The 57,671-nt window shown below is 53.1% G+C and carries 53 protein-coding genes and 3 tRNA genes (2 of these 56 only partly in view); 45 read left to right on the top strand and 11 right to left on the bottom strand.

Annotated features, from left to right (window positions below):
- Positions 1-732: the 3' portion of a VanZ family protein gene (locus tag A3193_RS09815; RefSeq protein ID WP_069014607.1), read on the top strand. 375 nt of this gene lie to the left of the window's left edge; 732 of the gene's 1,107 nt are visible here — the last part of the coding sequence; its start codon lies beyond the left edge, outside the window; it ends in the stop codon at positions 730-732.
- Here the strand turns inward: A3193_RS09815 and queG are convergent.
- On the bottom strand, positions 714-1,796 hold the full coding sequence (queG, locus tag A3193_RS09810; protein WP_069006597.1) for a tRNA epoxyqueuosine(34) reductase QueG: 1,083 nt from the start codon (positions 1,794-1,796) through the stop codon (positions 714-716). The two genes, A3193_RS09815 and queG, sit on opposite strands and share 19 nt — an antisense overlap.
- A gap of 121 nt (positions 1,797-1,917) precedes the next feature.
- On the opposite strand from queG, the gene A3193_RS09805 reads away from it, so the two are divergent.
- The 13 genes from A3193_RS09805 (at position 1,918) to A3193_RS09745 (ending at position 15,997) form a co-directional block, all read left to right on the top strand.
- On the top strand, positions 1,918-3,429 hold the full coding sequence (locus tag A3193_RS09805; protein ID WP_069014606.1) for an NAD(P)H-hydrate dehydratase: 1,512 nt from the start codon (positions 1,918-1,920) through the stop codon (positions 3,427-3,429).
- The gene (gene tsaE, locus A3193_RS09800) at positions 3,422-3,892 is read left to right on the top strand and encodes a tRNA (adenosine(37)-N6)-threonylcarbamoyltransferase complex ATPase subunit type 1 TsaE (protein ID WP_069006599.1); all 471 of its coding nucleotides are present in this window, start codon (positions 3,422-3,424) and stop codon (positions 3,890-3,892) included. The genes A3193_RS09805 and tsaE overlap by 8 nt, the downstream gene beginning before the upstream one ends.
- A 104-nt stretch (positions 3,893-3,996) precedes the next feature.
- On the top strand, positions 3,997-5,316 hold the full coding sequence (locus A3193_RS09795) for an N-acetylmuramoyl-L-alanine amidase (protein ID WP_083218479.1): 1,320 nt from the start codon (positions 3,997-3,999) through the stop codon (positions 5,314-5,316).
- A gap of 170 nt (positions 5,317-5,486) precedes the next feature.
- Complete coding sequence (gene mutL / locus A3193_RS09790) at positions 5,487-7,289, top strand: DNA mismatch repair endonuclease MutL (RefSeq protein WP_069014605.1); 1,803 nt, start codon at positions 5,487-5,489, stop codon at positions 7,287-7,289.
- A gap of 1 nt (position 7,290) precedes the next feature.
- Positions 7,291-8,262, top strand: a complete 972-nt coding sequence (gene miaA, locus A3193_RS09785) for a tRNA (adenosine(37)-N6)-dimethylallyltransferase MiaA (RefSeq protein ID WP_069006602.1) — start codon at positions 7,291-7,293, stop codon at positions 8,260-8,262.
- A 155-nt stretch (positions 8,263-8,417) separates the two neighbouring features.
- A complete protein-coding gene (hfq, locus tag A3193_RS09780) occupies positions 8,418-8,687 on the top strand; it encodes an RNA chaperone Hfq (RefSeq protein WP_069006603.1) in 270 nt (89 codons plus the stop codon).
- 96 nt (positions 8,688-8,783) lie between these two features.
- The gene (gene hflX / locus A3193_RS09775) at positions 8,784-10,064 is read left to right on the top strand and encodes a ribosome rescue GTPase HflX (RefSeq protein WP_069006604.1); all 1,281 of its coding nucleotides are present in this window, start codon (positions 8,784-8,786) and stop codon (positions 10,062-10,064) included.
- A 298-nt stretch (positions 10,065-10,362) separates the two neighbouring features.
- Positions 10,363-11,520: an FtsH protease activity modulator HflK gene (gene hflK / locus A3193_RS09770; RefSeq protein WP_069006605.1), complete on the top strand. Its 1,158-nt coding sequence runs from the start codon at positions 10,363-10,365 to the stop codon at positions 11,518-11,520.
- A complete protein-coding gene (gene hflC / locus A3193_RS09765; RefSeq protein ID WP_069006606.1) occupies positions 11,520-12,386 on the top strand; it encodes a protease modulator HflC in 867 nt (288 codons plus the stop codon). The genes hflK and hflC overlap by 1 nt, the downstream gene beginning before the upstream one ends.
- Before the next feature lie 341 nt (positions 12,387-12,727).
- Entirely contained in the window at positions 12,728-12,982 is a 255-nt protein-coding gene (locus tag A3193_RS09760; RefSeq protein ID WP_141694777.1) for a hypothetical protein, read from the top strand.
- 262 nt (positions 12,983-13,244) lie between these two features.
- Positions 13,245-13,430 (top strand): DUF2065 domain-containing protein, encoded by a 186-nt coding sequence (locus tag A3193_RS09755; RefSeq protein WP_069006608.1) that lies wholly within the window; start codon positions 13,245-13,247, stop codon positions 13,428-13,430.
- Between the two features lie 8 nt (positions 13,431-13,438).
- Positions 13,439-14,623, top strand: a complete 1,185-nt coding sequence (locus A3193_RS09750) for an ATP phosphoribosyltransferase regulatory subunit (RefSeq protein ID WP_069006713.1) — start codon at positions 13,439-13,441, stop codon at positions 14,621-14,623.
- Between the two features lie 81 nt (positions 14,624-14,704).
- Positions 14,705-15,997, top strand: coding sequence for an adenylosuccinate synthase (locus A3193_RS09745; RefSeq protein ID WP_069006609.1), 1,293 nt, complete (start codon positions 14,705-14,707; stop codon positions 15,995-15,997).
- A 230-nt stretch (positions 15,998-16,227) separates the two neighbouring features.
- Here the strand turns inward: A3193_RS09745 and A3193_RS09740 are convergent, their stop codons facing one another.
- A complete protein-coding gene (locus A3193_RS09740) occupies positions 16,228-16,677 on the bottom strand; it encodes an RDD family protein (protein ID WP_069006610.1) in 450 nt (149 codons plus the stop codon).
- A 131-nt stretch (positions 16,678-16,808) separates the two neighbouring features.
- On the opposite strand from A3193_RS09740, the gene A3193_RS09735 reads away from it, so the two are divergent.
- The 6 genes from A3193_RS09735 to cmoB all read left to right on the top strand — a co-directional run bounded on the left by A3193_RS09735 (position 16,809) and on the right by cmoB (position 23,988).
- The gene (locus A3193_RS09735) at positions 16,809-17,210 is read left to right on the top strand and encodes a PilZ domain-containing protein (protein WP_069006611.1); all 402 of its coding nucleotides are present in this window, start codon (positions 16,809-16,811) and stop codon (positions 17,208-17,210) included.
- A gap of 332 nt (positions 17,211-17,542) precedes the next feature.
- Complete coding sequence (locus A3193_RS09730) at positions 17,543-20,101, top strand: PAS domain-containing sensor histidine kinase (protein WP_069014604.1); 2,559 nt, start codon at positions 17,543-17,545, stop codon at positions 20,099-20,101.
- A 2-nt stretch (positions 20,102-20,103) separates the two neighbouring features.
- Entirely contained in the window at positions 20,104-20,736 is a 633-nt protein-coding gene (locus A3193_RS09725) for a response regulator transcription factor (protein WP_069006613.1), read from the top strand.
- Positions 20,737-20,849: 113 nt separating this feature from the next.
- Positions 20,850-22,136, top strand: a complete 1,287-nt coding sequence (locus tag A3193_RS09720; RefSeq protein ID WP_069006614.1) for an MFS transporter — start codon at positions 20,850-20,852, stop codon at positions 22,134-22,136.
- Positions 22,137-22,282: 146 nt separating this feature from the next.
- A complete protein-coding gene (gene cmoA / locus A3193_RS09715; protein WP_069006615.1) occupies positions 22,283-23,008 on the top strand; it encodes a carboxy-S-adenosyl-L-methionine synthase CmoA in 726 nt (241 codons plus the stop codon).
- Positions 23,005-23,988 (top strand): tRNA 5-methoxyuridine(34)/uridine 5-oxyacetic acid(34) synthase CmoB, encoded by a 984-nt coding sequence (gene cmoB, locus A3193_RS09710; protein WP_069006616.1) that lies wholly within the window; start codon positions 23,005-23,007, stop codon positions 23,986-23,988. Before cmoA ends, cmoB begins: the two co-directional genes overlap by 4 nt.
- Before the next feature lie 334 nt (positions 23,989-24,322).
- On the opposite strand, the gene A3193_RS09705 is transcribed toward cmoB, so the two are convergent.
- Positions 24,323-24,715: an OsmC family protein gene (locus A3193_RS09705; protein ID WP_069006617.1), complete on the bottom strand. Its 393-nt coding sequence runs from the start codon at positions 24,713-24,715 to the stop codon at positions 24,323-24,325.
- A gap of 14 nt (positions 24,716-24,729) precedes the next feature.
- A complete protein-coding gene (locus tag A3193_RS09700; protein WP_069006618.1) occupies positions 24,730-26,136 on the bottom strand; it encodes a dihydrolipoyl dehydrogenase in 1,407 nt (468 codons plus the stop codon).
- 216 nt (positions 26,137-26,352) lie between these two features.
- Here A3193_RS09700 and A3193_RS09695 point away from each other — a divergent pair, with 216 nt between their 5' ends.
- Entirely contained in the window at positions 26,353-26,808 is a 456-nt protein-coding gene (locus A3193_RS09695) for a hypothetical protein (protein WP_139117086.1), read from the top strand.
- Between the two features lie 55 nt (positions 26,809-26,863).
- Here the strand turns inward: A3193_RS09695 and glcE are convergent, their stop codons facing one another.
- Together glcE and A3193_RS09685 are read right to left on the bottom strand one after the other, a co-directional pair.
- Positions 26,864-27,931 (bottom strand): glycolate oxidase subunit GlcE, encoded by a 1,068-nt coding sequence (glcE, locus tag A3193_RS09690; protein ID WP_069006621.1) that lies wholly within the window; start codon positions 27,929-27,931, stop codon positions 26,864-26,866.
- A complete protein-coding gene (locus tag A3193_RS09685) occupies positions 27,931-29,391 on the bottom strand; it encodes an FAD-linked oxidase C-terminal domain-containing protein (RefSeq protein WP_069006624.1) in 1,461 nt (486 codons plus the stop codon). The genes glcE and A3193_RS09685 overlap by 1 nt, the downstream gene beginning before the upstream one ends.
- 425 nt (positions 29,392-29,816) lie before the next feature.
- On the opposite strand from A3193_RS09685, the gene A3193_RS09680 reads away from it, so the two are divergent.
- The 8 genes from A3193_RS09680 (at position 29,817) to A3193_RS09645 (ending at position 38,209) form a co-directional block, all read left to right on the top strand.
- The gene (locus A3193_RS09680; protein WP_069006626.1) at positions 29,817-30,590 is read left to right on the top strand and encodes a DUF3450 domain-containing protein; all 774 of its coding nucleotides are present in this window, start codon (positions 29,817-29,819) and stop codon (positions 30,588-30,590) included.
- Positions 30,587-31,927, top strand: coding sequence for a MotA/TolQ/ExbB proton channel family protein (locus A3193_RS09675; protein ID WP_141694776.1), 1,341 nt, complete (start codon positions 30,587-30,589; stop codon positions 31,925-31,927). The genes A3193_RS09680 and A3193_RS09675 overlap by 4 nt, the downstream gene beginning before the upstream one ends.
- Complete coding sequence (locus A3193_RS09670; protein ID WP_305782017.1) at positions 31,893-32,357, top strand: MotA/TolQ/ExbB proton channel family protein; 465 nt, start codon at positions 31,893-31,895, stop codon at positions 32,355-32,357. Before A3193_RS09675 ends, A3193_RS09670 begins: the two co-directional genes overlap by 35 nt.
- Complete coding sequence (locus A3193_RS09665; protein WP_069006630.1) at positions 32,357-32,767, top strand: ExbD/TolR family protein; 411 nt, start codon at positions 32,357-32,359, stop codon at positions 32,765-32,767. The genes A3193_RS09670 and A3193_RS09665 overlap by 1 nt, the downstream gene beginning before the upstream one ends.
- The gene (locus tag A3193_RS09660; protein ID WP_069006632.1) at positions 32,767-33,384 is read left to right on the top strand and encodes an energy transducer TonB; all 618 of its coding nucleotides are present in this window, start codon (positions 32,767-32,769) and stop codon (positions 33,382-33,384) included. The genes A3193_RS09665 and A3193_RS09660 overlap by 1 nt, the downstream gene beginning before the upstream one ends.
- 20 nt (positions 33,385-33,404) lie before the next feature.
- Complete coding sequence (locus tag A3193_RS09655) at positions 33,405-34,613, top strand: tetratricopeptide repeat protein (RefSeq protein WP_069014771.1); 1,209 nt, start codon at positions 33,405-33,407, stop codon at positions 34,611-34,613.
- Positions 34,614-34,810: 197 nt separating this feature from the next.
- The gene (locus tag A3193_RS09650) at positions 34,811-36,898 is read left to right on the top strand and encodes a TonB-dependent copper receptor (protein WP_069006635.1); all 2,088 of its coding nucleotides are present in this window, start codon (positions 34,811-34,813) and stop codon (positions 36,896-36,898) included.
- Positions 36,899-37,297: 399 nt separating this feature from the next.
- Complete coding sequence (locus tag A3193_RS09645) at positions 37,298-38,209, top strand: DMT family transporter (protein WP_069006638.1); 912 nt, start codon at positions 37,298-37,300, stop codon at positions 38,207-38,209.
- A 113-nt stretch (positions 38,210-38,322) separates the two neighbouring features.
- On the opposite strand, the gene A3193_RS09640 is transcribed toward A3193_RS09645, so the two are convergent.
- A complete protein-coding gene (locus A3193_RS09640) occupies positions 38,323-38,622 on the bottom strand; it encodes a DUF2934 domain-containing protein (protein WP_069006639.1) in 300 nt (99 codons plus the stop codon).
- 132 nt (positions 38,623-38,754) lie between these two features.
- Positions 38,755-40,389 (bottom strand): alpha-D-glucose phosphate-specific phosphoglucomutase, encoded by a 1,635-nt coding sequence (locus A3193_RS09635; RefSeq protein WP_069014603.1) that lies wholly within the window; start codon positions 40,387-40,389, stop codon positions 38,755-38,757.
- A gap of 393 nt (positions 40,390-40,782) precedes the next feature.
- On the opposite strand from A3193_RS09635, the gene A3193_RS09630 reads away from it, so the two are divergent.
- From A3193_RS09630 to A3193_RS09585, 10 genes are all read left to right on the top strand, one after another.
- Entirely contained in the window at positions 40,783-42,234 is a 1,452-nt protein-coding gene (locus tag A3193_RS09630) for a TIGR03016 family PEP-CTERM system-associated outer membrane protein (protein ID WP_083218481.1), read from the top strand.
- 159 nt (positions 42,235-42,393) lie between these two features.
- Positions 42,394-44,301 (top strand): molecular chaperone HtpG, encoded by a 1,908-nt coding sequence (htpG, locus tag A3193_RS09625; protein ID WP_069006642.1) that lies wholly within the window; start codon positions 42,394-42,396, stop codon positions 44,299-44,301.
- Between the two features lie 407 nt (positions 44,302-44,708).
- Positions 44,709-45,353, top strand: a complete 645-nt coding sequence (gene adk / locus A3193_RS09620; protein WP_069006644.1) for an adenylate kinase — start codon at positions 44,709-44,711, stop codon at positions 45,351-45,353.
- Positions 45,354-45,510: 157 nt separating this feature from the next.
- Positions 45,511-45,888 carry a thioredoxin gene (trxA, locus tag A3193_RS09615; protein WP_069006646.1) on the top strand — a complete coding sequence of 126 codons (378 nt, stop codon included), beginning with the start codon at positions 45,511-45,513 and terminating at the stop codon, positions 45,886-45,888.
- 91 nt (positions 45,889-45,979) lie between these two features.
- Positions 45,980-46,471 carry a DUF1249 domain-containing protein gene (locus tag A3193_RS09610; protein ID WP_235614944.1) on the top strand — a complete coding sequence of 164 codons (492 nt, stop codon included), beginning with the start codon at positions 45,980-45,982 and terminating at the stop codon, positions 46,469-46,471.
- Positions 46,472-46,660: 189 nt separating this feature from the next.
- On the top strand, positions 46,661-47,302 hold the full coding sequence (locus A3193_RS09605) for a response regulator (protein WP_069006648.1): 642 nt from the start codon (positions 46,661-46,663) through the stop codon (positions 47,300-47,302).
- A gap of 112 nt (positions 47,303-47,414) precedes the next feature.
- Positions 47,415-48,044: a uracil-DNA glycosylase gene (locus A3193_RS09600; RefSeq protein ID WP_069014602.1), complete on the top strand. Its 630-nt coding sequence runs from the start codon at positions 47,415-47,417 to the stop codon at positions 48,042-48,044.
- Between the two features lie 156 nt (positions 48,045-48,200).
- On the top strand, positions 48,201-50,021 hold the full coding sequence (uvrC, locus tag A3193_RS09595; RefSeq protein ID WP_069006651.1) for an excinuclease ABC subunit UvrC: 1,821 nt from the start codon (positions 48,201-48,203) through the stop codon (positions 50,019-50,021).
- A 17-nt stretch (positions 50,022-50,038) separates the two neighbouring features.
- On the top strand, positions 50,039-50,671 hold the full coding sequence (gene pgsA / locus A3193_RS09590) for a CDP-diacylglycerol--glycerol-3-phosphate 3-phosphatidyltransferase (protein WP_069006652.1): 633 nt from the start codon (positions 50,039-50,041) through the stop codon (positions 50,669-50,671).
- Between the two features lie 204 nt (positions 50,672-50,875).
- The gene (locus A3193_RS09585; RefSeq protein ID WP_069020092.1) at positions 50,876-51,304 is read left to right on the top strand and encodes an Hsp20/alpha crystallin family protein; all 429 of its coding nucleotides are present in this window, start codon (positions 50,876-50,878) and stop codon (positions 51,302-51,304) included.
- Between the two features lie 173 nt (positions 51,305-51,477).
- On the opposite strand, the gene A3193_RS09580 is transcribed toward A3193_RS09585, so the two are convergent.
- The 3 genes from A3193_RS09580 to A3193_RS09570 all read right to left on the bottom strand — a co-directional run bounded on the left by A3193_RS09580 (position 51,478) and on the right by A3193_RS09570 (position 51,837).
- Positions 51,478-51,564: transfer RNA gene (locus A3193_RS09580), tRNA-Leu, on the bottom strand.
- Positions 51,565-51,602: 38 nt separating this feature from the next.
- Positions 51,603-51,676: transfer RNA gene (locus A3193_RS09575), tRNA-Cys, on the bottom strand.
- A gap of 85 nt (positions 51,677-51,761) precedes the next feature.
- Positions 51,762-51,837: transfer RNA gene (locus tag A3193_RS09570), tRNA-Gly, on the bottom strand.
- Positions 51,838-52,005: 168 nt separating this feature from the next.
- On the opposite strand from A3193_RS09570, the gene A3193_RS09565 reads away from it, so the two are divergent.
- The 6 genes from A3193_RS09565 to hemN all read left to right on the top strand — a co-directional run.
- Positions 52,006-53,223, top strand: coding sequence for a cyclic di-GMP phosphodiesterase (locus tag A3193_RS09565; protein WP_069014600.1), 1,218 nt, complete (start codon positions 52,006-52,008; stop codon positions 53,221-53,223).
- A 420-nt stretch (positions 53,224-53,643) separates the two neighbouring features.
- The gene (locus A3193_RS09560; protein ID WP_069014770.1) at positions 53,644-54,780 is read left to right on the top strand and encodes a GNAT family N-acetyltransferase; all 1,137 of its coding nucleotides are present in this window, start codon (positions 53,644-53,646) and stop codon (positions 54,778-54,780) included.
- Positions 54,781-54,933: 153 nt separating this feature from the next.
- The gene (locus tag A3193_RS09555; RefSeq protein ID WP_069006655.1) at positions 54,934-55,401 is read left to right on the top strand and encodes an Rrf2 family transcriptional regulator; all 468 of its coding nucleotides are present in this window, start codon (positions 54,934-54,936) and stop codon (positions 55,399-55,401) included.
- A gap of 228 nt (positions 55,402-55,629) precedes the next feature.
- Positions 55,630-56,523: a 50S ribosomal protein L3 N(5)-glutamine methyltransferase gene (gene prmB / locus A3193_RS09550; RefSeq protein WP_069014599.1), complete on the top strand. Its 894-nt coding sequence runs from the start codon at positions 55,630-55,632 to the stop codon at positions 56,521-56,523.
- 22 nt (positions 56,524-56,545) lie between these two features.
- Positions 56,546-56,863 (top strand): general secretion pathway protein GspF, encoded by a 318-nt coding sequence (locus A3193_RS09545; protein WP_069006659.1) that lies wholly within the window; start codon positions 56,546-56,548, stop codon positions 56,861-56,863.
- 66 nt (positions 56,864-56,929) lie between these two features.
- A protein-coding gene (gene hemN / locus A3193_RS09540) for an oxygen-independent coproporphyrinogen III oxidase (RefSeq protein WP_069014598.1) crosses the window boundary here: on the top strand, positions 56,930-57,671 show its 5' portion. Its footprint extends 644 nt past the window's final position; 742 of the gene's 1,386 nt are visible here — the first part of the coding sequence; it begins with the start codon at positions 56,930-56,932; its stop codon lies off the right edge, out of view.

Below are 57,671 nucleotides of genomic sequence, written 5' to 3'. Positions count from 1 at the left end.
CAATTTCCCGATGGGTCAAAGGATTACCGGTTGTCCAGCAGGTTGGTATTGCTCAAGCAAGATGTTGGCTGGAACTCCTATCGGACCGGCATTGAAATTGATAAATCCCTTGAGCGGATCTGTCTGTCAATCGGCTTGCTTGGCTCAAAAGGCAGCTTTCGGTTCAAGCATCCACTGCTCTATCCGGCCGCGATTCCGCCCACCTACAGCCTGATCAAAAACCTGCTGCTGGCTGTCTGGGCCGCTGTCGGTGTCATCTGGTTGATCGGGCTGGTAAGACACTATCGCCAGAGAACTCAAATGGGGTTTATGCTGGCCATGCTGGTGGCGATTTCAGTGGGCATTATGATGCCGGCCGAACTGAAATCGGAGGTGGAAAACTGGCTCTCACTCTATCTTCCCGAATGCACCACAAAGCAGTTGTTGACTACGCTGGGTGTGCCGTATCAGTTACCGGCAGATATGCTTCCACAACGCTGGGACGTATCCAAATTCGGCCACTTGCTGGGTTTTTTTCTGCTGAGTCTGATTCTGTTTTCTGAAAAGGAGAAGTCGGTTTGGATGTTGTTGCCTGGTCTGGTGATTGCCGCGGTGGTAACTGAAATCATGCAACACTACGTGCCTGGCAGGACGCCCCGATTGAGTGATGTGATGGTCGATCTGATCGGTATCGTTGCGGGCTGGTGGTTGATCAGAGGCTATTTCAAGCTCCATCAAGCCGTTGCCGGCTGATTCCGCTGGCGATCCAATGCCCAGAGAATATGTTCCTTGACCATTGGTGAGGCTTGCTCCAACCGCCTCAGCAGCGCTTCTGCAACGGCATCGGATGTTGGGGCATTGCCCAATGCCACGGCCAGGTTTCTCTGCCAGCGTTGATAACCGATCCGTCGTATGGCTGATCCCTCGGTCTTCTGTAGATAAGTCGCTTCATCCCAATCAAACAGAGAGATCAGGCCGCTGGTGTCGAGATGGTGTCTCGCAAGAAAGTCCTGTTCGCCGGTCACCTGGGCGAAGCGGTTCCAGGGGCAGACCTGTTGACAGTCATCACAACCGTAGATCCGGTTGCCCATGGCGGCCCTGAATGGTTCGGGAATGGCGCCTTTCAGCTCGATGGTCAAATAGGAGATACAGCGTCGTGCATCGAGCTGGTATGGGGCAGTGATGGCCCGGGTTGGACAGATCTCCAGACAGGCCTGGCATCGGCCGCAGTGGTCTTCAGCCGGCTGGTCGATCGGCAGGGGAATGCTGGTGTAGATCTCGCCGAGAAAAAACCAGGAACCTGAGCGTTTGTTGATCAGGTTGGTATGTTTGCCGATCCAGCCCAAGCCGGCTTTTTCTGCCAGCGGTTTTTCCAGCACCGGCGCGGAATCCACATACAGCCGGTTGTTGCTGTCCGGTATTGAGTGCTGGATCTTCTGCTGCAGTTTCTTCAGACGGTTTCGCAGTAGTTTATGGTAATCCCGACCGAGTGCGTAACGGGAGATAAAAGCCTTCTGCGGATCTTCCAGTAGCTGTTGCAGATCCTGCATGGGCTCCGGCAGGTAGTCCATGCGCACAGAAATCACCCTGACAGTTCCGGGTTCAAGCTCTGCGGGACGACTCCGTTTGCTGCCGTGCCTGGCCATGTAGTCCATCTCTCCGTGACAATCCGAGGCCAGCCACTGCTGCAGTCGGCTCTCTGCTTCGCTGAGATCGGTGTCGGTAATGCCGACTGCATTAAAGCCCAGTTCCTCACCCCACTGTTTGATCTGCAGGCTCAGCTTAAGTAGTTCGTCAGCGTTCAGTGTCTCGCTCATGCTGCTGCACTATAGCCCAGTGCCATGACGATTCAACTGCTGCCCGTTGTGGGATCGATTATATTGAGTCACCAGGGGGTTCGCGGTATCGTTGCCGATCAAATCAGAGGACAATGGATCTATGCGAGTGATGCCATTTACCGACAGTTTGCCCTATGCCCTCTACCGGGCCGATCAGGTTCGTCAATTCGATCATATCGCCATTGATGAGTTTGAAATCCCGGGAGAGACCCTGATGGAGCGGGCGGGTATCAGAGCCTTCGATCTGCTGCGCCATAAATGGCCTGAGGTGAGAGAGATTCTGGTGGTCTGCGGGCTGGGCAACAACGGTGGGGACGGCTATGTGCTGGCCAGGCTGGCGCTGCAGGCGGGATTGCGTGTGCGGGTGCTGCAGCTTGGTGATGCGGAGAAGATCAAAGGGGATGCATTGCTGAAAGCGAAGGCCTGGATGGCTTTGGGGCAGCAGCTTGAACCTTTTCAGGAGCTTCCAGGTAAACCTGGCCTGATCGTGGATGCCATCCTGGGTACCGGGCTGGAGCGGGACCTCAGTGGGGATTGGAAGGCGGCGGTGGATCAGATCAATCGGCATCAGGCGCCGGTCTTCGCCCTGGATATCCCCTCAGGCCTCAATTCGGATAGCGGTCGGGTCATGGGGTGTGCGGTGAGAGCGGCTGCAACGATCAGTTTCATTGGTCTGAAGCAGGGTATGTTCACCGGTAACGGACCGGACTGCTGTGGCGAAGTGGTTTTCGATGCCCTGGAGATACCGGCACAGATCTACGCCCGCCAGCTGCTCGCCTGCCGTCGTATGGATTGGTCGAAGGTCTCTGGGTCGGTGGGCCGAAGAGAGCGCTCCTCGCACAAGGGCAGCTTTGGCCATCTGTTGCTGGTCGGTGGTGATCAGGGTTATAGCGGTGCGATACGTCTGGCTGCCGAGGGTGGCGCCAGGAGTGGAGCGGGGCTGGTGACCCTGGCAACCCATCCGCAGCATGCCCCGTGGAGTAACCTCGGTCGGCCTGAACTGATGTGCCGTGGCGTTGATGCCGATACGGACCTGACCCCCTTGCTGCAACAGGCCAGTGCTGTGGTGCTTGGCCCTGGGTTGGGCAGGAGCCCCTGGGGGGAGCAAGTCTATCATCAGGTGACGACAACCGAGCTGCCCCTGTTGCTGGATGCCGATGCGCTCTACTGGCTGGCCAGGCAGCCGAATCAGCGCAACAATCGGGTGCTGACTCCCCATCCCGGAGAAGCGGCCCGCCTGTTGGATTGGGATACACAGCAAGTTCAAAGTGATCGGTTTGCAGCGTGTGAGGCCCTGCAGCAACGTTATGGCGGGGTGGTTGTATTGAAAGGGGCCGGAACCCTGGTCGGCGGCAGCGGAAGTCAGCCTGTGGCCCTATGCAGTGATGGCAACCCGGGTATGGCGAGTGGTGGATCCGGGGATGTATTGAGTGGCGTGATCGGTGCTTTTCTGGCCCAGGGTTATGCGCTTCGGGATGCGGCGGAACTGGGTGTCTGTCTGCACGCTGCCGCCGGCGACAAGGCCGCCAGAGAAGGTGAAATCGGCATGCTGGCCGGCGATCTGATTGACGCCCTGCGTGAGACACTGAATTCGGAGCTTGTGGATGATTGAACTGAGGGCCACTGGTGAAGCGGAGCAGGAGGCTCTCGGCCGCCGTCTGGCACTGAACTGTCGAGCGCCCTGTATTGTCTACCTGGTGGGCGATCTCGGTGCAGGCAAAACCACCCTGGCACGGGGGTTCCTGCGAGGAGTCGGCTATCAGGGACGGGTCAAGAGTCCTACCTACACACTGCTGGAGCCCTACGAACTGGGGAGTATTTCCTGCTATCATTTCGATCTGTATCGCCTGGCCGATGCTGAAGAGCTGGCCTATCTCGGTATTCAGGATCTATTGACGGATGATGCGCTGATGCTGATTGAATGGCCGGAGAGGGGGCAGGGGGGTCTACCGGCTGCCGATCTGCTGGTGAAGATCGAACATGATGGCCTGTCACGGCAGATTACCATCCAAGGTGGCAGTGATCGGGGATCTGAAATTATTCAGAAAATACAAAGTGATCTGGTGGATGGTTAATTTGGATCGTAGGAAATTTAGCTATCTAACAGAATAATCTGGAAAAAAAATCTTTTGCATGCTATTTTTTATGTTGTATTTTCAGTGTTACGGGTCATGGGGCAATGAGGATTAGACTCGCTATGCTGCTGATCATGCTGATCAGCGCACTACCGCTACAAGCAAAGCAGTCTGAGATTACCGGTCTCAGGATATGGTCTGCACCGGATCATGTGCGTCTGGTGTTCGACGCCAATGGCAAGGTAAATCATAAGATATTCACCTTGCAGGGCCCGGATCGCCTGGTCCTTGATCTGAAAAACACCTCCCTCACCAAGCACCTGCCTGACCCCACCAAAGAGAACAAGATCATCCGTGGTATGCGTACTGCGAAACGCAATGACCACGATGTGCGGGTGGTGTTCGATCTCAACAGTGCGGTCAAGCCAAAGAGTTTCTCACTACGACCCAACCGGGAGTATGGCCATCGGCTGGTGGTTGATCTGTATGATGGTAAAACCGGAATCAAACGCCGGAATGGGCCGGTCAAGACGGCGAAAAAGGCGAACACAGCCGGTCATCGGGATGTGGTGATTGCGGTGGATCCCGGTCATGGTGGTGAAGATCCGGGAGCCCGCGGGCGCAAAGGGACCTATGAGAAGGATGTGGTGCTGGCGATCGGTCGCAAACTGGTGAAGATGCTCAATCAGCAGAAAGGGTTGCGCGCCGTCCTGATCAGGGATGGGGACTACTATCTTGGGCTGAGAAAACGTATTGCAAAGGCCAGGGCCAATCAGGCGGATCTGTTTGTCTCAATTCATGCCGATGCCTTCCGTGACCCAAAAGTCAGAGGATCCTCTGTCTATACACTCTCCCGCAGTGGCGCTTCGAATGAAGCGGCCCGCTGGCTGGCGGAGCGGGAAAACAGCGCTGACCTGGTGGGAGGTGTCTCCCTGGAGGATAAGGACGACATGCTCGCATCGGTGCTGCTCGATCTTTCCCAGATCGGTACCCTGCAGGCCAGTTCAGAAGCAGCCAGTCGGGTATTGTCTGAACTCAAGACCCTGGGCAAGACCCATAAGCGCCGGGTCCAGCAAGCCGGTTTTGTGGTGCTGAAATCACCCGACATTCCTTCCATGCTGGTGGAGACGGCATTCATCTCCAACCCGGATGAGGAGCGCCGGCTGCGCGATCCCAAACATCAGACCAAAGTGGCCAGGGCGCTGATGAAGGGGATCCGTGACTACTTCAAGTATCAGCCTCCACCGGGTACCTGGCTGGCGGCCAATCAGAAAACCCGTAAACACGTGATCTCATCCGGTGACACCCTGATTGCGATCGCCAATCGCTACCAGATCAGTGTCAAACGGCTACGTCACGTCAATGATCTGAAAAACGACACCATCCGTATCGGACAGGTATTGCAGATACCACCGGGCAGCTGATCCATTTTCAGCCTGGCTGTTGTGCCCATTAAGCTCATCTGATCCCCTCTTGGCAGTGCATGACAGCGGCCGGGTTCTGCTGCCAAACTCCCTCGACCCGATAACGGATCTTGAAGTCGGGACCCTGAGCCATTATGGTGCAATGTTTCTGTAACCTCTGGGGCCTGACTATGCCCATTCGCACACTTCCACCACAACTGATCAATCAAATCGCCGCCGGTGAGGTCGTCGAACGACCGGCTTCCGTGATCAAGGAGTTGGTGGAGAACAGCCTGGATGCCGGTGCGCGTCATATCGAGATCGAGATCGAGCAGGGCGGTATCAAACGTCTGCGGGTACGGGACGATGGGGTGGGGATACCCCAGCAGGAGTTGAATCTGGCCCTGTCGCGCCATGCGACCAGTAAGGTTACTCAATTTGAGGATCTTGAGTCGCTGCAGAGCATGGGCTTTCGTGGCGAGGCGTTACCGAGCATCAGCTCAGTCTCCCATCTGCGATTGATCTCCAGACACCAGGACGCTGAGCAGGCCTGGGAGGTCAGCGGTGACGGCACCGACCAGACGCTGCAGTGCAAACCGGCGGCACACCCTCAGGGGACCAGCGTTGAGGTTCGGGATCTCTTCTACAACACCCCGGCAAGGCGCAAATTCCTGCGTACCGAAAAGACCGAGTTCGGCCACATCCAGGCGCTGGTTCAACGTCTGGCCCTGGCCCGTTTCGATGTGGGATTCACCCTCCAGCATAATCGCCGGGCGATCTTTTCACTGCCACCCTGTGACAATCGGCAGCAGCAGGAGAAGCGTCTGCTGGAGTTGCTCGGGGCACAGTTTCTCGAACAGGCGCTGCCAATTCAGCAGCAGGCGGGGGATTTCTCACTTTCCGGTTGGGTTGCCAGACCCGGTTTCTCCCGTGCCCAGGCGGACATGCAGTATTTCTATGTCAATCAACGTATGATCCGTGACAAGCTGGTAACCCATGCGATTCGTCAGGGATTCCAGGATGTGCTCTATCATGGCCGCCATCCAGCCTATGTGCTGTTTTTCAGCCTAGATCCCCATAAGGTGGACGTGAATGTTCATCCGACCAAGCATGAGGTGCGGTTTCGGGATTCACGCTCGGTGCACGACTTCATCTTTCGGGCACTGCATCGTCTGTTGGCCGATACCCGGCCCCAAGCAACCGCTGAGAGCGGGCAAAATGAGGCAGTGAATCTGCAACCTCCGGTGACCGCTCTGGGAGCGGTTGAACACCCATACACCCCGCCCAGGCAGCAGGGGCTCGACTGGCGTGTAGCCGAGCGGCCGGCTGCCTATCAGGCGGGTTTTACTGCTCAACAACCGATTGCTGCAGATCCAGATGAGGCGATCACTGAGCGTCAGCCGCAACAGGTTCCTCCACTGGGCTATGCACTGGCACAACTGCACGGGGTCTACATCCTGGCTCAGAATCAGAGCGGCCTGATACTGGTGGATATGCACGCTGCCCATGAGCGGATCACTTATGAGCGATTGAAACAGCGCTACCATGGAGAGGGTATCAGCCATCAGCCGCTACTGGTGCCGATTTCTGTCTCTGTCAGCGTCAGGGAGGCCGATCTGGCGGAAGATGCCGTTGATCTGCTGCAGCGGATGGGCTTTGAAGTCAGTCGCTCCGGACGGGAGTCGCTGGCGATCCGCTCCATCCCCTCACTGCTGCAGGGGGCGGATCCGGAAAAGATGTTACGGGACATCCTCTCGGATCTGATTGAGCACGGCAGCAGTCAGCGAGTGAAAGAGGAGATCGATCAGGTTCTGGCTACGGTTGCCTGTCATGGGTCTGTACGTGCCAACCGTCGTTTGGAGCTGGATGAGATGAACGCCCTGCTGAGAGATATGGAGCGTACTGAAAGGGCGGATCAGTGTAATCACGGCCGACCCACCTGGACCGAACTTACCATCAGTGAGCTCGATCGCCTGTTTCTGCGCGGTCGTTGAGATGGCGCAATCCCCACCGACTCAGGAGCAGCTGCCTGCAGCGATCTTTCTGATGGGTCCTACTGCCTCAGGTAAGACCGCGCTGGCGGTCGAGCTGGTGCGCCGGTTGCCGTTGGAGATCATCAGTGTGGACTCCGCCCTGGTCTATCGGGGGATGGATGTGGGCACCGCAAAACCGGATCGGCAGACGCTGGATCTTGCCCCTCATCGACTGATCGATATGATCGACCCCTCGGAGAGCTACTCCGCCGCCGCTTTCAGGCAGGATGCCCTGGATGCGATGGGGGAGATCCATGCGTCAGGAAAGGTGCCGCTGCTGGTTGGCGGCACCATGCTCTATTTCAAGGCCTTGAGCCAGGGGCTCTCTGACCTGCCGGCTGCCGACCCGGTGGTTCGAAAGCGTCTCGAAGGAGAGATGGATCAGCTCGGCCTGGCGGCACTGCATCAGCGGCTTGAGCGCCTTGATCCGCAAGCCGCAGCGAAGATTCATGCCAATGATACCCAGCGCATACTACGGGCCCTGGAGGTGATTGAACTGAGTGGCAGGGCCATGAGTGAACTTCAACAGTCTGACAAAGGTCACATATTGCCATACCGGGTATTGAAACTGGTTCGTGCCCCCAAGGAGCGGGCGGTATTGCATGACAGAATTGCACATCGTTTTGAAGAGATGCTGGCAAGCGGCTTTGAGCAAGAGGTCCGTGAGCTGTTGAGCCGGGGCAATCTGACGCCGGCGATGCCATCGATGCGGGCCGTGGGCTATCGACAGATGCTGCACTACCTGCTCGGTGAGATCAGCAGGAACGAGATGGTGGAAAGAGGTATCATCGCCACTCGCCAGCTGGCGAAGCGCCAGTTTACCTGGTTGCGGGCTGAGCAGGAGTGCCACTGGCTGTATGACGGCAGTGACGTTGTGGAGCAGGCTCTGGCGCTGATTTCAGCTAAGTTTCCCGAGTTGGCTGGCCCAGGCTGAGTATTTGATTTTTAATAAATTTGAGGTATTGATATTTTGAATACTTGGATAAAAACACAGTATGCTACACTTTCGCTTGTGAAGTAGATATTTACTACCATTTTTTCGCGCTTGTTTTTACGTTTAAAACTACAAACACAATAAGGAGAATTTCCATGTCTAAAGGGCAAAGTTTACAAGACCCTTTTTTAAATGCATTGAGAAAGGAAAGGGTACCTGTCTCAATATTTCTAGTGAATGGTATTAAGCTTCAGGGACAAATCGAGTCATTTGATCAATTTGTAGTGCTGTTAAAGAACAGTGTCAGTCAGATGGTATACAAGCACGCTATCTCCACTGTGGTGCCAGCCAGAAATGTACGCATCCAGCATGCCAACGGTCAATCCGAAGAGGATGGATCCGCCGCCGGCAGTGGTAATTTTTAAAAAATTGTCAATATCTTTTTGCTTAAAGGGCGTACCATGAGATGGATGCGCCCATTTTAAACCTCTGCACTTTTCTATCCCCATACTGTTTCCAACATGTTTGAACGTCCTAAGTCGGGTGAACGCGCTGTATTGGTTCATCTGGATCTGAATGGGATCAGTGATCCCGATGAAATCGCGGAATTCCAGGATCTTGCCCGCTCTGCTGGTGCGGAGAGGGTAGCCTTTGTCTCTGGCAGTCGCCGCCAGCCCGATCCGAAATATTTTGTCGGCCGGGGCAAGGCCGAGGAGATCGGTCACATCGTCTCCTCCGAAGGTGCCGATCTGGTGATCTTCGATCACGCGCTCTCCCCCAGTCAGGAGCGAAATCTTGAGCGGGCATTCGGCTGCCGGGTGGTCGACAGAACCGGGTTGATTCTTGATATCTTTTCTCAGCGTGCCCGTTCATTTGAGGGTAAGCTGCAGGTTGAGCTGGCACAACTGCAACATCTGTCGACCCGACTGGTCAGAGGATGGACCCATCTGGAGAGACAGAAGGGTGGTATCGGACTGAGAGGGCCGGGCGAAACCCAGTTGGAGACTGACAGACGATTGCTGAATCAGCGTATCAGCCAGATCAAAAAACGTCTTACCCGTGTCAATTCCCAACGTGAGCAGGGTCGACGCGGGCGGGAGCGTGCCGACATCCCAACCGTCTCCCTGGTTGGCTATACCAATGCCGGTAAATCAACCCTCTTCAACCGCATGGTTGGATCGGATGTGTATGCGGCGGATCAGCTCTTTGCGACCCTGGATCCCACATTGAGAAGACTTGAACTGGATAGGGAAGGGCCGGTTGTATTGGCCGATACGGTAGGCTTCATCAGCCATCTGCCCCATGATCTGGTGGCCGCATTCAAATCGACGCTGAAAGAGACCACCGATGCCTCACTGCTGCTGCACGTGATCGATTCTGCCAGTCATCAACGTGCCACCTGTATCACTGAAGTGAATGAGGTTTTGCAACAAATCGGGGCCGACAAGGTCCATCAGATTGAAGTGTTTAATAAGATCGATCTGCTGGAGGACGTCAAACCCAGAATCGACCGGGATGAAAACGGCATGATCACCAGGATCTGGCTCTCGGCACAGACCGGTGAAGGCTGCGATCTTCTGCTGCAGGCATTGGCGGAGTACTACCGTAAAAACCATGTCAGGCAGAAGCTCAGATTGAACCCGGAAAACGGCAGATTGCATGCGCTTTTATTTGAACGTGGTGCTGTGATCAATGAGTCCTCCACCGATGAGGGAGGTTGGGAGATGGATATCGATATGTCTGAGAGGGAGTTTCGACGTTTACTCAAAGAGGAACCTGCACTCGAGAGCTGTTTAGTCTGACTACCAGCGAATCCCGTTTTAGTTTGAAAACAGGAGAGATTGTGCCGTTGTCCCTCATTGCCGGTGCAGTTTCACTTGTTAGGGTATCAACAGATTCGGGTTAGTCTGTACGCGAAACCGATGGTATCGTATCCTGAAACCTGCTGTTAGAATGTGCGGCTGCAGGATATGCTGTAGATGTCTACCTAGTGGGCAGTCAGGAATCGAAGATTGAATCGTGTCAGTATGCCCCCATATATACAGATTCGGGCAGCTGACAAATGCTGTTAACAATCAATAACCAAGTTTGGAGTGATCAATGGCCTGGAATGAACCGGGTGGAAACGGTAAAGATCCTTGGAGTGGCAAGGGTGGCGATCAAGGACCGCCGGACCTTGATGAGGTAGTAAAGAAACTACAGGACAAGTTTGGAGGCATCTTCGGAGGAGGCAAGCCCTCTCGCGGTGATGGCTCGATCGGTGGTGGATCCGGACCTGGATCGAAATCCATTGGTTTCCTGGTCGGCATAGCCCTGCTGGTCTGGCTGGCCAGTGGTATCTACATCATCGACGCCCCTGAGCGTGGTGTGGTGTTACGCTTTGGCGCTTACCATGAAACAACCCCGCCGGGACCCCACTGGCATATACCTTTCCCGATCGAGCGGGTGATTCCCGTCAACGTGGATCAGATCACCTCGTTTAGACACAAGGCGCAGATGCTGACCCGGGATGAGAATATCGTCGACGTGGAGTTTACCATTCAGTCTCGTATTCAGGACGCGGCCGACTATCTCTTCCAGGATCGCGATCCGGACAAAACCATGCGCGATGCCACGGAAACCGCGGTTCGTGAAATCATCGGTAAAAGTGACCTGGATTTCATTCTCACCCAGGGGCGTGGCGCGATTGCCGACCGGATTAAAACCGGTGCCCAGGGCTTGATCGATGACTACAAGGCCGGTTTGACGATCACCAGTGTGAACATGCAACCGGCAAAGCCGCCTGAGCAGGTGAAAAGCGCCTTCGACGATGCCATCAAAGCCCGTGAGGATAAAGAGAAGCTTGAGAACCAGGCTGAGGCCTACGCTAATGAAGTGGTACCCAGAGCGCGAGGTGAGGCAGCTCGAAGACTTGCGGATGCCAGCGCCTACAAGGATCGGGTGATAGCAGAAGCGGAGGGTGACGCCAGTCGTTTCCTGGCAATACTCAAAGAGTATGAGAGGGAGCCCAAGGTCACTCGGGCGCGAATCTATCTCGAAGCAATCGAATCGATGCTGGGTCAGACCAGCAAAGTCATGCTCGATACGGCTGAAGGGGGAGGTAATAGCCTGATGTACTTACCTTTGGACAAGCTGATTCAAGGTGTTGAGCAGGGTAGTGTCGGTAGAGGTACGGCTTCAAGCAAGACCGACTCTTCCCGTGCACCGGTTGAAACAACCAAGTTCCGCAATGTGGACCGCACCAGGGGGGTACGTTGATGAAAATATCGAAACTGATTATCCCTATTGTTGCGGTTGCCGCGGTGTTTTTCTATTCGGCGACTTTCATCGTCAATCAGTGGGAAGTTGCCCTGAAACTGCGTCTGGGTGAAATCGTCGCAACCGACTACAAGCCTGGTCTGCACCTGATGTGGCCGATCGTCAACAATGTCGAGACCTTCGATGCCCGGATTCAGACCATGGACTCCCGTCCTGAGCGTTTCCTGACCGCGGAGAAAAAGGACGTCATCGTCGACTATTTCGCCAAATGGCGCATCGCCAATGTGGCCCAGTACTACCGCTCCACAGGCGGCAGCCTGGACAAGACAGCTCGACTGCTCCAGGAACGGATCAATACCAGTCTGCGTGATGAGTTTGGTAAACGCACCGTGCAGGATGTAATTTCCGGTGAACGCGCCGAGATCATGGCGAAGCTGACCAAGGATGCCGATTCGATGGCCGCGGAACTGGGGGTTGAAATCCTCGATGTACGGGTCAAGCAGATCGATCTGCCGCCAGAGGTCAGTGAATCGGTCTATCAGCGTATGCGGGCAGAGCGTGAGCGTGTCGCCAGAGACCTGCGTGCGAAAGGTGCCGAGGCTGCTGAACGAATCCGCGCCAATGCGGACCGCGAGTATATCGTCATCGTCGCTGATGCCTACAAGGAAGCTGAGATAATGCGTGGTGAGGGTGACGGCAAGGCTGCCGAAACCTATGCCAACGCCTATCGTCAGAACAGTGAGTTCTACGCCTTCTATCGAAGCCTGAATGCCTATAAAAACAGCTTTCAGGACTCTTCCGATGTGATGGTGCTGCAACCGGATTCAGACTTTTTCCGCTATCTGAAAAACAGCACTGGTCAGTAGTTTAATCCTCACTCACCCGCCTTCTCCAACTGGAGGAGGCGGGTTAGCCAGATGAGTCAGATCATTCTATTGCGTGCGTCAGGGAAGATGCATGAATCGGATTATCAACATTTCAGCTTGGTTGTAGTCGATTACAGCTCTCTGTGTGGCTGCCTTTGTGCTGGGGAAATGGTATGCATCCCAGTCTGCTGAGACGATAAAACTCAACATTGGCAGTACCATAAATGGTGTTATTTCCAGGTTGCCTGGAGAGAACCGGGATGGGTTGGCCGATCTGCTGCATCCACTGACACAATTGATCGATGCAAAACTGGAAACGGGCAGGGTTGAGCCGGAGATTGTTGAAAACACACCACTCAATCTGCAAAAAAGACCTTCAAAAGCTCGTCCTGTACAACTATCGGGCCGATACCTCCCCGTTTGTCCCACCACAGGATAAAGTTCAGTTTATCTGTCGCCAGGCCTTTACTCTGGTCTATCTCGGTCAGGATCAAGCTCATCAACTCCATGCAAAGCTGAAGATCAACTCCAATCCTGCCTATTTGAGCCCAGGCGACATCAATCAATACAAAACCGGTGAACAAATGCTTGAATAGCCTACCTGGAATATCAACGGGCGCTGCAGGGGCCGCTTCTTAAGTATGCGTGTCATGGCAGAAATCACTGGTCTGCACGCGATTCTCTGCTGAATAGATTAAGCGTCGTGGAGCATGGCTGTGGAAGAAACAGCTTACCTGATTGAGCAAAGCCAATCGATGAATGGACAACCGAAGCCCACTCTGGGAAAATGTCCGGCGGCCTGAATAAGGCGTCATTACAGGACCGGGACGAACCCGGTTTTTTTTTGGGGTATGACAGATGTGGCATGATCTGCTTGTTGCGTTGGCTCTGCTATTGGTGATCGAAGGCATCTGGCCTTTTCTGAATCCCAACAGCATGCGCTCAATCCTGCTGATGATTGCCCAACACGACAATCGATCCATGCGAATCAGCGGTCTGGTCAGTATGGTTTCTGGGGTTATCCTGCTCTATCTGGTGAATTGATCTTGGCGATGATGGAAAACGAACGTTGGATATTGCCTGACGGCATTGATGAGGTGCTTCCCCAGGAGGCGCAGGTCGTAGAGAGTAAGCGGCGAGAACTATTGGATCTCTATCGCAGCTGGGGTTACGACTATGTCATCCCGCCGTTTGTCGAGTTTCTGGACTCCCTGCTGACTGGAACCGGCAGTGACCTGGACCTGAATACTTTCAAACTGACAGACCAGATGAGCGGCAGGCTGATGGGGATTCGTGCCGATATCACCCCTCAGGCGGCACGCATCGACGCCAATCGAATCCAGGCGCAACATCCCACCAGACTCTGTTATTTAGGCACTGTCCTGCATACCCGCTCCGATGGTTTTGCCGGCACCCGTAGCCCATTGCAGATCGGTGCTGAGCTGTATGGACACTGCGGCATCGAGAGTGACATCGAGATCCTGCGGCTGATGATGGAGACATTGAATAAGACCGGGGTCGAAGATGTCTATCTCGACCTGGGGCATGTGGGCGTATTCAAGGGGCTGGCGGAACAGGCCGGTTTGAATAAACGCCAGGAGACGGAGTTGTTCGATGCTCTGCAGCGTAAGGCCCTGGCGGAAATTGAGACCCTGTTGGCCTCGTTTGATATCGCCGAGGAACCTGCTGCCATGCTGCTGCGTCTCGGGGAGCTGAATGGGGACAAGGCATTGAGCCAGGCTCGAGAGGAGCTCAAACAGGCTTCACCGAAAGTGATTGAGGCCCTGGACTATCTGCAGGCCGTGGCCGACCAGATTGCACAATGGTTACCCGATGTGCCGGTACACTTCGATCTGGCGGAACTGCGAGGCTATCACTTTCATACCGGGGTTGTATTCGCAGCCTTTGTGCCGGGGAATGGCAAGGAGATCGCCAGGGGAGGACGCTACGATGCCATCGGCAGCGTATTTGGACGTGGCAGACCGGCAACCGGTTTCAGTACGGATCTGAAGAACCTGATCCGGGTTGCACAGCCCGAATTGCAGATCACCGATGAAATGGTGATATTTGCACCGGCCTCCGAAGATCCGGCACTCACCCAGGAGATTGCACGACTGCGTGGTGAGGGTCACCGGGTAATCAGTGCTTTGCCAGGTCAATCCGGAGGAGCGGCCGAGATGGGCTGCCAACAGCAGCTGCAGTGGTTGGATGGCCGCTGGCAACTTATTTCTGTTTGATTTTATAAATATATCTGTAAGAATCGACAGGTTTTGTAATAAAAATCCGGTTTACCCGGATCTAACGTTTTTGAGAGAGCCATGGGCAAGAATGTCGTAGTTATCGGAACACAGTGGGGAGACGAGGGCAAAGGCAAGGTTGTTGACCTGTTGACTGACAAGGCGTCTGCCGTCGTCAGATTTCAGGGGGGACACAATGCTGGGCATACCCTGGTTATCGATGGCGAGCAGACCGTACTGCATCTGATACCCTCGGGTGTGTTGCGTGAAGGGGTGCGTTGCCTGATCGGCAATGGTGTGGTGTTGGCACCGGATGCCCTGCTGGAGGAGATTGAAATGTTGGAGAAGGGCGGGGTCCCTGCCTCTGACAGAATGGGAATCTCCGAATCATGCCCACTGATTCTGCCCTATCACATCGCTCTGGATGCGGCGCGTGAAAAGGCCCGTGGCAAAAAAGCCATTGGTACCACTGGGCGCGGCATCGGGCCAGCCTATGAAGATAAAATCGCCAGGCGGGGCATCCGGCTCGGTGAGATCTTTGACCAGGCACACATCTCTGAGCGCCTGCGTGAAGTGATGGAGTACCATAATTTCGCGCTCAAACATCTGTTCGAGTATGGCGAAGTTGATTATCAGGAAGTGCTGGATCAGTTGTTGGTGCAAGCCGAACGTCTGAAGCCGATGGTCGAAGATGTTACCGGTACCCTGCATCAGCTGCGTCAGGATGGTAAACATGTGATGTTCGAAGGGGCCCAGGGCGCCCTGCTGGATATCGATCATGGCACCTATCCCTATGTCACATCCTCCAATACCACCGCTGGTGGCGCTGCAACCGGTACCGGTATCGGTCCCCGTTATATCGATTATGTTCTGGGTATCGTCAAAGCCTACACGACTCGTGTCGGCGCCGGTCCTTTTCCAACCGAGCTGTTTGATGAGGATGGCAATCACTTGGGTACGAAAGGTCATGAGTTTGGTGCCACCACCGGACGTAAGCGGCGTTGCGGCTGGTTGGACAGTGTGGCTCTGCGTCGTTCGCTTGATATCAACAGTGTCAGTGGTATCTGTATCACCAAACTCGATGTGCTGGACGGCCTGGACAAGATCAAGATCTGTGTCGCCTACAAGCTCGATGGCCAGGAAGTGACGACACCCCCCTGTGGTGCTGATCAGTTTGAAAAATGTGAGCCGGTCTACATCGAGATGCCGGGTTGGCAGGAGTCGACAGTCGGCGTTACCGATTACGATCAGTTGCCCCAGGCTGCCAGAGAGTATCTGAGTAAAATTGAATCCCTGTGCGATACGCCGATCGATATTGTCTCAACCGGACCTGATCGCAACGAGACTATCATTCGTCGTCATCCATTCGGCTAGGGCCTGTTTTTGTGCCCAGAAGGGCGGATTGGATTGGTGTTAACAGGCACTAGCAGATTCAATCAGCTCATGTTGTTGATGCGGGAGATCAGCTTCCGCATCAATAATTTCTCACCTTTAATTAAGCAGATTTATCTCTGTCTACCTATTAGTGGGTAGGTATCTACTTATAACGGGTTAGTGGTCTTAATGAGCCTGAATTGTACTCTCTGAGCAGAATGTGATCTGGGTCAACTTTTGGTCAGAATCAGGCGGGTTCCCGAGAGTCTGTCATGCCAGGCCATGTTGTCGGAATCGAACACCACCCAGATAAAACCGAAGCCGAAAACCAACAGTGAGAGAATGGCTGCGAAGTGGCGTTTCAGCGCCTGTTTCCAATCCACTGGCAGGCCCTCCATTGAGACCAGCTTGAGACGCCAGGCACGCATACCCAAGGTTTGACCACCCCTGATCCAGAACCAGCAAAAGAATACCAACGGTATGATTTCAAAGAGAAATATCTGAAAAATCAGTAACCAGTCACCAGTCGGATTTCCAAAAGGCAGAGTGACTGCTGCAGTGGCGACAAACACCAACGCTGTGAGCAAAAGCGTATCGTAAAAGATTGCGCCCAGACGCCTCAGCAGTCCGGGAGCTACAGCGTCAGTGAGGTCATGGGGACTCTGTGGTTGTTCAGTCATGATCGGATAATAAAGCTCATAAAAGGGAAAACCCTAACAGTCAGACGCGATAATCCGAATTTGAAAATTGCACCGCAGGATCCATACTTGGAGTTCATGTTCAGTGACATCTGATAACGGGGAGCCATAGCATGGAACACAGATGTGATCACAGAAAACTACTTTCATGTGAGATCACCATCAAAGATCGCAAACTCGGTAAACTGAAAGGGAAAGTTCGTAATATAAGTCTCAGTGGCATGTTAGTTGATATTGGTGAGGAGTCACAACAGATTAATACAATTGTTGAGGTCTCATTCCCAGTCGAAGCCTGCGGCGGTACCAGTCAGTGTCATGCTAAAGCCATGGTTGTACATCAACAATCGGGTTGTCTGGGGCTTATGTTCAGTGAGCTGGATTCCAGTGTCAGGCAGATGCTTCGAAAAGCGCTCTACGGATATGCCACAGTGGCAGAGAGAGCCTATCTCTATCAGGGTTATAAAGCCACCAGAAATCCCGATCCGGTGAAAAACCAGAGAGCATCAATATACTGATTACGAATACCTCCTGAATAATAACGATTCCATTCCAGTTAACTGGATCTATTGAGAAAGACGCGTTCAGCGTCTTTTTTTTTGCTGAATTGGCCGATGAGCCGTTCACCAAGCTGAGCTGATCATGCTTTGCCCCGCCAGTTCTCTTCCGCAAGCAAACTTGGGTTGGACATGACAGATTCAGTCTCCCGGTCAATAGGACTGGAATCGATAGGTCAAGAAGAGTACAAATAACCCATTGAATCTAAAAACTATCACTATTTAATTATGCGAAATGCCAAAACGAAAGCAGTAACAGGCAGCAGACAGATTTTTCAGCTGACAGGGAAAGCATGAATGCATTGAGAAGCTCAAAATGGCAGGCGAAACTGGCTGCCGTTCCACTCCCTGCGCTCTCCCTGCTGGTTGGGATCTTGTGTGGTCTTTTGATGTGGCTGGTATTGGAGCCGATCCAGGACAGACGACTGGCAAACCTGTTTCATGATGAACTGGTCAGAAGACTCGATGTGCGGGCGGTTGAGACCCGCCATCGGTTTGAACAGTTTTTGCAGGAGTGGCGCAAGGTGGGGAGTGGGTTGTCGAACCATTGGCGCATCAGGAACTATCTTGGTTCAAATGCATGGCATCAGAGTAAGAACTCGGATACACAGGCGATCCTCCACCAGCAGACACCGGAGTGGCTGGATCCCGGCTACCCCAAACTCAACTCCATCGAGCCGAAACACGTGGTGTTACTGGATAATCGGGCGACGCCAAGGGAGATCTATCAGAAACAGTCACTCTCATTCGATCTGGACCAGTTGTTTGAATTCTACTCGGGACGCAATGAGGCGCTGGTTACACTGATCGATCAGGTACCCTATCTACTGGTCTGGTCGAATGTCTCCTATCTGGAAGACGATCTGGCTGCGGTCCTGCTGCTGATTGTTCCGGTGGATGATCAGTTTCTATTGGAATCACAATCGATGACCCATGATTCCGATACCCTGATTGCTCTGGTGGACGCCAACACACTGAAGCTGTTATCCAGCAGCAATCGGGAGATGATCGCAAGAAACTCCCATTTGAATGACTGGCATGAGAACTATCTGCTGACATCCCAGGCGATCACCCGGTTTCAGTCGATGGAGCAGAGCCTGCTGTTCACAACGCTGGTCTCCCGTGATGCGGTGGAAAAGACCATTCTCAACATCACCAAACTGGCCCAGCAGGATCGATTTCTTGCGGCACTGGTCTATATCATCGCCTTTTCTGTCATCTTCTATCTGATATCGGCCAAGATAAGCCATGTGCTGATCCGGATTTCCCGATTCGGCCAGCAAGCACTGGGAATCGAACAGCCGGTAACCAAAAAAGGCAACCAGTTGCTGTTGTTGGAGGATTGGGTGAAAGCCTTCTTTCGGCAGTTGATCAGTGCCCGCGATACGCTGCGCAATAAACAGGAAGAGCGGTTGCGTGAGACAGAGGTGCTGAAAAGTGCTCTGTTCGATAACTCAATGGTCTCGATCGTGACGCTGAATCAGGAGGGCATAATCGTTGAGGTCAATGGTACAGCGTTCAAAACATTCGGTTACAGCCGCAGCCAGTTGATCGGTCGTCATCTTGAAGAGATGGCGATACATCCCAACGACCGGGAGCGCTTTCGGGCGATGCTCACGGCCTGCATCAGCATGTCGGCCTCGAACAGCAAATGCAGAGGGCAGGCGATGCAGGCTGTCACGGTGAATGGTGAGGAGAAATCCGTTGAGTGTTCTGTCATCTCGATCCGTCTGCAGCAACAGACGGTATTCAATGTCTATCTGCGGGATATCTCGGGGCAAAAACAGGCTCAGCGTGAAATCACCAGTCTGGCAAAACTGGCCAGTGAAAACCCCAGTCCGGTGTTGCGTATCAACAAACGTGGTGTGATTGTCTATGCCAACGCCGCCAGTGAACCGCTGATGGGCTATTGGGATTGTGAACGGGGTCAGACACTGCCGCTGTACTGGAAAAACCTGGTTGCCAGCTCATTGAAAGAGGGAACCACCAAAGAGTATGAAATCAATCTGGACAGTCAGATCTTTTCCCTGCAGCTTGCGCCAATCCTGGAACTCGAATATGTCAACATCTACGGCCGGGACATCACACGAATCCGCATGGCTGAGATGCAGAGCCGACAGCACCAATCCGAACTGGTGCATGTCTGCCGGCTCAGCACCATGGGTGAGATGTCCACAGGTCTGGCGCATGAGCTGAATCAACCACTCTCTGCCATCGTCAACTTCGCCAGTGGTTGCGTTCGCCGGATGCAATCCGGGAAAGGGGGTGAGCCGGAGATCATCGATGCGATTGCTCAGATAACCGCTCAGGCTGAGCGGGCGGGGGAGATCATCAAGCGTTTGAGAACCCTGGTTGGCAAACGACCCCAGGAGCATGAAGTGGTCAATCTCAACCACTTGGTGTTGGAGGTGGCGTCATTTATAGAATTTGAAGCCAACCGACAGCATGTGGAAGTGATACTGGAGTTGTCGGAGGGCGTGCTACCGGTCGAAGTGGACCTGGTACAGATTGAACAGGTGATGTTGAATCTGGTACGCAATGCCATCGATGCAATGAAACAAGTTGATCAGAATCAACGGCGACTGGTACTGAAAACCGGTAGAATGAGTGCCAGAGAGGTTCAGGTTTTAGTCCAGGACAGTGGTTCGGGGATACCGGAACAGACACAGAAACATCTTTTCGATGCATTCTTTTCTACTAAAAAGAGCGGTATGGGTATGGGATTACCAATCAGTCAAAAAATCATGCAGGATCACAAGGGAATGATTGAAGTAGAGTCTGAATATGGTCATGGAGCAACCTTCAGATTGGTTCTCCCTTCAGATCCAACAATTGAATTACCGGGTTTTTAGTCATGAGTAGTCGACCGACGGTTTTTGTAGTTGATGATGATCAGGCGATGAGGAACTCATTGAAATGGCTGATCGAATCGGTATCCATGCAAGTCGAGACCTTCGAATCGGCGAACGCCTTTATTCAGTCCTACTATCCAGGGCGCTCCGGTTGTCTGCTTCTTGACGTGCGCATGCCCGGGATGAGCGGTTTGGAGTTGCAGGAGTATCTGAAGGTCAATCAGATCGCCATACCGGTGATCATCATCACCGGTCATGGGGATGTACCGATGGCGGTTCGGGCCATGAAAGCCGGGGCTGTGGACTTCATCGAGAAGCCTTTCAATGATGAGCTGTTACTGGAGAGTATTCGTCATGCCATGGCGGTGGATGCCAAACAGCGCGATACGCAGTCGCAGCGCGCTGAGATAGCCACCCGACTGGCAAGGCTGACCCCCAGAGAGCATGAAGTGATGTTGATGGTCACCAATGGCAAGGCCAACAAGGAGATCGCCACCAGCCTGGGTGTCAGCTCAAAGACGGTGGAGGCCCATCGGGCCCGTGTCATGGAGAAGATGGAGGCTGACTCGTTGGCAGAACTGGTCCGCATGGCAATCAGTGCCAACCTGACCTTGGTTGAAACACCTGAGGAGTAGATCCCCGTCGGATCGATAAACCGCCTTTAAGCAGACCGGTCTGCGATCTGCTGAGGGCTATTCAGGGTTACCTGCCTTGAAACAGCGGCCGGCCTCTGATATGACTCATCTTCATGAACCAACAGACCAGTAAGGCATTACTCAAGCACCCCCCCACCTTCGCCTGGACACTCTATGACTGGGCAAACTCAGCCTTTGCAACGACCGTAATGGCGGGATTTTTTCCGGTGTTTTTCAAGCAGTATTGGAGTGCCGGTGTTGAGGTTACCGAGTCGACCTTCCGACTGGGCATGGCCAACTCCCTGGCGAGCATTCTGGTGGTCTGCATGGCGCCGTTTCTCGGTGCGCTGGCGGATCAGGCCGGGGCGAAAAAGAAGTTTCTGCTGTTTTTTGCAGCCATGGGTATTGTCATGACCGGTTCCCTCTATCTGGTGTCGATGGGTAACTGGGTCATGGCACTGGTACTTTACTGTCTGGGTATGCTCGGCTTCATGGGGGGTAACATCTTCTACGACTCCCTGCTGGTGTCGGTTACCCAAAAACAGCACTATGATCGGGTATCCGCCTATGGCTATGCGTTTGGATATCTCGGGGGAGGGCTGCTGTTCACCTTCAATGTGTTGATGACTCTCTATCCAGGCGCCTTCGGACTGGCTGATGCTGCTCAGGCGGTACGTCTCTCGTTCATCAGTGTGGCCGTCTGGTGGGGGCTGTTTTCACTGCCATTGTTTCTGTTGGTTGAGGAGCCCACGGGGCCAAAGCAGCAGAAAGGCTGGTTCTCCGCCAGTCTGCGCCAACTGCTGGAGACCTTCGCCAGCCTGCGCAGTCTGCGTATGACCTTCCTGTTTCTACTCGCCTACTGGTGCTACATCGATGGGGTGGACACAATCGTCAGAATGGCGGTAGATTTCGGTCTCTCGATCGGTTTCGATGCCAACAACCTGATGGTCGCCCTGTTGATCACCCAATTTGTCGGATTTCCCGCCGCACTGGTGTTCGCCTCCATAGCGGCCAGGCGAGGGGCAAAGCAGGGGATCATGATCGCCATCTTTATCTATCTGCTGATTCTGCTCTGGGCTTACCATATGGAATCGGTCTGGGAGTTTTACACCTTGGCGATCGCCATCGGCCTGGTGCAGGGTGGTATACAGGCACTCTCCCGATCCCTCTATGCCCGATTGATTCCCCACAATCAGGCCGCTGAGTTCTTTGGTTTCTACAACATGCTGGGTAAGTTCGCCGCGGTATTGGGGCCCTTCATAATGGGTTGGGTCGGCGTTTTGACCGGCAGTACCAGAATCTCCATTCTCTCGGTTGGCATTCTTTTTATTCTGGGTGGGGTACTGTTGAGCATGGTGGATGTGAAGGCGGGTGAAAAGGCGGCCCAGGAGATGGACTAGTGCTCCTTCAACATGATATTACCGGGTTCAGCGCGCCTGTGGCGGCGCATGGCGGCGTTGCAACTCCTTGCCCTGCACAACCACAAGCGCACACTTCACCCTGTCCAACTGCGGATTCTAGGTTGAAGGAGCACTAGATTGCTGTCATGAAAAAAGATGAACTGTATGCCGATCCGCAGCAGGTGGTCCCCGATTTTGTCTTTGATGAGCGGGTTGCCCAGGTCTTTCCCGACATGATCAATCGTTCGGTTCCCGGCTATGCGACCATTATCAATATGATCGGTACTCTGGCGAGCCGCCGGGTGACCCGGGGTTCCAACTGTTACGATCTGGGTTGCTCACTGGGGGCGGCCAGCATGGCAGTCCGCTCCTCCATGCCACACCAGGACTATGCGTTGATTGCGGTGGATAACTCCCTGCCGATGTTACAACAGGCTGCGAAGCTGTTGGAGCTGGATCAAGCGGAAAGTCCGATAGAGCTGGTCTGCTCTGATGTACGGAATGTGACGATCGAGCGGGCCTCCATGATTATCCTGAATTTCACCCTGCAATTCATACCAGCAGAGGATCGTGAGGATTTTTTAACGCAACTCTATGATGGGATGCAGGATAACGGTCTGTTGGTACTTTCGGAAAAGATTGCACTCTCCAATGAGGCTTCACAAAATCTGTTTACCGAGATGCACCACAGCTTCAAGAAAGCTCAGGGTTACAGTGACCTGGAGATCAGTCAAAAGCGCAGTGCTCTGGAAAATGTGTTGATTCCGGAGACCCTGGAGAGACACAAGCTGCGTCTTCAAAAGGTCGGTTTCACAACGGTGGAAGTCTGGTTTCAGTGTTTTAACTTTGTCTCACTACTGGCCATTAAATGAACTACGATTGGGATTGGTGTGAAGCCTACGGTGATCATCCTCTGGAACGCTGGCTGAAGGAGCTTCCTCAACAGGTTGAGCGGGTATGGCGTGAACAGACCCACGGGGATATTCATAAGTGGCGAGAAGCGCTGGCCCGGTTACCCGACATCCCTGTTTCAAAAGTTGATTTCAGATCCGCCAAAGTGCAAGCCGGTGAGATGGCCGATTGTGATGATCCAACCAGGAGTCAGATCGTCGATGCACTACAGCAGTTGCACCCCTGGCGCAAAGGTCCATACCGGATATGCGGCATTGATGTAGATACCGAGTGGCGTTCAGATCTTAAGTGGGATCGCCTGGTTGAGCAGATATCGCCGCTGAAAAACCGAACCGTGTTGGATGTTGGCTGTGGCAATGGTTACCACCTCTGGCGCATTCATGGGGAGGGGGCGATGCGGGTGATCGGGATCGATCCGACCCAGCTGTTCAATATGCAGTTCGAAGCCTTCAAGCACTTTCTTGGCAATGGCTATCCGGTCCATCTGTTTCCCCTGGGTATTGAGGATCTGCCTGCGGAGTTGAAGGCGTTCGATACGGTCTTCTCGATGGGGGTCTTTTATCATCGCCAATCGCCTTTCTCCCACTTGACTGAGTTGATGGGGGCACTGCGCAAAGAGGGTGAGCTGGTGCTAGAAACCCTGGTGATCGAGGGGGGGGACAGGGAGGTTCTGGTCCCGGAAAACCGCTATGCGAAGATGCGCAATGTCTGGTTTATCCCCACGGTAGAGACCCTCAAAGGGTGGATGAAACGCAGTGGTTTCAGCGATATTCGACTGGTGGATATTTCTACTACCACAACCGATGAGCAAAGGTCGACGGAGTGGATGCGTTTTGAGTCGCTGCAGGACTATCTGGACCCTCGGAATCCTGATCTGACTGTCGAAGGTTATCCTGCACCAAGACGTGCCATCCTGGTTGCGAAAAAGGGTAGGGGCTGAGGCAGATTTCTCTCTACGGAAAGCCTAAACGGTCACTACCAAGACCGAATAGGATGGAAATAACCTGATCTGTTCTGCCTGTCGCCCCTGAAATGCGTTCAACTCATAAGGGAACATAAAACGAATCTTCTATCGCACCGTTCTACAGATCATTCACTCTGTTGCAGTAATCCGGAGAATGGGAGTTGCCGGGTATACCTGGCGATCACTCTGCTCAGTGCAGGCTATAGTAAGCAGGATTTTGTCTGAAATGGATAGCTGGGAATTTCCCCAGCTAGGGTTATCCCCAGTGGGCCTTGCGGTAAAAAGGTGGAGGTTCGTCGGAAAGGATCACCTATTTGACCTGGATCGAGAAATCCGGGGCGGTATGCATATGTCTTTTAACCGCACACAGCTCCATTGCCCGAATGATGCCGCTCTGGTAGCGCTCTGGAAAATCCTTGGGCAGGGTCAGATGAAAGATAATGTTGCTGATCATTTTCTTCTTTTCATCCTCGATACACTCCATTTTCAGTGCCAGGCCCTCGGTGGGCAGCTGTCGGGATTCACAGAAATTCCAGGCAAAAATGCCGGCACAGGTGGCGAGTGACCCGAGAAACAGATCAAACGGGGCAGGGGCGCTCGCTTCGCCACCATATTTGAGAGGCTGATCCGTCTGCAGGGTGAAATCCCCCACCTGCGCTTCAATACGTTTGCCGCCGGTAAAATTGACCTCGATAGAGTCCATCTCTCACTCCAGTCTCATAAGGGGTAAAGCTCTTTAATCGGGCCTTGGTTTTTTGTCTCGACCTGTGCGTACAGGTTATTCAAAGCTGCCTGTAGTGCCTCTTCGATCACCGGGTGATAGAAGGGCATGCGGATCAGATCCCCAACGGTTAGGTCTTGTGAAATGGCCCAGTTCAACAGGTGTGCCAGATTCTCACCCCGGGTGGTGATCATCTCCGCGCCAACCATCCGCCCTGAGGATTTCTCAGCGTAGACACGGATTACACCCCGGTTCTGCCCCATGATCAGCGCCCGTCCCACAGGAGCCAGTTTCACCTCGCCGATGGCTGTGTTATCCAGGTCCAGTTCCTGATAGCGTTTGCCGACCAGGCAGATATTGGGATCACAGAAATTGATAGCCAATGGGACCTTGCGTTTGAATCCCATCACATCATCATGGGCAGCGTTATAACCGGCGATTTTGCCTTCGTCCCCGGCTTCGTGAAGAATTGGTTTTTCACCGTTCAGATCACCGGCGATGAAGATATGAGAGTTGCCGCACTGCATGGTGTTCGGGTTGTATAGAGGGATGCCATTGGCATCGAGTTCTATGCCGGTATTGGTCAGCGACAATCCTTCCACATTGGGTGTCCGCCCAAGGCTGGCAAGCACCTTGTCGACAACCACGGAATTCTCACCGGCGCTGACCCTCACTTGCTCGCCCTCAGCAGAGAGTTCTACCGCTTCTCCCAGATAGATTGGGAATTCCCGCTGCATAATCTCCAGTGCGGTCTTGGATACCTCGGGATCGGTGGTGCCACCAATGGTCTCAGCCATGTCGAAGCCACTGACCTTGATACCCAGTCGGTTGAGTGATTGACCAAGTTCCAGGCCGATGACACCCAGGCCGACAACGGCCACCGATTCCGGCAGATCCTCCAACTCAAAAAAGCTGTCGGTGGTTAAAACCTTATCGCCAAAAGCTTCCCATGCCTGGGGTACCACCGGCCGGGATCCTGTGGCGATGACGATTTTCTCGGCAATCACCCGATCACCGTTATCGAGTTGCAAAGTATGAGGATCGACGAACTCCGCATAGGCTTCGACGAACCGCTCACCCATATTGTCCGTACTGTTCGATAGCACCCGGTCGACGAAGTTGTCACGTAGGTCCTGAACATGTTCCATGGCTTCCGGAATATCGATCGTCATTTCGGTATGGCCATCCACGCCGTAGCGATCAAGATGGGTGCGGCGATGATAATCCTCGGCAACCTGGATCAGGGCTTTGGAGGGCATACAGCCAACCCTGGCACAGGTGGTGCCCGGTTCTCCGCCATTGATCAGCAGAAAGTTCTTCCCGCTCGGTCCAACCTGGCCGGTAGCGTTTAGACCGGCGGTACCGGAACCCAGAATAGCGACGTCGACACTTTTTTCTGCCACAGAAATCTCCAGTGAATATTTTGATGGGCGAAATTCTAACGACTTGGCCGTTAAATTTCAGCTTCTATCCGTGTGGGTTTTGGCTGTTGTGGATTTCACCAACGAATTAACGGATAAAAAACGCGTTATTGTGTCAAACTAGGACCTCTCGGTTTCAGGATACAGACCCTGAGATGCGTTCATCATAATTATTAAGATCAAGCTGAGGAGAATCACATGAAATGGCTACTAACGACTCTATTGCTCCCAACTCTTGCACTGGCCCAGCCACCAGGGCAGGGGGGAGGACAGATGGATCCTCAGCAACATTTTGACCAGTCGAAAAAAGCCATGCTACCGCTGATCGAGAAGAGCATCCCGGCCATGCAGGAGACCAAGAGCTGTCTGAATCAGGCCAAGGATCAGGCAACGTTTCAAAAATGTGTCGAGATCATGATCGCCCTGGAGCAGGAGATGCAGGCTAAAATGGGCCGTGGTGCCATGCCAGGCGCAGACAAAGCTCAATCACAGCCACCGAAAAAGATCGAGTTCAACGAGCAGAACAAGCAAAACATGCTGAAGTTCCTCGACCAATCCATTCTGGTGGGTCAGTCATTGAAAAACTGTTTCACTTCAAGTCAGTCAGCGGATCAGATGCAGAGCTGTATGCAGGCAGCAAAGCCGAAGCAGTAGCCGATAGGGCCTTGTTGACAGGCATCCAATCGGATTCGTGTTAACCGGTACAAGCTTAATAGTCTGAATAGTGCCGGCCTGGATTGAACAGGCCGTGCGGATCGAATACCGCCTTCAATCCCTGCTGGATCTTCAGGATGCGGGGGTGAAGCGGGTGGAAGATGTCGCCACTTCGATCACCATTGCGAAACTGTAAGGCATGTCCACCCTGACTCTCAACCAGAGTGCGGATCTCCGTTGCCGGGCGCTCGCTGTAGAGCCAGCGTAATCCACCGGACCACTCTTGCAGGCAGGGTTCAGTCAGTTCCAGTGGACTGGTCGGTTTCAACGAAAGTCGCCAGAGTGGTTTGGATTGTTGGAAAAAATCGAGCTTGTGATCTCTGAGCTGTTGCCAGAAGCCGGTTGATTCAGTGCTCTCCTGCAGGCCGTATTTCTGGCGGATAGCACCGAGACGCTGATGACTGCAGGCGAGTCGAATCGCCTGTTTGTCCGCCAGGCTGAAGCTGGCGGTGACAGGTTGTGATTCGGCGATCATCTCCCCGACCAGGCGGGTCGCACTGTGCGGATCCCGATCAAATATCAGGGTATGCTCCTCAACGGGCTTGGGCAGTACCTTGATGGAGACTTCCAGCAGTACTCCTAGCGTGCCCATTGCACCGGCCATCAAGCGGGAAATGTCATAGCCTGCGACATTCTTCATCACCTGACCACCGAAGCTCATGATTCTGCCCTGCCCATCCAGCAGTTTGATGCCCAGAAGAAGATCTCTTGGGGAACCGCCCCAGGGGCGTCTGGGACCGCTGAGACCGGCCGCGATAGCACCGCCGATCGTACCCTTGCCATCGAAATGGGGTGGTTCGAAAGGCAGCATCTGGCCATTCGCCGCCAGAGCCGCTTCAATCTCGTCCAGCGGGGTTCCTCCGCGGGCGGTGATCACCAGTTCGGTTGGCTCATAACTGACGATGCCCCGGTTGCCGCTGAGATCCAGAACCTGCTGCTGGCCCAGTTCCCGCCCATAGAAATCCTTACTGCCACTACCCATCAACCGCAGGCAGCTATGCTCGGCCAGTGCATCTTTGATGTTGGCCTGCAGCAGTGATGATTGATCTTGATCGCCAGACATCAGAAACGCTCCAGCTCAGGAAAACGCAGCTTGCCCGCATGGACGTGCATGGCGCCAAATTCCGCACAGCGGGCCAGGGTCGGGATCGCTTTGCCCGGATTGAGCAGATTGTGGGGGTCAAAAACCGCCTTTACCGCATGAAATGTCTCCAGTTCAGGATCCGGGAACTGAGCGCACATCTGGTTGATCTTCTCGATACCCACACCATGTTCGCCGGTTATGGTACCCCCCACGGCGACACAGAGTTCGAGGATTTCACCACCAAACTCCTCGGCTTTTTCCAACTCACCCTCATTGTTCGCATCATAGAGGATCAACGGATGCAGATTGCCGTCACCCGCATGAAAGACGTTGGCGCAGGGCAAGCCATACTTTTCAGACATTTCACCGATCATGGTCAAGACCTTGCCCAGTTGGTTGCGCGGGATCGTGCCATCCATGCAGTAGTAATCCGGCGCCAGCCGACCCACTGCGGGAAAGGCATTTTTACGGCCGGCCCAAAACCTCATGCGCTCGGTTTCATCCTCAGCCGTACGCACCTCACGGGCACCGGAATCGAGCAGAATCTGACGAACCCGCATGATCTCTTCGGAGACCTCATCTTCACTGCCATCAACCTCACACAGCAGTATGGCCGCCGCATCGGTTGGATAACCGGCATGTACAAAATCCTCCGCAGCGCGCAGTGAGAGGTTATCCATCATCTCCAGACCGGCAGGAAGAATCCCCTTGGCGATGATCTCCGCAACTGCCTTTCCAGCGATCTCCACTTCGTCGAAAGCGGCCAGAGCCACCTGCTGTCGCTCCGGGATCGGCAACAGTTTCACCACCACTTCGACCACCAGGCCGAGCATACCCTCTGAGCCGGTGATCAGGGTCAACAGATCGAGGCCCGGGGCATCCAGGCCGTTGCAGCCGAAGGTCAGACGCTCACCATCAATGGTGATCAGGGTGACCTGCAACACATTATGCAGAGTGAGGCCATATTTGAGGCAGTGAACTCCCCCCGCATTTTCCGCCACATTGCCACCAATCGAACAGGCGATCTGGGAGGAGGGGTCCGGTGCATAGTAGAGTCCATAGGGTTTGGCCGCTTCACTCACAGCCAGGTTTCTCACCCCCGGTTGGACGCAGGCCAAGCGGTTGTCCCGATCGATTTCAATGATCTTATTGAGTCTGGCCAGACTGAGTAATACCCCCTGTTCGTGGGGTAGTGCCCCACCGGAGAGACCGGTTCCCGCACCACGGGCCACGACGGGAATCTGCCTTTCATGACAGTGTTTCAGGACAAGCTCCACCTGGTCTGCGGTGTAGGGCAAGAGGACAATCAAAGGAACCTTCCGATAGGCGGACAGACCATCGCACTCAAAAGGGATCAACTCCTCCTCACGATAGATGACGCAATCGGAAGGGAGCATGTTTAAAAACTCTGCCGCAAGGCTCTGGCGGTCAATACCCATCAATAGATCCTACATGGTCTGTCATTCATATGGATCCGTATCGTTTATGACACGGAGGCATTGCATCGCGTGCGGGCTAGGGCCTCTGGGCTCATCGCGATTGCAACACTCATTGTATGCGATTGTTCCAGAAATAGACTACCAGGTTAACCTGGGTAAGTTAGGGTTTAACAGAATGACTCTGGAGAATTTTGGCAATCAATGGATAACCCGATAGATTACAGATGGATAGAGTTCGTCTTTGATCGTCAATTCAATTGGTTGCCAGACTGGTATTATGAGAGAGTAGGAATGGATTGGATCTTGCCGGTACACTTCGGCAAACGACGACAGTTTGAGTTGTCGGATTGATAAAAACGGAGTGGCCGAACAGCTCGGCTGAATAGGCCGACGACTAACGCGCCGTATTAATCAGAAAAAAGATAATGAAGATATATATGACATTGGCAGTTGCCCTGGGTCTGTTGATTTCACAGGGTGATGGATTTGCTGCAGAAAAACTTAAACGCGCCATTGATATGGAAGTGGCTGGGCAAAAAGCGGCCGGTAACTCCCAGAAGAGTGTTGAGCGCCTGGATGACGAAAGCCGCAAGATGCTTGAAGAGTATCGTCTGCTCAATCAACAGCTGCAAAGGACCAAACTGGCAAACGACGATCTGCAATCCCAGGTTGAGCGGCAGTCCGCTGAGATCAGACGGATTACTGATGAGCTGCAGGAGATTGATCGTATGCGCAGCGAACTCGATCCGCTGATGCAGCAGATGCTGGAGACCCTGGCTGAGTTGGTTGCCAGAGACAGCCCGTTTCTGAGTGAAGAGCGGGAGGCTAGAGTGGCCTCTCTGCAGAGTGCCAGTGAGGATCGCACCAATGAGATTTCCGAGCGCTATCGACAGCTGCTCGAGGCCTACCAGATCGAGGCGGACTACGGCCGCAACATTGAGGCCTATCAGGCCCAACTGGTGACCGAGGGTGAACAGCAGAAGATGGTGGATTTTCTGAGAATCGGTCGGGTCGCCCTGTTTTACCAAACCCTGGACGGTAAAGCAGGGGGGGTATGGGACAATCAGAATCGTCGCTGGATCAGCCTCGATTCGAGTCATATGACAGAGTTGACCCGGTCAATGCGGATAGCACGCAAGCAACTGCCGCCCGACCTGATGGTACTACCGATGCGGATACCTGAAGGAGGCGGCCAATGAATCGACTGCTTCGTTTTATCATCTTCCTGATCGGTGCGGTCGCTCAGCAACCCATGGCACTGGCCGCAGAGGATTCGTTACAATCCCTGCTGGAAGAGGTCAGAAAGTCCCGCCAGGTACAACAAAGCAGAGATCAGGCCAGGGAGAAACGATTTCTCGAGCAGCATCAGCAGCGAAAGTCGGAGCTCGAAGCCATCAGACAGCAGCTGCAGGCGGAACAACAGCGCCAACAACAGCTGCTGGTTCAATTCGATGATCAACGTGAGGAGCTTGAAAAACTCAAACAGACCCACCAGCAGAGTACGGGAAGTTTCGGGGAGTTGTTTGGGGTGGTCAGGCAGGTTGCCTCAGAGAGTTTGAACCTGTTCAAAAATGATCTGACCTCGTCCAGACAACAGCAGGATCTGGCCATCCTGGAAGAGGTCGCCAGCAGCCGTTCGCTTCCCTCACTGGAGCGTCTGCAGGATCTGTGGGAGATCTTTTTGACACGCATTATCCAATCCGGCCAGATCTGGCAGGCATCATTGCCGGTGATCCTGACCAGCGGAGAGGAGCAACAGGAGCAGGTGACCGTCGTCGGACTGTTTAATGCATTATCCAACGGCCGCTACCTCAGATATCTGCCGGAAACCGCCCGTTTCGTGGAGCTGAGCAGACAGCCGGCTCCCCGTTACCAGCTGCTCGCCAAGCAGGCGGAACAGAGTGACGGTGGTTTACAGAAATTGGCAATCGATCCCTCCAGAGGGGCTATCCTGTCACTGCTTGTGGCCTCGCCAACCCTCACTGAGCGGATACAGCAAGGCGGATATATCGGCTATTTCATACTTTTCCTGGGTGCACTGGGTTCACTGGTGATCATTGAGCGAGTGATCAGTCTTTTTTGGGTCGGGCGCCGGGTGAAGCGGCAACTGAAACAGGAAGAGCCGATGGAGAACAATCCCCTCGGAAGACTGCTCGCCATCAATCGACAGCATCATGCTATCTCCGGGGATGCCCTGCAGAAACACTTCGATGAAGCGATCCTCAGGGAGCTGCCGAAACTCAGAAGAGGGCTGCGATTGCTGGCCATCTTTGCCGCCGTCGCGCCACTGCTCGGTCTACTGGGTACGGTGACCGGCATGATCGAGACCTTTCAGTCGATCACACTGTTCGGTACCGGTGATCCGAAGTTGATGTCAGGGGGCATCTCCCAGGCTCTGGTGACCACCGAATTGGGATTGGCCGTGGCCATCCCGATGGTCCTGCTGCACAGCTATCTCGCCGGTCGGAGCAACCGGGTGATCCGCCTGCTGGATCAACAGAGTGCCGCAATGGTGGCGGCCCGTACTGGAAGCTGAGATGGAGATCCTGCTGAACTGGCTACCACTCGATGCACTGCGCCTGTTGGAGCGTGGCGGTATGATCCTGTTACTGATCCTGCTGCTCTCCCTGATGATGTGGAGCCTGATCATCTATCTCTACCTGCATATCTGGTGGCGCAATGGCGAACAGGTCAGTGATCGCTGCATGCCCTGGCTGCCGTTGATCATCTCCCTGGTACAGATTCTGCCGATGGTTGGACTGCTGGGTACCATAGAGGCGATGATTGAGCTGTTCCATGTGATCGCGCAGCACGGATCCGGCAATATCCGGGGGATGGCCGGCGGAATTTCACAGGCCCTGATCACCACCATGGCCGGGCTGGTGGCCTCACTTTCCGGCTACTACTTCTCCAGCGATCTGCAACATCGGTTGAGCTACCACGCCACGCCCCAGGAGAGTCTCTGATGCGCCATCAGCATGTCGACGAGGAGAGCGGTGAACTGGCGATCAATCTGACCCCGTTGATCGACATGGTGTTCATCCTGCTGATTTTTTTCATGGTGACCTCATCCTTTGTCAAAGAGACCGGGGTCGAGGTGGATCGTCCCAGTGCCGCCACAGCCACTATGAAACAGCAGGCGGCAATTCTGATCGGCGTCACCCACAAGGGTGAGGTGTGGATCGACAAACGCCGGGTTGACGTGAGGGCTGTTCGGGCCAATGTGGAGCGTCTGCATGCGGAGAATCCGGAGGGTGCTGTGGTCATCATGGCAGATCGGGAGGCACCAACCGGTGTGGTGATCCGGGTATTGGATCAATCACGCCTTGCCGGAGTGGATAGTGTATCCATTGCAGCAACCCGGGATCAGGAGTAATGCGTTTTCTGCTTGCCGCACTGATTGCAGTAGTCGTGAACATGGCTCTGTTTCTGCTGCTTGACCGGATGCTGAGTGAAAAGGCGATTCAGGTGGATAAACTGGTCTCATCAGAGATCATTGAGTTCGTCCGTCTGAAATCTGAGCCAGAGCCACCTCCCCAACAGGAGCCCGAGCAGATGGAGGAGCTGCCGGAACCACCTCCGGCGGTACCGGAGACACCCCTGCAGCCCCTTGCTGTGGATCGCCCCGAGCTTGCGGAGTGGCAAATCCCCGAACTGGATATCCCGCTGCAGATCGGTAGCGGCCCCTATATCGGTGTACGGCCGGAAATGCCGACCACCCTGGCGGCAGAGCCTGTGCCGCGAATGCGCTTCCCACCCCGCTATCCACAGCGGGCACTGATGCGCCATGTTGAGGGGAAAGTGGTGTTGCGCTTTACCATCAATCCGGACGGTTCGGTCAGTGATGCTGAGGTGATTGAGGCTGAGCCAGCGGGGTATTTTGAACAATCGGCGCTGCGTGCAATCAGCCGCTGGCAGTTTCACCCCAAAGTGGTGGATGGCAAGGCGGTTTCAAGGGTTGCGACCCAAACCATTAGCTATCGTTTGAACTGATGAGATCTGTAAAGCAAGTCATGGTGTATTGGTGTCTCGGGGTTGGCCTGAGCCTGCTGTTGTACACGCCACTGCATGCCACAGAAGCGCTGCCCAAGGATGCGGCTGATGCGAAGCGCTACACCTACGACTATCTGTTCATGATCGATGCACTGATACGCAATGAAAAGTATCAGCGTGCCCGTATTGAACTGGACGCTCTACTGGAGCGGGTCAAACAGAATCCGGATGAGACGGCGCTGACCCGTCAGGCTTATGGGTATCTGAGTATCGGCCTGAAGGACTACCCGTCGGCCATCGATCATTTTCTGTTTGCGGTGGAATCCGGGGCATTGCCGACCGGGGTAAGCCTGAATTTACGCTACACCCTGGCCCAGCTGATGTATCAGGAAGAGCGCTATAAAGCCGGGCTTGCACAGCTGCAGAGCTGGTTTGAACAGAGCGAAAAGCCCACTCCCCAGGCACGGGTGTTACTGGCCAGTTTTTACTATGCGCTGAAAAAGTACAGCCAGGCGATCTCTGCCCTGAAACTGGCGATCAAGCAGTCCGACTCACCACAGGAGTCCTGGTATCAGATGTTGGTGGGGCTCTATTTTGAGACCAGACAATACAAGCCGAGCGTACCCGTGTTGCGGATTCTGGTGAATAAATACCCGGCCAAAGCCCAATATTGGCAGCAGCTGTCAGATGTTCTGCTGCAACTCGGCCGAGAGCAGCAAGCGGTAGCCGTGCTGTCACTGGCGGCTTCCAGAAAACTGGTTGATGAGAGCGGTCTGATTCGACTGGCCAAACTCTATCTGCAACTCAACAATCCTCTGGATGCGGCGGAACTTCTCAGCGGTGGCATTCAACGAGGCGATATCAGGCGGCGTAAAGAATCCCTGACTCTGCTGGTTGACGCCTGGTTGTTGGCAAGAGAGCCGGAGCAGGGGATCAAGGTACTGAAGCAGTTGTCGGAGATCGATAAGTCGGGCAAGCCACAACTCAGAATGGGGCGTTTGTTGATGGAACAGGAGCAGTGGCAGGAGGCTCAGCAACAACTGGAACTGGGCATCAAACTGACCCGCAAACCGACTTTTGAAGACTGGTTGTTATTGGGTAGCACCCACTATCGGCTGGCCGACTCCACCGCCGCGCACTCTGCATTCAAATCAGCGTTGAAACTGGCTGACAAACCCCAACAGAGTGAGCTTGCTCAGCGCTGGATCGACTATCTCGCCACACCCTAGTGGTCCACTCGATATCCCCCGGTCAGCCAGCTTCCAGGTGAGTGATATGCCGCACCAATTGTGTGATATGCCCTATTGCTGATGCTGCTATGTCACTGAAAAATGGATCTACTCATTAGATATCAGTAGCTTAAGATTTTGGCTCAAAAACTGCTATTTAACACCGTTTCCAAGAATTAAATAATCGAGGTGATTAGATGCGTTTTACGGCCCTATCATTGGCAATCAGTTCCATACTAACCACTCAGGCAGTTGTGGCAGATGAACATACGGAAGATCTGCAGGATGTGGTGGTTGAGGCAGAAGGTGGAACCAGTCCAGCAGTAACAACAGCACCAATGGATGGGGCTTCAAGTGGTATTCCTGGTGATGCAGCGGATTTTCTCAGGGACATCAACGGCGTTTCCGGTATTCGTATGGGTGGCCAGGGTATCGATCCGATCATTCGCGGTCAGAGTCAGAACCGTCTGAATATATTGATGGATGGCGCTTACATCCATGGCGGCTGCCCAAACCGAATGGATCCTCCAACCGCCTATTCCGCCATGGAGAGCTACGACAGTGTCACCGTGATCAAGGGATCGCAGACAGTTATCTATGGTGGTGGCGGCAGTGGCGGCACCGTGCTGTTCGAGCGTAATGCGCCGAAATTTGAGCAGGGCAAACCCTATCTGGGCAGTGCCGAAGTCGGCTATAAGAGTAATTCTCAAACCAAAGAGGCCTCGGTTGATGTGGCGGCCGGTACGGAGCTGGGATTTGCCCGCGGCATCATTGGCTATAAGGATGCGGACAACTACGAAGATGGTGATGGGAATGAGGTACGCTCCGCATTCACCAAGCAGTCCGGCAACCTGATTCTGGGTTATACCCCGGACACCCACAAGCTGCTGCAGTTGAACCTGGAAGCGACCCGCGAAGATGATGCGCTGTATGCCGGTGCCGGTATGGACTCGCCAATGAGCGATGCGGACAACATCAGACTCAAGTATGAGCAGAACGACCAAGTTGGGCCGTTTTCGGCGATCAAGGCTGAGATCTACTCAAGTGAAGTCGATCATCTCATGGACAACTACTCACTGCGGGAGTTGACCGCTCCGATGCGTATGAGTGTGCCGACAACCTCCGATACCAGAGGCGGAAGATTGTTGGCGGACCTGATGCTGGGTGAGACCACTCTGACAGTCGGTTTCGATATTCAAAACAATGAGCGCGATGCGGATCGTTTCTCCGGCATGGCCAATATGGAGCCGACCTCCCTGCAGTCCATCATGTGGCCCGGCGCCGAGTTGGAGCAGACCGGTATCTTCATGGAACTATCCCAACCGATTGGCACTCTGGACCGGGTCAAGGCCGGACTGCGATACGATCGGGTCGATGCCTCCATCTCACGGGGTGATGAGAAACCCGATCTGGGTCCAAGCCCAACGCCAAACAACCTCTATGCGGCCTACTACGCCGACACTTCCGACGAGACCACGGAGAACAATGTTGGTGGTTTTGTCCAGTATGAGCGGGAAGTCGGTGACGGTACCTTCTACACCGGCTTCAGCCGCAGTGTCCGTACTGCAGATTCGACGGAACGTTATCTGGCAAGCTTTTCACGCAATATGATGACCATGATGGATATGAGCTGGGTGGGTAACCCGGAACTCGAACCTGAAAAACATCATCAGCTGGAGGCTGGTCTGCGCTGGCAGGGTAGCGCCTGGGATACCGATGTTTCGGTCTTCTACAATGATGTAAGCGACTATATCCTGCGTGACAAGGCACGTGGTCAGGATGGTATTCTGGTGGCCAATGGCACGGCCAACATCTATCGCAATGTGGATGCTGAGTTCTATGGTATTGAGTGGGAGGGTGGATACCAGATCATGGAATCCCTGAGCACCACCGCCAGTCTGGCCTATGTTCGGGCGGAAAACACCACCGATGATCGCAACATCGCGCAGATCGCACCACTGGAAGCCACCATCGGTATGGAATATACAATGGGCGCCCTGGAGTTCGGCGGCAATCTCCGCATGAATGCAGAACAGACCCGAGCGGATCTCGAGAATGGCAGTGGCCAGGATGTTCAGGAGACTCCGGGATGGGGTGTGATCGACCTGTATGGCAGTTATGAGATTGCCGAAGCGGCCGAAGTGAGTTTTGGTATCGATAATCTGCTCGACAAGAGCTACGCCTACCATGTCAACCGTGCCAACGCGGATCCATTCAATCCGGAAGCGATTCAGGTCAATGAGCCGGGGCGTGAGGTTTGGGTGAAAGCCGGGGTCCGGTTCTGATCCGAGCTGCTGCTGAAAGAGCAGGGTGGTGGCTTTGCTTCCACCCTGTTTATTAGCTCCACAAACGGACGCGATTGACCGTAAATTGATTCCGATTGGTACTCCGCAAGCCTGGAGCAAAGCAGGGTTGGATTGACTACATAACGACAGTTTGGGATTGGTTTCAATTTCACTCTGTATGATCTTTCTTTGTTAAATCATCCGAAGTATTTGTTGGAAAAGGTCGATTTGCGTTCATTCGCGTCTATTGGCGTGCTTCCTCCTACTATTCTGTAATCATATGGCGTACTTCCAGGTTAGGTTTGAAGAGCCTGTCAATCTGCATTGCTGAAGACAGGGTGCGCTAAAGCGGGATACAATCCCGTCTGATCCAGATACGGCGATTCCCAGGCTCCCCTCATGTCCCAAACTGTTCCACCACCCGAAGAGAAGGTGCAACATCTATTCTGGGGAATCATCAGTACGATACTCGCCTGTTTCCTGTTGGCCATCATGGATGGCCTGGGCAAGTGGCTGATGCGCGATCTGCCAATGCCTGAGGTGGTCTGGGCACGCTATTTTTTTCATACGGTGATTGTCGCTATCCTGTTCTCCTCCCGCAGTGGATTGGCTTTTGTCCGGGCTAAAAGACCAGGGATACAGCTGGTCAGGGCGATCTGTCTGATGGGGGTAACGCTGAGTCTGTATAGCGCCATTCAGACAATATCCCTGGCGGATGCCACCTCGATCGTCTTTTTTGCTCCGGTTCTGGTTACCCTGTTGGCCGGCTGGTTTCTCAAGGAGAAGGTTGGTGCCACTGAATGGTCTGCGGTAGGGATCGGTTTTATCGGTGTGCTGTTCATCGTCAGGCCCGGGTTCCGTGATCCCGATCCGGCCTTGTTGCTTGCCTGTCTGGCAGCCGTCTGTCTGGCCTTCTATTTTGTATTGACCAGAGCCCTGAAGGGACATGACAGTGAGCAGACAACTCTGTTTCACACCACCTTTGCCGGTGCGGTGATTCTGACTCTGTTACTGCCAATCTGGTGGCAGCAACCTTCACCAATCCAGTGGGTCTTCCTGGTGGTTACCGGTGGATTGGGTGCAAGTGGACACTTCCTGCTGGTGAAGGCGTTCCATATGGCTTCCGCATCGCTGCTCTCCCCCTATCTGAATGCACAGATCGTAGCTGCAGCTCTGATCAGCGTGCTCTTTTTTGATGATCTGTTGGGTTGGCCATTCTATCTCGGCTCGATACTGATCGTCGGAGCCGGTCTGATGATCTGGCTTCACCAGCGTTTGCTGGCCACACTGTCAGCTCGTAAATTACGGTAATCCTGAATTTATCTCGAGCCGGCTCTGCAGCAGCAGTTCAGATCGATCAGGCATAAGCGAGCCCTGCTCTCTGTTACAAGAGCAGGACTCGATTACAGCCGGGTTGATTGGAATCAGCTTTTGCTGAGCATGTCGTCGATTATTGCTTCACAATCGAGCCAGTCCTGCACGTCATAACCGGGTTCGAAGTTCCGCGACTCAGCCCGATAATAGGCCATCGTGGCGATCATCTCGTAACGTTCCCGTGGACTGATTAATCCTTTGCTCGGAGTGCTTTTTTTCGCGACCCGTTTTTTAGTGACTTTTTTCTTGGCTGTCTTCTTTTTGGCAACTTTGGGTTTGGCAGCCTTTTTCTTCACGGTTTTCTTTTTTGAAACCTTTTTCTCGTTCTCTTTTTCCTGCTTCTTGTTCACGGTATGCCCTCTAAAGTGTCGTTAAATATCGCTATCAAAATTCAAACCTGAACCCATGGATTCAGCTACAAGCTGTAATATTTTTTTTCTCAGGCAAACTTATAGTGATCGTTATCGGAATTGTCCAGAAATTCAGGTGATAACTGTGGGCTCGGTACGGCCTGTGCGTTGTGCGATTTCCGCCAGATTCTGAGCAATGGTCACCAGAGGCTTCATCACCTCTTCTGTGGGTGAGGTCTGTTTCTGTGGATCTGGCTCATAGGCCTCCAGGTAGACTCTTAAAGTCGCACCCTGAGTGCCTGTACCTGAAAGTCTGAAGACAATCCTTGATCCATCCGTAAAGCCGATCCGGATACCCTGATTGCTTGAAATGCTGCTGTCTACCGGATCCGTGTAGGAGAAGTTGTCGGCATACGCCACCTGGTATCCATCGATGTCGCTGTCCACCAGGCTGTCGAGCTTATCGCCCAGCGATTGCATCAATGCTTCTGCAGCAGCCTTATCGATGGCTTCGTAGTCATAGCGGGTGTAGTAGTTTCGGCCATAGGATTTCCAGTGTTCACGCACGATTGACTCGACAGACTGCTGCCTGACTGCCAGCAGATTGAGCCAGAACAGCACGGCCCACATGCCATCCTTTTCCCGAATATGGTTGGAGCCTGTGCCGAAACTCTCCTCTCCGCACAGGGTGATCTTTCCCGCATCGAGCAGATTTCCGAAGAACTTCCAGCCGGTCGGGGTTTCATAACACTCCAGGCCGAGTTTCTCGGCAACCCGGTCCGCTGCCTGGCTGGTTGGCATGGAGCGGGCGACCCCGCTGATGCCTGAGGTATAGCCTTTAACCAGGTGGGCATTGGCCGTGATCACGGCAAGACTGTCACTGGGGGTGACAAAAAAGTCACGTCCCAGGATCATATTCCTGTCTCCATCCCCATCCGATGCTGCGCCAAAGTCGACGCCGTTGTGCCCCTGGGTATTTGTAACCAACTCGTGAGCATGAACCAGATTCGGATCCGGGTGGCCACCACCGAAATCAACTTTCGGTGTACTGTTGATTACTGTACCCGGTTCAGCACCCAACCGTTCTTCAAAAATATGTTTGGCGTAGGGACCGGTGACTGCGTGCATGGCATCGAAGCACATCGTGAATGCACCGGAATTGAACAACTGGTGAATACGTTCAAAATCGAACAGATCCGCCATCAGCTCCGTGTAGTCGATTACCGAATCGACAATTTGGATCAACGTCTCACCAATCCGCATTTCGCCGACCTGATCCAGATCCACATCATCATGATCCGTGATGCGATAGGCGTCGATCTGTTTGGTGCGACTGAATATCGCCTCGGTGACCGATTCCGGGGCAGGTCCGCCGTTGGGGGTGTTGAATTTGATGCCGAAGTCCTCATCCGGCCCGCCGGGGTTGTGACTGGCTGAAAGAATGATCCCCCCATCCGTCTTGTATTTGCGAATCAGGCAGGAGGCGGCCGGGGTGGAGAGCAGACCGCCCAAACCGACAATCACCTTGGCGACACCGTTGGCAGCCGCCATTCTGAGGATGATCTGGATCGCTTCACGGTTATAGAAGCGTCCATCCCCGCCCAACACCAGACTGCCGCCACTCAGATCGGTTTGAGTGTCGAAAATGGCCTGTACAAAATTCTCCAGGTAGTGGGGAGTTTGAAACACTTTGACCTTTTTCCGCAGACCGGAAGTGCCCGGGCGCTGATCATCAAAGGGCTGGCTGGCGACATTGTTGTTGTTCATGATTTTTGTACTTCAAATTGTTTGATTGCTGGGATAGCTGCTATTCAACCATATCTGGTGTAGTCAGTTGAAGCTCGGATGGTGACATATTGCCTGGTTATGTCCGTGTGATTGTAGGAAGATTACAGCCAGGTTTCGTGACACCGGTTCGATTTGTGCCAACCGGCCGTGCCTCTATCCGGGCGAAACGTCAGGCTGAAGATTTTTGCAGTAGATAACTTCAGGCACAACAAAGCGTGGTAGAATGTCTGCCCCATTATTGCTCTCACAGAGGTTTTCCCCGAAGCGAAGCCTCCGTCTCACGGGATCAGTCAGGATCGTCGCTGTTGACGCAAACATGGATGAAAGATAAAACATGACTCAATTAAGACCGATACAAACGGGGTGGATAGGATGTCTTGCGTAAAAAATCACAGGCACGACCGTAAACTGGCGATACGCATGCTGGGCATGTTCAGTATCCTCTCACTGTCTCCGGCAGCTCAATCGGGGGAGTGGATTGTCTCCCCATCGATCACGCTGGACGAGATCTACACGGACAATGCACTGCTGGCCAATGATGACAAGCAGACGGAGTATGTCACCCGGGTAAAGCCCGGAATATCCATTCTGCGGGAAGGCGCCAGGACCAATCTGGATTTCAACTACTCCCCTGAATACCGCTACTACAAAGAAGAGACCAGGGATAACGACACGGTGCATATGCTGCGCGCCAACGCTGATGCGGAGCTGATGGAGAACCATCTCTATCTGGACCTCTGGGCAACGGCCGACCAGACCCGGATCTCTTCCAGTCGCAACAGCCCGGACGGCCTCACTGGTCCAACTGAGAATCTGGACTACTACACCATGGGGGCAAGTCCCTATTATACGACCCGGTTCGGCAATACCAGTGTCCTGGAAGCGCGTTACTCGACTGACAAGGTCGACTATGAGGAGGATACCGAGGTTGACAGTACATCACAGAAGTACAATCTGATCCTCGGTAGCGGAAGCTACTCGACGGCCCAGGCCTGGGAGCTCTCTGCCAGCCATACCAGGGAGGATTTTTCCGGTACGGCCGAGGACAATAAGATCTCGATCTTCCGTGGGGAATTTCTACAACAGATCACCCGTCGCTGGGCGGTGGCCTTTGCCGCAGGTTATGAAGATTACGACCTGGTCATCGGTGAAGATGTGGATGGGGAAATCTGGTCGGTAGGCCTTGTATTTACGCCAACCAGCCGTACCCGTTTCGCGATTGGCGGCGGTGAACGGGCATTTGGCGATGATTACTACGTGGATTTTGAGCATGAGGCCAGCAGATCGGTCTGGCGTGCCACCTATAAACGGGATTACATCAGTGCCCGTGATGAAGCGACTCATACCTCACTGTTCCAGCGCCAGGATGCCTTTGGCAATGTGGTGCGGGATGCCGTGCTCGACAATCCGCCACCGGTACGGGTTACCGGTGTCTCCACCCTGAGTGCGGAGTATTACGAGGTCGATCGTGTCGATGCCTCCTATCTGTTCAGCGCTCAACGTACCCGCTTTGAAGTGCGTGGTGGGTACATCAAACGGGATTATGTGGTCGATACTCAGGATACCGAGGATAGCACCGCTGCCATCTCATTCAGTCGACTGATCAGCCGCAAGATTACCGGGGTGGGACGCTTACTCTGGTCGGATCATGAGCAGGAACTGAGCAACTATGATGAGTGGACCGCCTCTTTAGGTCTCGGCTACCTGCTCGGTCAGGATGCCAGGGTCTCAATCGGTTTCAGCCATCTTGAACGGGATGGGGATACTGAATTGAACACATATGAAGAGAATCGTGTAAATATCGGATTCATGGCTAGTTTTTAAATCTATTGAACATTTGGCCTTGAAAAACAGGCCGACGATCCCAACTATCTGACCAATTTATAATCCTGGAAGCGGTGCCGGGTGGTAATACCCATTGCGAATCGGCTCGCTTTACAGGAGTTATTGTTTCTACCTTGATAACAGAGGCCGTTCTCAAATATGACCGTTGAAGCCCAAAAAGAAACCCTGGATTTTCAGGCAGAAGTCAGCCAGGTACTGAATCTCGTTATCCGTTCCCTCTACAGTAACAAAGAGATATTTCTGCGGGAGCTGATTTCGAATGCCTCGGATGCCGCGGAAAAGCTGAGATTTGAAGCGCTCACCGATGAGGCGCTGTTCGAGGAAGACCCGGAGCTAAAGGTTCGGGTCACTTATGACAAGGAAGCCGGTACTTTGACCATTTCCGATAATGGCATCGGTATGAGTCGCCAGGATGTGACCGAAACCATTGGTACCATCGCCAGCTCCGGCACGCGCAAGTTTTTTGAAGCCATGTCCGGTGATCAGGCCAAAGACAGTGAGCTGATTGGACAGTTCGGTGTGGGTTTCTACTCGGCGTTTATCGTTGCTGACAAAGTGACCCTGAAGACCCGAAGAGCCGGTCTTGGACATGAGCACGGCGTTCAGTGGGTATCGGAGGGTCAGGGTTCCTATTCAATTGAAAACATCGACAAGCCATCCCGTGGAACAGACGTCATTCTTCACCTGCGGGAAGACGAAAACGAGTTTCTCGAAGGCTTCAGGCTACGCAACATCATCTCCAAATTTTCCGATCACATCACCATGCCGGTGGAGATGGAAAAGGAGTTCTACGGAGAGGATGAGGAGAAACCGGAAACCGCTGAATATGAGCGGGTAAATACCGGCACTGCCCTGTGGATGCGTAGCCGTAGTGAGATCAGTGATGAGGAGTACAACGAGTTTTACAAGCATGTCTCCCATGACTTTGAGGATCCGCTACTCCATGTCCACAACCGGGTGGAAGGAAACAATGAATATACAGCCCTGCTGTTTGTTCCCGCTCGTGCCCCGTTCGACCTGTGGGACAGAGATCAGAAACATGGTGTGAAGCTCTTCGTCCGACGGGTTTTCATCATGGATGAGGCTGAAAAACTGATGCCTCGCTATATGCGTTTCGTCAAAGGGGTGGTGGACTCCGATGATCTGCCGCTCAACGTCTCCCGGGAGATCCTGCAGCACAACCGGAAAATCGACACCATCCGCCAGGCCAATGTGAAGCGGGTGCTTGGAGCTCTGGAGAAACTTGCAGAGAACGACAAGGAAAAGTACCAGGAGTTCTGGGATCAGTTCGGCAAGGTGTTGAAAGAGGGGCCGGCAGAAGATTTTGCCAACAAGGAGAAAATCTCTGCACTGTTGCGATTTGCCTCTACCCACAACGAGCAGGATGAGCAGACCGTCTCGCTGGCCGACTACGTCGCCAGAATGCGTGAGGGACAGGATAAAATCTACTATATCACCGCTGATTCAGCGGCAGCAGCCCGTTTCAGTCCGCATCTTGAAGTCCTGAAGAAAAAGGGGATTGAAGTCTTACTGCTCTCAGACCGGGTAGATGAGTGGCTGGTTACCAGTCTGACCGAGTTTGATGGCAAGAGCCTGCAATCTGTTGCCAAGGGTGAGCTCGATCTCGGCGAGCTGGAGGACAAGGAAGAGCAGGAGAGTCAGGAGCAACAGGCGGAAGAGCACAAGGCGCTGCTCGATAGAATGCAGCAGGTTCTGCAGGAGTCCGTCAAAGAGATCAGGATCAGTCAGCGCTTGACCGATTCACCGGCCTGTCTGGTTGTTGAGGAGCACGATATGAGTGCCAATCTGGCCCGGGTGCTTAAATCGGTCGGACAGGATGCACCACAGACCAAGCCGATCATGGAGGTTAACGCGACTCACCCGCTTGTGGTGCAACTTGAAAACGAGGCAGATGAAGAGCGGTTCGGTGATTTGAGTAAGGTACTGTTTGATCAGGCACAGCTGGCTGAAGGCGGTCAACTGGATGATCCTGCCGCATTTGTGCGGCGTCTTAACAGCCTGATGTTGAAACTGGCCGGACAATAATTCCTTCCAGTTGGACCCGGGCAGGCTGATGATCAATCGGCCTGCCCAGGCCGGATAGCCCCTGGTTAACCTCAGCCGATCATGGCTATCTGCTGAATGATTCTACCGGACTTCATTGTATCTTGATGTAAATATTTTGAATAAAAATATAAAAAACAATCAATTAAGGGTTAAAGTTAATCTTATTTCCGCCTGATGGGCAGGGGTGGAAGGATCACTGACAGGTGAACAGATCCCGCATCCACTTCATAAGTGACCTGTATCCGCCTATTGATAGCCTCAACTGGTCCCCGCCTGTCGGGCATGGCAAACTCAGATCCATGATCCGGAGAGCGCAGGCTGAAACCTCAGGTTTCAGTACCCAGAAAATATCCGGATGGATCAATTACAACCAAAGGAGAATTATAATGCGCGTCATTTTATTGGGTGGCCCAGGTGCCGGAAAGGGTACGCAGGCAAACTACATCAAAGATAAGTATCAGATACCGCAGATTTCCACCGGCGATATGCTGAGAGCTCACGTCAAAGCGGGTAGCGAGCTCGGGGTCGCAGCGAAAAAGATTATGGATGAAGGCGGCCTGGTCTCAGATGAGATCATCATGGGTATGGTGAAGGAGAGGATCAGCGAAGATGACTGCAAGAATGGCTATCTGTTTGATGGCTTTCCCCGCACCATTCCCCAGGCAGAATCTCTGAAAGAGGCGGGTGTACCGATTGATGCTGTGGTTGAGATCGATGTACCCGATGAGGAGATTATTAAACGTATGTCAGGGCGTCGTGTCCATCTGGCTTCCGGCCGCACTTACCACCTCATCTACAACCCACCGAAAGTTGAGGGTAAGGATGATGAGACGGGTGAAGACTTGATTCAGCGTGATGATGACCAGGAAGACACCGTGAAAGCCCGTCTTAAGGTCTATCATGACCAGACAGAACCGCTGATCTCCTTCTACAGCACTGAAGCTGATGCTGGTGGTTGTAAATACATAAAAATCAATGGAGTAGGTGGGGTTGATGAAATCCGGGATCAAATATATCAAGGTCTGGGTTAAGCTCAAATCGGATTGAAAAAGCTCGGGGGGGTCGCACGAATGTCGCGGCCCCTCTTGGTTTTGAAAAGCAATTCAGAGGTTAGGTAATCCGGCAGGCATTCCACCCTCTATTCTGATACTATCTGCCATAACTTAACTTCCAGTAAGGGGCTACCACGTGGCTGTTGTAGAATTAACTAAAGAGAATTTTGAGTCGACCGTAACCGAAAATGATTTCGTGATCATTGACTTTTGGGCGCCCTGGTGTGGTCCATGCCGTTCATTCGCACCAACCTATGAGAGCGTATCTGAAGACAATCCGAATATCGTATTCGGTAAAGTGAACACCGAAGATGAGCAGGAACTCGCGATGCACTTTCAGGTGCGTTCCATTCCTACCCTGATGATCTTCCGTGAAAATATCATTATCTTCTCTCAGCCTGGAGCGCTCCCTGAATCCGCGTTCCGTGAATTGCTCAGCAAAGCCAGTGAACTGGATATGAATGAAGTAAGAGCACAAATTGAGGCTGAGCAGCAGAATGGCCAAAACGCTTAACAAAGTGTCGGCTGCAGACCCAGACTGAGCGTTAAACGGAACGATTCAACTCTGCTGTGACGCAGCGGACTTGAGTTACCGAACAGACGACATGAGATCTTCAGACTACCCATGGAGTATGAAAAAGCTGCTTTCCCAGCAGCCGACGATGGGTCGTGTACTGGATCTCAGCGAAGAGAGCTATGGATTGCTGATGCGAATGGCGCCCGATCTTCAAATTCTGACCGGGGAGTATCGATCAAGATTGGGCGGATCGATGGATCTCCACCTTGATGTGATCGAACAGACCCCCTACACAACACTGGTACACCTGACCTACTACTTCACCCATGTTGTGGGAGATTATCCCGATCCTGATGCCATGTTGAGGGTCTACCATGACTCCAAGCAGGTGGATGTGGTCGATCTTCGTCAGTCCAGCTTGCCGCTCGATCGTTGGGGAACGAATCCAACCCTGGAGCAGCGCTGGAAAATCAATCTGTTTCTCTCGAAATGGCTTAGATACTGCGTAGAGCAAGGTCATTCCTTTCTTCTCAACAGCCGTAATCTGGCTGCCGAATTTCCGATGTCCCAGGTCGGTTAAGTACCTCTGCTGCCAGGCTCAGCAGGGTTTAAAGGACTGAATTTTACAACCTATAGTACTCGCTGTTACCACTCATTTGGGGTAAATTAACCCCCATAAGCAAGATTGAGTATGGATTTAAGGATAAATTTTCAATAGATATCGATATACCTTTTCACGAGGGTAAGAGGGATCTGCAGAGATGCAAAAATGATAAAAGTTTTACTGGTTGATGATCATGAATTGATCAGGACCGGAGTTAAGGGGATTCTCGACAAGGCGGAAGAGATCGAAGTTGCCGGGGAAGCCTCGACAGGTGAAGAAGCTATTGAGCTTGTGAGAAAAACCTCACCGGATGTGGTGCTAATGGATGTCAACATGCCTGGCATGGGGGGCATTGAAGCAACCCGCAGAGTCCTTCGTGTAAAGCCGGATTTGAAGGTGATTGCATTGACCGTGCTCGATGATGATCCGTTCCCATCAAGACTTCATGAGGTCGGCGCCATGGGTTTTCTCACCAAAGGCTGTCCTGCGGATGAGATGATCCGAGGGATTCGCGCGGTATACAATGGCCACCACTATATTGCTTCCGATGTTGCCAGAAAACATACCCTTACCGAGTGGCAGGGACACGCTGACAATCCATTCAAATCACTCTCCTCGAGAGAGACACAAGTCTTGCTGCAGATCCTGGAAGGACAAAAGAATCAGGAGATATCCGATATTCTCTCTCTCAGTCCTAAAACAGTCAGTACTTATCGTCAGCGAATCTACGAAAAACTCGATATCAAGAACGATGTTGAGTTGACACGACTCGCATACCGTCATGGTATTTTGAAAGACAGCGACTAGTCCAATAGGGCTCTGGTCTACCTCGACTCAGATTCTGTATCATGCAGCAAACCATGCCCTGATCTTGCCTATCGGGTTGGCTCTGGTCATTACAGAAAGAGGTTGATTAACTTTGAAGAGATTTACTGCCAAGTGCCGCCGCTGTTCCAGGCTGGCAGAGTTCCTCGATCAGGTCGCTGAGGAGTATCCTGACTATCATGCAGCACCTGTTGCACCATTTGGCGATGCTCAAGCCAAACTGCTGATTGTCGGTCTGGCGCCGGGCATGCATGGTGCCAATGCGACAGGCAGACCGTTTACCGGCGACCATGCAGGAGTGCTTCTCTATCAGACACTCTATGACTATGGATTTTCCAATCAGCCCGAATCGACAAGCCGTCGGGATGGACTTGAACTCTATAACTGCCGCATTACCAATGCAGTCAAATGTCTGCCTCCACAGAACAAACCTTTGGGGGCAGAAGTCAATCAGTGTAATGACTTTCTTGCCCAGGAACTGTCAGCCATGCCAGCTGAGAGTGTGGTGATCGCCCTGGGTTCGATCGCCCATAAAGCGGTGATCAAAGCGCTGCAGTTGAGACAAAAAGATTACCCATTCGCCCATGCAATGGAGCATCAGCTCAGTGATCAGCTAAACCTCATCGACTCCTACCATTGCAGTCGCTACAACACTCAGACACGGCGGTTGACAGCGGAGATGTTTCAACAGATTTTTCAACGGGCTGGAGAGCTTCTAAAATAGTCTGAAGAGTGGTTTGCGCCACGCTTCTCGGAATCCCGGCCTGCTGGAATACGCTCGATAAGCAGGTCTCTCAATGCATCTCGAATCATGTTAACGAATGACCCTGGGAACCTGCCCGACCGGATGGTTCAACAAACGACTCACGATTGACCTCATATGGCTCAGCAGCAATTCGATCATGCCAAGTTTCTCAACACCCTGACCTCCAGGCCGGGGGTTTATCGGATGATTGGGGAACAGGAGAAGGTTCTCTATGTGGGTAAGGCAAAGAATCTCAAGAAACGGGTTTCCAGCTATTTTACCCGTAGCCTGAACCGGCGTATCCAGATCATGGTCTCGCAGATTATTGAGATTGAGATCATTGTTACCCATACCGAGGCAGAAGCGCTGATTCTTGAGAATCAACTGATCAAATCGCTGAAGCCGAAATACAATATTCTACTGAGGGATGATAAAAGCTATCCCTATATCCACCTCTCATCGGATCAGGACTATCCAGCCCTCTCATTCAGGCGCGGTGCCCGCAAGGGCAAAGGGCGCTATTTCGGTCCCTATCCCAGTGCCGGTTCAACCCGTGAAACCCTTCAGTTGCTGCAGAAACTGTTTCCGGTGAGGCAATGTGAGGAGAGTTTCTATCGTAATCGCTCCCGTGCCTGTTTGCAGTACCAGATAAAACGCTGCAGCGGTCCCTGTGTCGGTCTGGTCAGCGAGCAGGATTATGCGCTGGATGTGGAGCACGCAGTTATGTTTCTGGAGGGTAAGACCAATCTGGTTGTGGATGAGTTGGTCAAACAGATGGAATCGGCCTCGCAAAAGCTGGAATTTGAACTGGCGGCCCGCTACCGGGATCAGATCAAAAGTCTACAGCGTATACAGGAGCGCCAGTATGTGAGTGGCGAGTCGGGTGATCTGGATATCGTCGCGATAGCCAAACGGGGCAACAGTGCCTGCATTCAGGTATTTTACATTCGATCGGGGCGTAACCTGGGAAACAAATCCTTCTATCCCACAGTGCCACAAGGGGACTCGGAAGAGAGTGTCTTGCGCGCTTTCATAACCCAGTACTACCTGGATAAGCCGCTACCTAACGAGATCATCATCAACACAGCGTTGGAAGAGCGGGCGCTGCTGGAGGCCGTTTTCACTGAGCAGGCCAAACGGCGGATTCGTATCGGTAAAAAGGTTCGCGGCGAGCGGGCCAGGTGGTTGAAGATGGCGGCGGGCAATGCCAAGCTTGCTCTGCAAAGCCGTCTCAATGCCCAATCGAATATGGAGCAGAGGCTACAGTCACTTCAGCAGGCCCTGGATCTGGCGGCGATTCCTGAGCGCATGGAGTGTTTTGATATCAGTCATACCCGGGGTGAGTTGACCGTGGGTTCCTGTGTGGTTTTCAACCAGGAGGGACCGCTGAAGTCGGATTACCGACGCTTCAATATCGAGAACATCACACCAGGCGACGATTATGCTGCGATGGGGCAGGTACTGGAACGCCGTTATCGCAGAGTAAAGAAGGGTGAGGTGCCGTTGCCGGATCTGCTGTTTGTCGATGGGGGCAGGGGACAACTGGCTTCGGTCAACGACTGTTTACAGGACTTAGGGGTGTCTGGCCTGATTCTGGTCGGCGTGGCGAAAGGGGTTGATCGAAAAGCCGGTATGGAGCAGCTGTTCTTGTTGGGGCGAAACTCACCGATTATACTGCCAGCAGATTCACCGGCGCTCCATCTTATCCAGCAGATAAGGGATGAGGCGCATCGATTCGCCATTACAGCGCATCGTCAGCGGAGGCAAAAAAGCCGTAAACGTTCTGTGCTTGAGGATATTCCCGGAATTGGCGCCAAACGTCGACAACGGTTGATGAAGCAATTCGGTGGTTTACAGGCCCTCTCCAGGGCGGGAGTAGAGGATCTGGCCCGAGTGGAAGGAATCAGCAAAGGATTGGCAGAACAGATCTACCAGGCCTTGCATGACAAAACATAAATACGACTGAGAATGAGATGTGGAACATTCCTAACATACTGACACTTCTAAGGATTGTGTTGATTCCTGTGTTTGTGTTGCTGTTCTATCTGCCGGTTGAGTGGGCCAGGCTCAGTTGTGCGCTTGTGTTCTCGGTAGCCGCAGTGACCGACTGGCTTGACGGTTATCTTGCCAGACGATGGGGTCAGGTTTCCCCGCTGGGGGCGTTCCTTGATCCGGTCGCAGACAAGCTGATGGTAGCGGTCTCACTGCTGCTGCTGGTGCAGGCCGAACCGACGCCGGCACTCGCTATTCCTGCTGCCGTTATCATCGGACGGGAGATCACCATCTCCGCACTGCGTGAGTGGATGGCGGAACTGGGTGAGCGGGCCATGGTTGCCGTTTCTCTGATTGGTAAATTCAAAACCGCCGTGCAGATGGTGGCGATTCTGCTATTGATATTCAGTGAACCGTTGTGGGGCATCCCGGTCTACACAGTCGGTTTTGTGCTGCTCTATGTGGCGGCTATCTTGACCCTTTGGTCGATGGCGCTCTACATCAGAGCGGCCTGGCCGAGTCTGCTGGGCAAGCGGCAGGTCAGTGGTAGCCTGGAGAGCAATAACATCTCAAACGTTGAGATTGATGGATCTACAGGACAGGTTAACGACTAAACTAATAGGTTAGAGGCGACAAAATGACTCAGCCCGGAGGCGGCCCTCGATGAGAGATGGGCCATGGCCTGAGAACCGTGCCATTTTTACACGCCTGAGTGTCGTGATGCTCATGGCCTGTTTGGTATACAGGGTCTGATCTTGTAACGGGTAGAATCGGGTTCTTGTTAACAGAGCGTAAGATTGGGAAACGGGAGGTGAAGGATGAATAAGAGAGTTCCACTCATAGGCCTACTGGTGACTGCATGGTTGATTGCGCCTGTCGATGCACAAGCGTTTGATTACAGATCCGGATCCAGTCACAGAGCTCCACTGACTCAGGGGAGCAGTTTTCATACACAAAAATCGGTAAAGTTTCAGCGCTATCAGGATGAGCAGGGTTATCACCTGCGTATCCTGAGCCGGGGATATGCACCGGAGTCGATTCAGGTTGAGGTCTCAGGGCCCTTTCTGGTGGTGAAGAATCAAGAGGCGCATCGGGTCGAAAACCGAAACGAACGGGGTTACAGCTTCACCAGCAGTTCATCATCGATGAATCGTCGCTTCAGGCTACCGGGTAATGCGGATCTTGCCGGGATGAGTAGAAGCGACGAGGATGGGGTGATCCTTATCACCTTGCCCTACCGGTATTAGTTTTTACCGAACTCTGTTGATCCTGGCCGGAGTGCCGGCCATGCAGTGGAGCCTATCGGGCCAGGATAACGCTTTCGCTTTCATCGACTCAGAATTTTCCTCGACCAGGTAAGATAGATCTTTCGGCAGGTGTTGGTTCTGGCGGATGGGGATGATTGAGTGTGGGGGCAGTATGGTGCCCGGGGCCGGAATCGAACCGGCACGACCCGAAGGTCGAGAGATTTTAAGTCTCTTGCGTCTACCAATTTCGCCACCCGGGCAGATTGGCGCTGTTTGTGCAGATCTTAAATCAGAAAGATGGAGGCTGAGCCCGGAATCGAACCGAGGTCCACGGCTTTGCAGGCCGCTGCATAACCACTCTGCCACTCAGCCATTATGGTCGGAATTCTATCATCTATTCCTGATGAATCGAATCGGCACATAAAAAAGCCCCGGTGGTGCCGAGGCCTTTTAGAATTGGAGCGGGAAACGAGACTCGAACTCGCGACCCCAACCTTGGCAAGGTTGTGCTCTACCAACTGAGCTATTCCCGCTGCGTTCAGGAAGGGCGTATTCTAGCCTCTGCTGAGGATCTGTCAACCTTTTCTGAAAGATAACCCGCGATCAGTCAGAGTTTGATAATACCATCAGCTCTCAAGCTATGCGGCTTAACAGCCGATAACCTGTACTAGGGATAGGAATCGTTACAGAGGATTGTAGGAGTGATCAAACAGGTCAAAATCGGCGAGCTCAGAATAGGCATGTATGTGCATAAGCTGGAAGCCTCATGGATTGACCATCCTTTCCTAAGAAATCAATTTAAAATCAAGCAAATATCCGATATCAGCAAGATCCGAAAATCGGCTATCAAGGTAGTTTATATCGATACCGACAAGGGCTTGGATATTGAACAGCAGCCAGCCGTCGAGCAATCTGCAGCAACCGTTCAAGCGGAAACTGTCGCGGATCGGAAGACGATCTCCAGTGATCCGCAAAACTCATTGCAGGAAGAGATCGTAAAAGCAAACCAGGTGCGTCTGGAAGCGGGGCGCGTGATTACCGATATCATGGCGGATGCCCGGCTTGGCAAACAGATCGAGACTGAGCGGGTCACACCGGTGGTTGAGGATATGTTGGCTTCGATATTCAGAAATCAGGACGCTTTTCTGGGGCTGACCCGGATTCGCCAGATGGATCAGTACACCTTCGAGCATTCGGTCAGTGTGTCAGCACTGATGATCGCTTTTGCAAAAAAACTCCAGCTTGATCAGTCCACCATCTGGGAGCTTGGTGTGGGGGGGATTCTGCATGATGTCGGTAAACTACAGGTGCCCGAAAAGATCCTAAACAAGCCTGGACGACTCACCGATCAGGAGTTCGATGTGATGCGCGGTCACGTGGGTTTTGGTTACAAATTGATCGACGAAGCTGAGTCCATACCGAAAAGGGCGCAACAGGTCATACTGCAACATCACGAACGACTCAATGGTACAGGCTACCCGGGAAGGCTCTCAGGGGAGGAGATCAGTCTCTACGGTAAAATGGCTGCGATTGTTGATGTCTACGATGCCATTACCTCAGATCGGGTCTACCATAAGGGGAAATTACCCAGTCTGGTACTACGTCAATTGGTCGAATGGAGTGATGAAGGTGACTTTGATGCCGAACTGGTGCAGCGTTTCATTCAGTGTGTCGGGATATATCCGGTAGGCAGCCTAGTGGTCCTGGAGAGCCAGCGTTTGGCTGTGGTTGTCGCATCACCGCAAAAAGCGCTGCTCAATCCTGTCCTGAAAGTGATTTACGACCTTCGCAAACAACGACTGATTCCCCCTGAAGTTCTGGATCTGACCGATCCTGTTGCAGGTAGTAGGGATCGAATCGTAAAACCGGTCACTCCCGATGAGTACAGTATCAATATTGAGGACTACCTGTCTCATTGAGTGTTCCCTACAGTCGGTAGAGCGCGTGCTCTGGTTTACGGCAGTCAAGTCTTGGGATCGTCATGATCCGGCAAGATGCCTTGTGATTTACCAGTTTTCCTAGGGCCTGTTAACACGAATCCAATAGGCCCTGTTGTGCCTGAAAAAGCGCCAATCAAGGCGCGAGGAGCGTAGTTTGGTTGTTCCAAGTGAGTGACGGGCGACGCCGAGTGGCGCTTTTTCAGGCGCAACCCGAATGGCTGGGTCTGTTTTTGCGCCCAGTGGCGTTATCATTCGCTCATGTAGAATGACTACACCAGGCTCATTCTGCCTTGCTGGACACAAAAACAGCCCCAGCAGGGCCTATTGGATTCGTGTTAACAGGCCCTAACTCTCCGCTTGGGCTATTTTATCTCCATATCACCGGTTCGGATCGGATTCATGCAAGTCGCTAATCATAGTCAGATAGATGATTTCAAAGCTGAAGAGTGGAATCGCCTGGTAAAGGATGACAATCCGTTTCTCAGGCATGAGTTTCTCTCGGCCCTTGAACACAATGGTTGCGTGGGTGAACGATTTGGCTGGCTACCGCAGCATCTCAGTGTGCATGATCAGGGCAAACTGGTCGGTGTCTCACCACTCTATATAAAAGACAACTCCTATGGGGAGTTCGTGTTCGACCATGTCTGGGCCGATGCCTACAGGCGAAGCGGATTGAACTACTACCCGAAAATGATCAGTGCGGCACCCTATACCCCGGCCTACGGCAATCGACTGCTGGTTGATCCTGCGGTCGATAGCGAACAGGTACAGCGGGTGATGATCGACGCCACCCTGGATCTGGTGAAGCAGTTAAAGCTCTCATCCATGCACTGGCTGTTCACCATGCCTGAGGAGGGGGAGACCCTGAAGCGTATGGGAATGCATCAACGGCTGGGGGTTCAGTTTCATTGGACCAACCCGGGATACTCGGACTTTGACCACTTTCTCTCCCGATTGACCGCCAAGCGCCGTAAAAACATACGCCATGAACGACGCAAAGTGGCTCAGGCGGGGATACGCTTTCGTTTGGTTACCGGTGATCAGGTGAGTGAGTCCGAGTGGGCTCTGTTAACGCATTTCTATAGTAAGACCTTTGAGGAGCGCTACAGCCTGCCTACATTGAATCAGGGCTTCTTTCAGGAGGTCGGGGAAAAGATGGGTAGGCAGGTGGTGCTTGTATTCGCCTACGATGGGCCCCGATGTGTTGCGGGGGCCATTCTCTACCGCAGTAGATCCGTGCTCTATGGCCGTCACTGGGGGGGGCTGGAACATTATGACAGCCTCCATTTCGAAGCCTGCTATTACCAGGGAATTGGCTATGCGATTGAGCAGGGCCTGAAACGATTTGAACCCGGTGCTCAGGGGGAACACAAGATCTGGCGGGGATTCATGCCGACGCTGACCTACTCATATCACTGGATTGCCAATCCTGAGTTCAACAGTGGAATTGAGCAATTTCTCCATCAAGAAGCCCCCGCAATGCTTGCTTACCACAGAAACCTCCTGGAAAGCTCCCCTTACCGAAACGACATTTAATCAATAACTAATTGATATAAAAGAATAAAAAAAATTATCACAAAAAAATTGTTATTTTTCCTGAATAATTGTTGACTAAATTACTGAGTTACTTTAGTCTAAATACCGACTGATTTACTAGGTAATAGAGTTCATACCTCTGGAGAAAATACAATGAGACTGTCAACAAAAGGTCGTTATGCGGTTACTGCGATGCTGGATCTGGCCCTCAATGGCAAAAAAGGTCCGGTTACACTTGCAGAGATATCTGAAAACCAGGGTATATCCCTCTCCTATCTGGAACAGCTGTTTGCAGCCCTGAGAAGTAAAGATCTGGTGCGTGGCGTCAGAGGGCCTGGTGGTGGCTACTATCTGGGTAAGAGTGCGGATGAGATCTCCATTGCCAATATCATCTGTGCGGTAGACGAGTGGGTGGAATTTACCCGCTGCGGTGGAAGACAGAATTGCAGTGGCGGCGCTCGTTGTCTGACCCATACCCTTTGGGATGACCTGAGCAGCGAGATTTTCAACTTTCTCGCAGACATCTCGCTGGGAGACCTTGTGAGAAGAAACCTGGGTAAAAAGGATGAGGAAGAGAGCAATCTGAGTGTGGTTGCGAACTCCAGCTCCGAGGCAGCATAAACCCCTGATCCGGCGACAGAGAGTATCGCTCCCGGTCGCGCCGGATTGATCTCTGGTTATTCTCTGCCTGTGGCCTTTCACAAGGCCACAGGCAGCAGTTCACACCACTCAGTGTTAGTGGATATACCGGCTGATTCTGTCCCGGTAAAACCGATTGTTATCAGATTTTGATTATGACTGGATAGCCAAATCGGCTATGATTGTACGTTTGATAATCCGATAAATTACGTGCAATCACTCAGATCCATTACCGATTTCATTCGTTGGACAGCCAGCCGTTTTTCCGAAAGGGGGCTGTTCTTTGGGCATGGCACCGATAATGCCCTGGATGAGGCTGCGGCCCTGGTTCTGCATGCCCTCCATCTTCCCCCGGATCTTCCCCAGTTCTGGTTTTCCAGTCGCTTGACTGAGGAGGAGCGTGAACGGGTTATTGATCTGGTAACCCGACGGATTGAACAGCGCATGCCATTACCCTATCTGACCGGAGAAGCCTGGTTTGCCGGCCTATGCTTCCGGGTCAATGAGCAGGTACTGATTCCCCGTTCCCCGATCGCCGAGCTGATCGAGAATGAGTTTGTACCCTGGGTGGAACCCTCTCAGTTGCAGCGGGTGCTCGATCTCTGCTGTGGTAGTGGTTGCATCGGTATCGCAACTGCGGCCTATCTTCCCGACTGTCCGGTGGATCTGGCGGATATCTCGCCAGCTGCCTTGACTGTCGCCAGTGAGAATGTGGCTCTGCATGGGCTTGATCAACAGGTCAACCTCTATGAATCAGACCTGTTTGATGGATTGCCAGGGGTAAAATATGATCTGATTCTCTCCAATCCTCCCTATGTCGGGGCCGTCGAGATGACGGAGTTGCCACCGGAGTATCTGCATGAGCCGAATATGGCACTTGAAGCGAATGATCAGGGCCTGGAAGTTGTCAAAAGGATATTGAATCAGGCACCTGACTACCTGGCACCCGGCGGGGTGTTGGTGATGGAGGTGGGCAACAGCGCCGACCTGTTGATGGAGCTCTATCCCGAGGTACCGTTCGTCTGGCTCGATTTTGCCAGGGGCGGGGAAGGGGTGTTTCTGATCAGCGCTACGGATCTCTCCAGATATGCCGGGCAGTTTTAACTCCAATTGAGAGAAAGATGCAATGAGTCTGCAACGCGCAAGAAGTGCCGAAGAGTTTGTTGAATGGGTGAAACAGGCACTGTTTGAAGTCGGTGATCTCAGAGACTGTTATGATTATCAGATGGAGGAGCTTGGAAGCTATCCATCATTCCTGGCGCCATTGGAATCCGGGATCAAGGAGCTGCATCAGTCGATGCTGGATGGGGAGTATCACTTCGATCGGGATGATCTCCCATTCATGGGGCTGGTTGATCGCCATGGGGATGATATTCCCTTTGCCATACTGCTGCGCCAGATCAATGAAACCCACCGCAAGGGAATCGATGTTGATACAGAGTAGTATCAATCGAGATATTGCCTCGGCAATATTCTGGCTAGCGCAAATTCACAATGAGAGAGATAGGTTATGGATCATTCGACACAATTCGACCTGGAACTGATCGGTAAATACAATCAGACCGGCCCGAGGTATACCTCATATCCGACCGCCGTCCAGTTTGAAGAAAAATATGATGATGCCGAATATCGTCGTATTGCCCAGCAAAGCAATGCCAGCGGCAGCCCGTTATCTCTCTATTTCCACATACCCTTTTGCGACACGGTCTGTTTCTACTGTGCCTGCAACAAAGTGGCGACCAAGGATCGAACCATGGCCGCTGGCTATCTGGCCCGGGTTCATGAAGAGCTGCGTATGCAGTCTGAGCTGTTCGACGACTCCAGAGTGGTGACCCAGCTTCACTGGGGCGGTGGAACCCCGACCTTCATCAGTCATGATGAGATGCGGCAATTGATGAACAAGACCCGGGAGTGTTTCACCCTGCTCGATGATGACAGCGGTGAATACTCTATTGAGATCGACCCCAGAGAAGCTAAAGGAGATACCATCAAGCTGTTACGGGAGCTGGGTTTCAACCGGATGAGCCTGGGGGTGCAGGATTTCGATGCCAAAGTCCAGAAGGCGGTCAATCGGCTGCAGAGCAAGCAGGAGACCCTGCAGGTACTGCAGGCTGCCCGGGATGAGGGATTTCGTTCCACCAGTATCGATCTCATCTACGGTCTGCCCCATCAGAGCCTGAACAGCTTTTCCGCAACCCTGGATGAGATCCTTGAAGTGGATCCGGATCGGCTGTCGGTATTCAACTACGCCC

The sequence above is a fragment of the Candidatus Thiodiazotropha endoloripes genome, assembly GCF_001708965.1.
In the GTDB taxonomy this organism is placed as follows: domain Bacteria; phylum Pseudomonadota; class Gammaproteobacteria; order Chromatiales; family Chromatiaceae; genus Thiodiazotropha; species Thiodiazotropha endoloripes.
The sequence above is the reverse complement of the archived record's forward strand: the minus strand, read 5'-3'. Positions and strand labels throughout refer to the sequence as shown.

Excerpts from the sequence above, each read along its gene's own strand:
- queG (WP_069006597.1), bottom strand. The coding sequence starts at position 1,796 with ATGAGCGAGACACTGAACGCTGACGAACTACTTAAGCTGAGCCTGCAG.
- A3193_RS09805 (WP_069014606.1), top strand. The coding sequence starts at position 1,918 with ATGCGAGTGATGCCATTTACCGACAGTTTGCCCTATGCCCTCTACCGG.
- tsaE (WP_069006599.1), top strand. The coding sequence starts at position 3,422 with ATGATTGAACTGAGGGCCACTGGTGAAGCGGAGCAGGAGGCTCTCGGC.
- A3193_RS09795 (WP_083218479.1), top strand. The coding sequence starts at position 3,997 with ATGAGGATTAGACTCGCTATGCTGCTGATCATGCTGATCAGCGCACTA.
- mutL (WP_069014605.1), top strand. The coding sequence starts at position 5,487 with ATGCCCATTCGCACACTTCCACCACAACTGATCAATCAAATCGCCGCC.
- miaA (WP_069006602.1), top strand. The coding sequence starts at position 7,291 with ATGGCGCAATCCCCACCGACTCAGGAGCAGCTGCCTGCAGCGATCTTT.
- hfq (WP_069006603.1), top strand. The coding sequence starts at position 8,418 with ATGTCTAAAGGGCAAAGTTTACAAGACCCTTTTTTAAATGCATTGAGA.
- hflX (WP_069006604.1), top strand. The coding sequence starts at position 8,784 with ATGTTTGAACGTCCTAAGTCGGGTGAACGCGCTGTATTGGTTCATCTG.
- hflK (WP_069006605.1), top strand. The coding sequence starts at position 10,363 with ATGGCCTGGAATGAACCGGGTGGAAACGGTAAAGATCCTTGGAGTGGC.
- hflC (WP_069006606.1), top strand. The coding sequence starts at position 11,520 with ATGAAAATATCGAAACTGATTATCCCTATTGTTGCGGTTGCCGCGGTG.
- A3193_RS09755 (WP_069006608.1), top strand. The coding sequence starts at position 13,245 with ATGTGGCATGATCTGCTTGTTGCGTTGGCTCTGCTATTGGTGATCGAA.
- A3193_RS09750 (WP_069006713.1), top strand. The coding sequence starts at position 13,439 with ATGATGGAAAACGAACGTTGGATATTGCCTGACGGCATTGATGAGGTG.
- A3193_RS09745 (WP_069006609.1), top strand. The coding sequence starts at position 14,705 with ATGGGCAAGAATGTCGTAGTTATCGGAACACAGTGGGGAGACGAGGGC.
- A3193_RS09740 (WP_069006610.1), bottom strand. The coding sequence starts at position 16,677 with ATGACTGAACAACCACAGAGTCCCCATGACCTCACTGACGCTGTAGCT.
- A3193_RS09735 (WP_069006611.1), top strand. The coding sequence starts at position 16,809 with ATGGAACACAGATGTGATCACAGAAAACTACTTTCATGTGAGATCACC.
- A3193_RS09730 (WP_069014604.1), top strand. The coding sequence starts at position 17,543 with ATGAATGCATTGAGAAGCTCAAAATGGCAGGCGAAACTGGCTGCCGTT.
- A3193_RS09725 (WP_069006613.1), top strand. The coding sequence starts at position 20,104 with ATGAGTAGTCGACCGACGGTTTTTGTAGTTGATGATGATCAGGCGATG.
- A3193_RS09720 (WP_069006614.1), top strand. The coding sequence starts at position 20,850 with ATGAACCAACAGACCAGTAAGGCATTACTCAAGCACCCCCCCACCTTC.
- cmoA (WP_069006615.1), top strand. The coding sequence starts at position 22,283 with ATGAAAAAAGATGAACTGTATGCCGATCCGCAGCAGGTGGTCCCCGAT.
- cmoB (WP_069006616.1), top strand. The coding sequence starts at position 23,005 with ATGAACTACGATTGGGATTGGTGTGAAGCCTACGGTGATCATCCTCTG.
- A3193_RS09705 (WP_069006617.1), bottom strand. The coding sequence starts at position 24,715 with ATGGACTCTATCGAGGTCAATTTTACCGGCGGCAAACGTATTGAAGCG.
- A3193_RS09695 (WP_139117086.1), top strand. The coding sequence starts at position 26,353 with ATGAAATGGCTACTAACGACTCTATTGCTCCCAACTCTTGCACTGGCC.
- glcE (WP_069006621.1), bottom strand. The coding sequence starts at position 27,931 with ATGTCTGGCGATCAAGATCAATCATCACTGCTGCAGGCCAACATCAAA.
- A3193_RS09685 (WP_069006624.1), bottom strand. The coding sequence starts at position 29,391 with ATGGGTATTGACCGCCAGAGCCTTGCGGCAGAGTTTTTAAACATGCTC.
- A3193_RS09680 (WP_069006626.1), top strand. The coding sequence starts at position 29,817 with ATGAAGATATATATGACATTGGCAGTTGCCCTGGGTCTGTTGATTTCA.
- A3193_RS09675 (WP_141694776.1), top strand. The coding sequence starts at position 30,587 with ATGAATCGACTGCTTCGTTTTATCATCTTCCTGATCGGTGCGGTCGCT.
- A3193_RS09665 (WP_069006630.1), top strand. The coding sequence starts at position 32,357 with ATGCGCCATCAGCATGTCGACGAGGAGAGCGGTGAACTGGCGATCAAT.
- A3193_RS09660 (WP_069006632.1), top strand. The coding sequence starts at position 32,767 with ATGCGTTTTCTGCTTGCCGCACTGATTGCAGTAGTCGTGAACATGGCT.
- A3193_RS09655 (WP_069014771.1), top strand. The coding sequence starts at position 33,405 with ATGGTGTATTGGTGTCTCGGGGTTGGCCTGAGCCTGCTGTTGTACACG.
- A3193_RS09650 (WP_069006635.1), top strand. The coding sequence starts at position 34,811 with ATGCGTTTTACGGCCCTATCATTGGCAATCAGTTCCATACTAACCACT.
- A3193_RS09645 (WP_069006638.1), top strand. The coding sequence starts at position 37,298 with ATGTCCCAAACTGTTCCACCACCCGAAGAGAAGGTGCAACATCTATTC.
- A3193_RS09635 (WP_069014603.1), bottom strand. The coding sequence starts at position 40,389 with ATGAACAACAACAATGTCGCCAGCCAGCCCTTTGATGATCAGCGCCCG.
- A3193_RS09630 (WP_083218481.1), top strand. The coding sequence starts at position 40,783 with ATGTCTTGCGTAAAAAATCACAGGCACGACCGTAAACTGGCGATACGC.
- htpG (WP_069006642.1), top strand. The coding sequence starts at position 42,394 with ATGACCGTTGAAGCCCAAAAAGAAACCCTGGATTTTCAGGCAGAAGTC.
- adk (WP_069006644.1), top strand. The coding sequence starts at position 44,709 with ATGCGCGTCATTTTATTGGGTGGCCCAGGTGCCGGAAAGGGTACGCAG.
- A3193_RS09610 (WP_235614944.1), top strand. The coding sequence starts at position 45,980 with ATGAGATCTTCAGACTACCCATGGAGTATGAAAAAGCTGCTTTCCCAG.
- A3193_RS09605 (WP_069006648.1), top strand. The coding sequence starts at position 46,661 with ATGATAAAAGTTTTACTGGTTGATGATCATGAATTGATCAGGACCGGA.
- uvrC (WP_069006651.1), top strand. The coding sequence starts at position 48,201 with ATGGCTCAGCAGCAATTCGATCATGCCAAGTTTCTCAACACCCTGACC.
- pgsA (WP_069006652.1), top strand. The coding sequence starts at position 50,039 with ATGTGGAACATTCCTAACATACTGACACTTCTAAGGATTGTGTTGATT.
- A3193_RS09585 (WP_069020092.1), top strand. The coding sequence starts at position 50,876 with ATGAATAAGAGAGTTCCACTCATAGGCCTACTGGTGACTGCATGGTTG.
- A3193_RS09560 (WP_069014770.1), top strand. The coding sequence starts at position 53,644 with ATGCAAGTCGCTAATCATAGTCAGATAGATGATTTCAAAGCTGAAGAG.
- A3193_RS09555 (WP_069006655.1), top strand. The coding sequence starts at position 54,934 with ATGAGACTGTCAACAAAAGGTCGTTATGCGGTTACTGCGATGCTGGAT.
- A3193_RS09545 (WP_069006659.1), top strand. The coding sequence starts at position 56,546 with ATGAGTCTGCAACGCGCAAGAAGTGCCGAAGAGTTTGTTGAATGGGTG.